General features: G+C 45.4%; 52 protein-coding genes, 1 tRNA gene and 1 pseudogene (2 of these 54 only partly in view). 36 read left to right on the top strand and 18 right to left on the bottom strand.

What is annotated here, in order from left to right; translation table 11 throughout:
- On the top strand, window positions 1-1,556 hold the 3' portion of the coding sequence (locus tag AC6I3O_RS23715; protein WP_497852982.1) for a bacterial Ig-like domain-containing protein. Its footprint begins 1,012 nt before the window's first position; the window shows 1,556 of its 2,568 coding nt (coding positions 1,013-2,568); its start codon lies off the left edge, out of view; it ends in the stop codon at window positions 1,554-1,556.
- 2 nt (window positions 1,557-1,558) lie between these two features.
- Window positions 1,559-2,920, top strand: a complete 1,362-nt coding sequence (locus tag AC6I3O_RS23710; protein WP_497852981.1) for a Wadjet anti-phage system protein JetA family protein — start codon at window positions 1,559-1,561, stop codon at window positions 2,918-2,920.
- A 129-nt stretch (window positions 2,921-3,049) separates the two neighbouring features.
- Here the strand turns inward: AC6I3O_RS23710 and AC6I3O_RS23705 are convergent, their stop codons facing one another.
- The 3 genes from AC6I3O_RS23705 to AC6I3O_RS23695 form a co-directional block, all read right to left on the bottom strand.
- A complete protein-coding gene (locus tag AC6I3O_RS23705) occupies window positions 3,050-3,406 on the bottom strand; it encodes a PilZ domain-containing protein (protein ID WP_497852980.1) in 357 nt (118 codons plus the stop codon).
- 42 nt (window positions 3,407-3,448) lie between these two features.
- Window positions 3,449-3,742, bottom strand: a complete 294-nt coding sequence (locus tag AC6I3O_RS23700; RefSeq protein WP_497852979.1) for a PD-(D/E)XK nuclease domain-containing protein — start codon at window positions 3,740-3,742, stop codon at window positions 3,449-3,451.
- 164 nt (window positions 3,743-3,906) lie between these two features.
- Window positions 3,907-4,881 (bottom strand): AAA family ATPase, encoded by a 975-nt coding sequence (locus tag AC6I3O_RS23695; RefSeq protein ID WP_497852978.1) that lies wholly within the window; start codon window positions 4,879-4,881, stop codon window positions 3,907-3,909.
- A gap of 594 nt (window positions 4,882-5,475) precedes the next feature.
- Between AC6I3O_RS23695 and AC6I3O_RS23690 the strand changes: the two genes are divergently transcribed.
- From AC6I3O_RS23690 to AC6I3O_RS23660, 7 genes are all read left to right on the top strand, one after another.
- Window positions 5,476-5,832, top strand: coding sequence for a hypothetical protein (locus tag AC6I3O_RS23690; RefSeq protein WP_497852977.1), 357 nt, complete (start codon window positions 5,476-5,478; stop codon window positions 5,830-5,832).
- On the top strand, window positions 5,832-6,734 hold the full coding sequence (locus AC6I3O_RS23685; protein ID WP_497853579.1) for a radical SAM protein: 903 nt from the start codon (window positions 5,832-5,834) through the stop codon (window positions 6,732-6,734). Before AC6I3O_RS23690 ends, AC6I3O_RS23685 begins: the two co-directional genes overlap by 1 nt.
- 24 nt (window positions 6,735-6,758) lie before the next feature.
- Window positions 6,759-8,567, top strand: a complete 1,809-nt coding sequence (locus AC6I3O_RS23680) for an ABC transporter ATP-binding protein (RefSeq protein ID WP_497852976.1) — start codon at window positions 6,759-6,761, stop codon at window positions 8,565-8,567.
- On the top strand, window positions 8,560-10,398 hold the full coding sequence (locus AC6I3O_RS23675; RefSeq protein WP_497852975.1) for an ABC transporter ATP-binding protein: 1,839 nt from the start codon (window positions 8,560-8,562) through the stop codon (window positions 10,396-10,398). Before AC6I3O_RS23680 ends, AC6I3O_RS23675 begins: the two co-directional genes overlap by 8 nt.
- An 87-nt stretch (window positions 10,399-10,485) precedes the next feature.
- Window positions 10,486-11,790 (top strand): RNA/DNA-binding domain-containing protein, encoded by a 1,305-nt coding sequence (locus AC6I3O_RS23670; RefSeq protein ID WP_497852974.1) that lies wholly within the window; start codon window positions 10,486-10,488, stop codon window positions 11,788-11,790.
- Window positions 11,791-11,806: 16 nt separating this feature from the next.
- Window positions 11,807-12,451 carry a DUF4194 domain-containing protein gene (locus tag AC6I3O_RS23665; RefSeq protein WP_497852973.1) on the top strand — a complete coding sequence of 215 codons (645 nt, stop codon included), beginning with the start codon at window positions 11,807-11,809 and terminating at the stop codon, window positions 12,449-12,451.
- The gene (locus tag AC6I3O_RS23660) at window positions 12,402-15,821 is read left to right on the top strand and encodes an ATP-binding protein (protein ID WP_497852972.1); all 3,420 of its coding nucleotides are present in this window, start codon (window positions 12,402-12,404) and stop codon (window positions 15,819-15,821) included. The genes AC6I3O_RS23665 and AC6I3O_RS23660 overlap by 50 nt, the downstream gene beginning before the upstream one ends.
- Window positions 15,822-15,872: 51 nt before the next feature.
- Here the strand turns inward: AC6I3O_RS23660 and AC6I3O_RS23655 are convergent, their stop codons facing one another.
- From AC6I3O_RS23655 to AC6I3O_RS23630, 6 genes are all read right to left on the bottom strand, one after another.
- Window positions 15,873-16,052: a DUF6440 family protein gene (locus AC6I3O_RS23655; RefSeq protein ID WP_497852971.1), complete on the bottom strand. Its 180-nt coding sequence runs from the start codon at window positions 16,050-16,052 to the stop codon at window positions 15,873-15,875.
- A gap of 35 nt (window positions 16,053-16,087) precedes the next feature.
- Entirely contained in the window at window positions 16,088-16,351 is a 264-nt protein-coding gene (locus tag AC6I3O_RS23650) for a PD-(D/E)XK nuclease domain-containing protein (RefSeq protein ID WP_497852970.1), read from the bottom strand.
- Window positions 16,263-16,868, bottom strand: a complete 606-nt coding sequence (locus AC6I3O_RS23645) for a hypothetical protein (protein WP_497853623.1) — start codon at window positions 16,866-16,868, stop codon at window positions 16,263-16,265. The genes AC6I3O_RS23650 and AC6I3O_RS23645 overlap by 89 nt, the downstream gene beginning before the upstream one ends.
- Window positions 16,813-17,409, bottom strand: a complete 597-nt coding sequence (locus AC6I3O_RS23640) for an AAA family ATPase (RefSeq protein WP_497852969.1) — start codon at window positions 17,407-17,409, stop codon at window positions 16,813-16,815. Before AC6I3O_RS23640 ends, AC6I3O_RS23645 begins: the two co-directional genes overlap by 56 nt.
- Before the next feature lie 671 nt (window positions 17,410-18,080).
- The gene (locus tag AC6I3O_RS23635; RefSeq protein ID WP_497852968.1) at window positions 18,081-19,544 is read right to left on the bottom strand and encodes a sensor histidine kinase; all 1,464 of its coding nucleotides are present in this window, start codon (window positions 19,542-19,544) and stop codon (window positions 18,081-18,083) included.
- 2 nt (window positions 19,545-19,546) lie between these two features.
- Window positions 19,547-20,275 (bottom strand): response regulator transcription factor, encoded by a 729-nt coding sequence (locus AC6I3O_RS23630; protein WP_497852967.1) that lies wholly within the window; start codon window positions 20,273-20,275, stop codon window positions 19,547-19,549.
- A 170-nt stretch (window positions 20,276-20,445) separates the two neighbouring features.
- Between AC6I3O_RS23630 and AC6I3O_RS23625 the strand changes: the two genes are divergently transcribed.
- The 5 genes from AC6I3O_RS23625 (at window position 20,446) to AC6I3O_RS23605 (ending at window position 24,493) form a co-directional block, all read left to right on the top strand.
- Entirely contained in the window at window positions 20,446-21,231 is a 786-nt protein-coding gene (locus tag AC6I3O_RS23625; RefSeq protein WP_497852966.1) for an ABC transporter ATP-binding protein, read from the top strand.
- Window positions 21,209-21,928 (top strand): ABC transporter permease, encoded by a 720-nt coding sequence (locus AC6I3O_RS23620; protein WP_497852965.1) that lies wholly within the window; start codon window positions 21,209-21,211, stop codon window positions 21,926-21,928. Before AC6I3O_RS23625 ends, AC6I3O_RS23620 begins: the two co-directional genes overlap by 23 nt.
- Window positions 21,925-22,695 carry an ABC transporter permease gene (locus tag AC6I3O_RS23615; protein ID WP_497852964.1) on the top strand — a complete coding sequence of 257 codons (771 nt, stop codon included), beginning with the start codon at window positions 21,925-21,927 and terminating at the stop codon, window positions 22,693-22,695. The genes AC6I3O_RS23620 and AC6I3O_RS23615 overlap by 4 nt, the downstream gene beginning before the upstream one ends.
- A 6-nt stretch (window positions 22,696-22,701) precedes the next feature.
- Complete coding sequence (locus AC6I3O_RS23610; RefSeq protein ID WP_497852963.1) at window positions 22,702-22,995, top strand: hypothetical protein; 294 nt, start codon at window positions 22,702-22,704, stop codon at window positions 22,993-22,995.
- Window positions 22,996-23,116: 121 nt separating this feature from the next.
- On the top strand, window positions 23,117-24,493 hold the full coding sequence (locus AC6I3O_RS23605; RefSeq protein WP_497852962.1) for an ATP-binding protein: 1,377 nt from the start codon (window positions 23,117-23,119) through the stop codon (window positions 24,491-24,493).
- Window positions 24,494-24,569: 76 nt separating this feature from the next.
- Here AC6I3O_RS23605 and AC6I3O_RS23600 read toward each other — a convergent pair whose 3' ends face one another.
- Window positions 24,570-25,085 carry a HEPN domain-containing protein gene (locus tag AC6I3O_RS23600; protein ID WP_497852961.1) on the bottom strand — a complete coding sequence of 172 codons (516 nt, stop codon included), beginning with the start codon at window positions 25,083-25,085 and terminating at the stop codon, window positions 24,570-24,572.
- A gap of 200 nt (window positions 25,086-25,285) precedes the next feature.
- On the opposite strand from AC6I3O_RS23600, the gene AC6I3O_RS23595 reads away from it, so the two are divergent.
- From AC6I3O_RS23595 to AC6I3O_RS23560, 8 genes and pseudogenes are all read left to right on the top strand, one after another.
- On the top strand, window positions 25,286-26,338 hold the full coding sequence (locus AC6I3O_RS23595) for a LytR/AlgR family response regulator transcription factor (protein WP_497852960.1): 1,053 nt from the start codon (window positions 25,286-25,288) through the stop codon (window positions 26,336-26,338).
- A pseudogene (locus AC6I3O_RS23590) lies at window positions 26,230-26,835 on the top strand (type 1 glutamine amidotransferase); the annotation flags it as partial. The gene AC6I3O_RS23595 and the pseudogene AC6I3O_RS23590, both read left to right, overlap by 109 nt.
- A 134-nt stretch (window positions 26,836-26,969) precedes the next feature.
- Window positions 26,970-27,662 (top strand): response regulator transcription factor, encoded by a 693-nt coding sequence (locus tag AC6I3O_RS23585; RefSeq protein ID WP_497852959.1) that lies wholly within the window; start codon window positions 26,970-26,972, stop codon window positions 27,660-27,662.
- The gene (locus tag AC6I3O_RS23580) at window positions 27,659-28,948 is read left to right on the top strand and encodes a HAMP domain-containing sensor histidine kinase (protein ID WP_497852958.1); all 1,290 of its coding nucleotides are present in this window, start codon (window positions 27,659-27,661) and stop codon (window positions 28,946-28,948) included. Before AC6I3O_RS23585 ends, AC6I3O_RS23580 begins: the two co-directional genes overlap by 4 nt.
- 532 nt (window positions 28,949-29,480) lie before the next feature.
- Window positions 29,481-30,275: an ABC transporter ATP-binding protein gene (locus tag AC6I3O_RS23575; RefSeq protein WP_497852957.1), complete on the top strand. Its 795-nt coding sequence runs from the start codon at window positions 29,481-29,483 to the stop codon at window positions 30,273-30,275.
- Window positions 30,276-30,277: 2 nt separating this feature from the next.
- A complete protein-coding gene (locus tag AC6I3O_RS23570) occupies window positions 30,278-32,620 on the top strand; it encodes an ABC transporter permease (protein WP_497852956.1) in 2,343 nt (780 codons plus the stop codon).
- A gap of 93 nt (window positions 32,621-32,713) precedes the next feature.
- A complete protein-coding gene (locus tag AC6I3O_RS23565) occupies window positions 32,714-32,983 on the top strand; it encodes a type II toxin-antitoxin system RelB/DinJ family antitoxin (RefSeq protein ID WP_497852955.1) in 270 nt (89 codons plus the stop codon).
- The gene (locus AC6I3O_RS23560) at window positions 32,976-33,179 is read left to right on the top strand and encodes a type II toxin-antitoxin system YoeB family toxin (protein ID WP_497852954.1); all 204 of its coding nucleotides are present in this window, start codon (window positions 32,976-32,978) and stop codon (window positions 33,177-33,179) included. Before AC6I3O_RS23565 ends, AC6I3O_RS23560 begins: the two co-directional genes overlap by 8 nt.
- Here AC6I3O_RS23560 and AC6I3O_RS23555 read toward each other — a convergent pair.
- Window positions 33,144-33,845: an SdpI family protein gene (locus AC6I3O_RS23555; RefSeq protein ID WP_497852953.1), complete on the bottom strand. Its 702-nt coding sequence runs from the start codon at window positions 33,843-33,845 to the stop codon at window positions 33,144-33,146. The two genes, AC6I3O_RS23560 and AC6I3O_RS23555, sit on opposite strands and share 36 nt — an antisense overlap.
- On the bottom strand, window positions 33,842-34,114 hold the full coding sequence (locus AC6I3O_RS23550) for an autorepressor SdpR family transcription factor (protein WP_497852952.1): 273 nt from the start codon (window positions 34,112-34,114) through the stop codon (window positions 33,842-33,844). The genes AC6I3O_RS23555 and AC6I3O_RS23550 overlap by 4 nt, the downstream gene beginning before the upstream one ends.
- 568 nt (window positions 34,115-34,682) lie before the next feature.
- Here AC6I3O_RS23550 and AC6I3O_RS23545 point away from each other — a divergent pair.
- From AC6I3O_RS23545 to AC6I3O_RS23525, 5 genes are all read left to right on the top strand, one after another.
- Window positions 34,683-35,375, top strand: coding sequence for an ABC transporter ATP-binding protein (locus tag AC6I3O_RS23545; protein WP_497852951.1), 693 nt, complete (start codon window positions 34,683-34,685; stop codon window positions 35,373-35,375).
- 75 nt (window positions 35,376-35,450) lie between these two features.
- Window positions 35,451-37,022: a hypothetical protein gene (locus tag AC6I3O_RS23540; RefSeq protein WP_497852950.1), complete on the top strand. Its 1,572-nt coding sequence runs from the start codon at window positions 35,451-35,453 to the stop codon at window positions 37,020-37,022.
- Window positions 37,023-37,122: 100 nt separating this feature from the next.
- On the top strand, window positions 37,123-38,487 hold the full coding sequence (locus tag AC6I3O_RS23535; RefSeq protein WP_497852949.1) for a sensor histidine kinase: 1,365 nt from the start codon (window positions 37,123-37,125) through the stop codon (window positions 38,485-38,487).
- Window positions 38,488-38,592: 105 nt separating this feature from the next.
- Window positions 38,593-39,666, top strand: coding sequence for a CPBP family intramembrane glutamic endopeptidase (locus tag AC6I3O_RS23530; protein ID WP_497852948.1), 1,074 nt, complete (start codon window positions 38,593-38,595; stop codon window positions 39,664-39,666).
- A 74-nt stretch (window positions 39,667-39,740) separates the two neighbouring features.
- Window positions 39,741-40,475 (top strand): LytR/AlgR family response regulator transcription factor, encoded by a 735-nt coding sequence (locus AC6I3O_RS23525; protein WP_497852947.1) that lies wholly within the window; start codon window positions 39,741-39,743, stop codon window positions 40,473-40,475.
- A gap of 13 nt (window positions 40,476-40,488) precedes the next feature.
- Here the strand turns inward: AC6I3O_RS23525 and AC6I3O_RS23520 are convergent, their stop codons facing one another.
- Window positions 40,489-41,061 carry a VanZ family protein gene (locus tag AC6I3O_RS23520; RefSeq protein ID WP_497852946.1) on the bottom strand — a complete coding sequence of 191 codons (573 nt, stop codon included), beginning with the start codon at window positions 41,059-41,061 and terminating at the stop codon, window positions 40,489-40,491.
- Between the two features lie 535 nt (window positions 41,062-41,596).
- Here AC6I3O_RS23520 and AC6I3O_RS23515 point away from each other — a divergent pair.
- A complete protein-coding gene (locus AC6I3O_RS23515; RefSeq protein ID WP_497852945.1) occupies window positions 41,597-42,736 on the top strand; it encodes a helix-turn-helix domain-containing protein in 1,140 nt (379 codons plus the stop codon).
- Window positions 42,737-42,851: 115 nt separating this feature from the next.
- Window positions 42,852-42,923, top strand: a tRNA-Cys gene (locus AC6I3O_RS23510).
- A 49-nt stretch (window positions 42,924-42,972) separates the two neighbouring features.
- Here AC6I3O_RS23510 and AC6I3O_RS23505 read toward each other — a convergent pair.
- The 4 genes from AC6I3O_RS23505 to AC6I3O_RS23490 form a co-directional block, all read right to left on the bottom strand.
- Window positions 42,973-43,122, bottom strand: a complete 150-nt coding sequence (locus AC6I3O_RS23505) for a hypothetical protein (protein ID WP_497852944.1) — start codon at window positions 43,120-43,122, stop codon at window positions 42,973-42,975.
- A 126-nt stretch (window positions 43,123-43,248) separates the two neighbouring features.
- The gene (locus AC6I3O_RS23500; protein ID WP_497852943.1) at window positions 43,249-43,551 is read right to left on the bottom strand and encodes a hypothetical protein; all 303 of its coding nucleotides are present in this window, start codon (window positions 43,549-43,551) and stop codon (window positions 43,249-43,251) included.
- 624 nt (window positions 43,552-44,175) lie between these two features.
- Window positions 44,176-44,343, bottom strand: coding sequence for a helix-turn-helix domain-containing protein (locus AC6I3O_RS23495; RefSeq protein ID WP_497852942.1), 168 nt, complete (start codon window positions 44,341-44,343; stop codon window positions 44,176-44,178).
- Window positions 44,344-44,758: 415 nt separating this feature from the next.
- Window positions 44,759-45,997 (bottom strand): IS110 family RNA-guided transposase, encoded by a 1,239-nt coding sequence (locus tag AC6I3O_RS23490; protein WP_004074370.1) that lies wholly within the window; start codon window positions 45,995-45,997, stop codon window positions 44,759-44,761.
- 363 nt (window positions 45,998-46,360) lie between these two features.
- Here AC6I3O_RS23490 and AC6I3O_RS23485 point away from each other — a divergent pair, with 363 nt between their 5' ends.
- The 7 genes from AC6I3O_RS23485 (at window position 46,361) to AC6I3O_RS23455 (ending at window position 57,613) form a co-directional block, all read left to right on the top strand.
- Window positions 46,361-48,187, top strand: coding sequence for a transposase (locus AC6I3O_RS23485; RefSeq protein WP_302144327.1), 1,827 nt, complete (start codon window positions 46,361-46,363; stop codon window positions 48,185-48,187).
- Between the two features lie 131 nt (window positions 48,188-48,318).
- Complete coding sequence (locus tag AC6I3O_RS23480; RefSeq protein WP_497852941.1) at window positions 48,319-49,629, top strand: Ig-like domain-containing protein; 1,311 nt, start codon at window positions 48,319-48,321, stop codon at window positions 49,627-49,629.
- 48 nt (window positions 49,630-49,677) lie between these two features.
- Window positions 49,678-51,567 (top strand): dockerin type I domain-containing protein, encoded by a 1,890-nt coding sequence (locus AC6I3O_RS23475; protein ID WP_497852940.1) that lies wholly within the window; start codon window positions 49,678-49,680, stop codon window positions 51,565-51,567.
- A gap of 698 nt (window positions 51,568-52,265) precedes the next feature.
- On the top strand, window positions 52,266-53,585 hold the full coding sequence (locus tag AC6I3O_RS23470; RefSeq protein WP_497852939.1) for an ABC transporter substrate-binding protein: 1,320 nt from the start codon (window positions 52,266-52,268) through the stop codon (window positions 53,583-53,585).
- 16 nt (window positions 53,586-53,601) lie between these two features.
- Window positions 53,602-54,489, top strand: a complete 888-nt coding sequence (locus AC6I3O_RS23465; protein WP_497852938.1) for a carbohydrate ABC transporter permease — start codon at window positions 53,602-53,604, stop codon at window positions 54,487-54,489.
- A gap of 12 nt (window positions 54,490-54,501) precedes the next feature.
- Window positions 54,502-55,338, top strand: a complete 837-nt coding sequence (locus tag AC6I3O_RS23460; RefSeq protein ID WP_497852937.1) for a carbohydrate ABC transporter permease — start codon at window positions 54,502-54,504, stop codon at window positions 55,336-55,338.
- A gap of 340 nt (window positions 55,339-55,678) precedes the next feature.
- Entirely contained in the window at window positions 55,679-57,613 is a 1,935-nt protein-coding gene (locus AC6I3O_RS23455; RefSeq protein ID WP_497852936.1) for an alpha-galactosidase, read from the top strand.
- 41 nt (window positions 57,614-57,654) lie between these two features.
- Here AC6I3O_RS23455 and AC6I3O_RS23450 read toward each other — a convergent pair whose 3' ends face one another.
- Window positions 57,655-57,671 carry the 3' portion of an AraC family transcriptional regulator gene (locus AC6I3O_RS23450; protein WP_497852935.1) on the bottom strand. It continues 841 nt past the right edge of the window, so the window shows 17 of its 858 coding nt (coding positions 842-858); the start codon falls outside the window, past its right edge; its stop codon occupies window positions 57,655-57,657.

Below are 57,671 nucleotides of genomic sequence, written 5' to 3'. Positions count from 1 at the left end.
ATGTGAAGAAATTCGTTCAGGACAGTATAGAGGAGAGCGGTGCAACCGCCGTAGTGCGCGGGATGATATTTAATCGTGCCGAAGGCGGCGACTGGGAGCTGGAAATCAGTCCTTCCAAAGTCATTGAGAAAGGGACTTACACGGTTACATTTACCGACCCGGACGACGAATCGAATCAGGCGAGCAAGACCTTCGAGGTGTTGGACGCTGGGGAACTGACAGGACTGGTACTCAATACTCCGCCTGAAAAGACCCAGTATACCTATGGGGAGCGTTTCAGCAAGAAAGGAATGGAGGCGTCGGTCACATACAGTTCCGGGGCGTCCAAGACGCTGACGAATGACTCGGTGAAGGTAAAAGACGGGAACCTGAACGTAGGGCAGGAGTCTGTGACGCTGTACTATAAGGAAAACGGAAAAGAAGTCACCTGCTCCGTAGGTGTTTCCGTGTCCCCGAAAGAGATTGACGTTTCCAAAATCAACTGGGAAGAGAGGAGTAAGACTTCATTTGTGTATGACGGTACGGTTCAGTCATTTGATTTCCGGGCAGATATGCCGGAGGGGCTGAAAGTTTCCATTGGCGGCGTAAACAGCGCGACGAATGCAGGAACATACGCGGTGACTGTGGATTTCTTTCTTGAGGAAGGTTATGCGGGCAACTACGTGCTTGTGGGAAATACATCGGCAGTGAAAGAATGGACGATTGCGCCCATACAGCTTACGTGGAATACCGGGGATATGGAGATTGCCGGAAATACCAGGGACGGGAATGTCTACGTCTACGGCGAACTGGGAGTAGAGGGAATCCTTCCCGCGGACGCCAAGGGCGAGAAGCTGACTACACGTTTTCCGGTGGATAAGATTACCGGAACCCATAACGGGCTTTCCGGAGACGAGCAAGAGATCACCCTTGGATGGGTGGACGAAAATGACAGGTATTCTCTCGGAAACGACGAGGCGGCAGGAAATTATGCGCTGCCTAAGGAGCTTCCGGTTCTCCCGGCAGTGATTAACGACGTGAAGATTATGGTTGCACCGCCGGAGCTGGAATTTGGGGGCGGTATGGCGTACCGGCTGGATATCGAGAGCGGGATATCTTATGTGCCGGATGGGTTAAGGCTTGAGCCGGATTATGATTTTCCAAGCGAAATCCAGAAAGGGCTGATCCAGGCTGTGATGAAGGAAGGTATCAGCCAGACCTATGTGAATACCTACGACGTTACGCTGATGCGTAAGGAAAAGGGTGAGTCGGAGTGGAAAAGGGTGAGGGCGGACATAGACCCGGACGAAGGGATGACGGTTACAATCTCCTATCCAAAGGGGATTACGCAGAGCGCCCATGACGCAGTGGTCGCCTACATTTACCCGAAAGATATCGGAGAGGAGAAGGCAGGAACCATCGTCTATCCTGAGGTAACGAAGACGGATAAAGGAATCCAGTTTGTAGTCCCGGAAGCTGCGCCTGTGGCAGTCGGCTGGAAGAAAGCTGCCGCTTCAAAAGGATTTAGCTTCTGGAAGGATGTCTTTCAGAAGAACCCGGATAAAAAAGGAAAGTAAGTATGCAGTTACGTAACGAGATCCCGGACACGTTTTGGAGTTTATTCCGAAGCGTGAACCGGGAGATTTATATAGAAGCGCTTTTATGCATTAATGATGAATATCAGTACAGTAATTATTTCCTGACCAGAGAAGTTTGTATTCAGGTGTTGGGCGACATGAACGCGAGGAAACGTTTTGAGTTACAGGCGGAGGAGAGCGACACGGAGACGGACATGATGGAGACGCCTTCCGCACGAATCCTGAGTTGGCTTTTGAAAACCGGCTGGCTGAAACGGGTTGAGGATTACCATAGTCTGGTGACTAATATTGTGATTCCGGACTATTCGGCGGTGTTTATTGATGCGTTCGAGCGTCTGAATTCCGATGAGATGGAAGAGACGGACATTTACATTCAGAACGTGTATGCAACGTTGTTTTCGTTCCGCAATGACCCCAGAGCCAGTCTAAGCATGCTTCGGACGGCGTTGGTCAATACCAGAAGGCTGAATAAGGCGCTGCAGGATATGCTTCACAATATGGATAAGTTTTTCGGGCGGCTTTTGGAGCAGGAATCCTACGGGGAGCTGCTTAGGGAGCATCTGGAGGGGTATGTGGAGGAAATCGTGCGCAAGAAGTACCATATCCTGAAAACCTCCGATAATTTCTATATTTACAAGATGGATATCAAGAAATTCATTCAGGAAATGCGGGAAAATGAGGAATGGATTGAGAATGTCCGCAGGTGCGCCCGGGCAATGGGGGATACAAGGGACGATGTGCTGGAACTTCTGGATTTGATTGACCGAGGGTTCGACGATATCGAGCATCGGATTTCCAATATGGATAAGGAACATACAAAATACGTACGGGCGACGGTGACAAGGCTTAATTATCTCCTGAGCGGCGAATCGGACACAAAGGGGTTGGTGGTGAGGCTTCTGAACCGGATGGCGGCAGGGGAAGACCAGGAAGAGCTGCTTGATAAGACGGGGGAAAAGATGAACCTTTCCCTTGTGGAAATGTTGTCGGAGAAGTCGTTGTACAAACGCCGCAAGAGCCGGAAGGATTTCGTAAGCCAGTTGGAGGCAGATGTGGAAACGCCGGATTTGGATAAGGATGACGTGCTGCGTCTGAACAGGATTCAGGTTCGGTACAGCAAGGAGCAGATTGAGGAATTCATTGAGTCGCATATGACAGATGAGGTCATGGATGCATCAAAGCTGGTGATTCGGGACGGGGAAGATTTCGAGAAGTTGATTCTGGCATATGATTACAGCACGAGAAAGAACAGCAGGTATGCGGTTCTTGAGGAAGACGCGGTTCTTGTGGAGCAAAACGGATACCGATATCCGGCTCTCAGGTTTGTGCGCCGGGGCGTCTGAAAGGGGAGAGCTGAAAAAAGCAGAAAAAACATGGGGCTGCCGGAGGTGTGGTTTTCGGGCAATATATTAATATTTTCTGAAAACCACACCTCCGGGCAGCCTCATGTTACATTTTGAAGCGATAAAATTCTACTGCGGTACACCTTCGTCAATCCGGTTCAGCAAATCGTAGATTTCAATCCGTTTGGCGTTCATTTCCGGCAGTCCAATAAAGATTGTCCCGCACATATAACGTCCGTCTTCTGTCTGCTCGATTCTGACCACTTTTAAAAATGCATGGATAATCTCATCCGTCCAGATTTTTAAATCGGCTTCATACACTTCTCCAATCAATAAGGGGGCGGCGCAGATAAATCCCACGCCTGTCTTGGATACATTCAGCACATCAATCTCTACGTTTTCGGTTTTGGCTGTACTGTCGCTCATATTCTTAATCGCTAACCGTGCCGTCAGGCTAATTCGTCTGTCGCGTCTCTTTTCTTCCATATTCCGTACCACCTTTCACAGCAAATCTATTTACTAATAATTTTATCGCATTTGCTTATGTTTGTAAAGTAATTGGAAGAAGGTCTTTGTATTGTCTTTTTCATAGGAAATTCCGACTAACAAAATATCGCCTCCATAGTCAGAGAGTATCGACGGATATGCTTTCTCTTTTATCTGCTGAATTGCGCCTTTTGCGGATTGATTCCATTTTAATTCGATGACCAGTGCGGGCAAGGGTGAAGTTTTTTTCGGAAAATATACAATATCGGCATATCCTTGTCCGGACGGCAGTTCTTCAAATTTGAGATAGTGGTCTTTATAACTAAAATATGCCAATTTAATTACGCTTCGCAATGCCTGTTCATTATTGTAGTAAAGAATAGCGGTTTCCTCTGCGTGGATTTTTTCAATCTGTGCGGCAACGGCCGAGGAATTTTTGTGGACGGTATCGTAAATTAGCTGTTCGCTTTCCCGGATACGCCGTAAGGTATCGTCACGTTTTACCTCCCGGATTGCCTTATTGAATTCCAGCCGGATTTCTCGAGCAGTTTGGCAAGAGTGGCTGACAGACCGTCAAAGTTCAGGCTGATATATCCCATCAGGCTTTTTGCGGCAGAGGTTTCTGTCCAGTAGGAATTGAATTTCTTGTTTCGGATAGCCTTCATGACGGAATTGGGATTGTACACAGAATCCATATGTTCCAGTGTATATCCGTCATACCATTGCTTCATCATAGCAAAATCCATATGATAATCGCTACATAATTTTTGCACTTCTGCTTCGGTAAAGCCTGCATATTTGGCAAATTCCATCGGACAGACCATGGAAAACTCCTGAAAGTCTGAGATGGCAGATTGTGAGCCGTCTTTCTTTATTGGCAGGATTCCGGTCATATATGCTGCGGCAAATATTCTGGCGGTAGTTCCGCTGCTTTTGAACAATGTGCGCAGGAATGACAGATATTGCTTCTGAACCGCCGGCGTTTCCCTGATAGGGGCGTCCCATTCGTCAATAATCGCAATAAACTTATTCCCTGTTAATTCAGTGGCGTTAATCAGGGTCGTGGAGAAGGAGTCGTCTGTTTTCAGGCTGGGATATGCAGCCAGAAGCTCTTCTGTAATTTTGCGGCGGATAAAGGAAGGTAAATCTTCGGTCCCTGCTTCTCCCATGATGTTCGTGATATCGAGGTAGATGACGTCGAATTTGTTCCGGTATTTCTTATAACCGCCGTTACCGTCTGCGGCTATCTCAAGGTCGTCAAAAAGATTGGAAGAATCACAGGTTTTATCATAATATGCACATAACATCTGTGCGGCGAAAGATTTCCCGAACCGGCGGGGCCTGCTGCAGCAGGTCAGCCTGCGGGGAGTGTCAATTGTGTCGTTAATCAGGCTGATAAGTCCGCTTTTATCTACATAGATGTCGTTGCGGATGCCGGAAAAACCTTGATTGCCGGGATTCAGATAGGTTCCCATTGGTACTCACCTCCTGAACCTATTATAATATTGGCGGGGAGGTTGTGCAATATGAAAAGGTCGGTAATTTTGCCGTATTGATTTAAGGTATACCCTGTGGCACATTCCTTGAAAAGCTAAAAGATGAGTTATCGTTTTGTGTTATTAAAAAGAAACAAGAGACGACATGGAATTATTTAGTGGTGTGTGATATTTTATAATCACAGTAAGGGAACAATATATGTTTCCGGTGCTGAATATGAAAAAAGTGAGAGGGATGTTGATAAAGTTTATTAGTACCTTTTAAACAGCCTGAGCTTTTTTGAAGGGAGGGAGAGAAAATGGAAAAAGTTGAGTTTGTATGTCGAAGCGTAATAAAACCTCCACAGACAGGTTGCCATTATCAGTCACATTCGTGTGGAGCAGGGCGGTAATGTAAAATACATACATGGTATAAGTTTTATGCCATGTATGTATTTTTCCATAAAGACCAACTCGTAATGCATGTTTTTATGGAATAGTTGGACTCTATCCTGTAAGGAGTATGTATTACGGGATGCCCTTTGGGTATAAATAAGCAGATTTTAATAAAGTATAATGAGAGGATGAGGACATTTGAGAAAGTTATTGAAGGTTTTCGGGGAGAAAAATATAAGTTATATTTTTAATGGTAATAGTCTAGAATTATTTAAAGTAACAAATAAAGATGATGTTAAAAAATATATGGAACAAAATGATGAATTTATTAGTGAAAAGCAGATTGTAAATGAAGGAACTATTTCTAAAATAGTTCTTAATATGAGTAATAAATGTAATTTAAAATGTAAATATTGCTATGCAGATGGTGGAAAGTATGCCTCTAAAAAAGATGAATTAATGTCTGTAGAAATATTCGAAAGTATCATAGAAGAAATTTTAGGAGAAGGGGTTAGCCGTATAGGAATTGTTTCTTTTTTGGTGGAGAACCATTAATTAACTATCCATTAATTAAAAGAGGAATTACGCTATTTAATGAGAAGTTAGAAATTGGAAACTACGAAATTGTTACCAATGGCTGGTATTTGGACGAAGAGATGTTAAAGTTTTTTAAAGAGCATAATGTAAAGTTGGCAATAAGTATTGACGGTCCTCAGGATATTACAGATTTTTTGCGTGGAAAGGGAAGTTACGCTAAAGTTATGCAAGGACTTGAAACAGCAAAAAGAATCAATTATAATAAAATTGAATGTTCTGCAACATATACGAAATGTCATGAAGAGCTTGGATATACATATAATGATATTAATGGCTTTTTTAAAAGCTTAGGAGTTAAGGCAACAATAAGCAGAGTGCTATCTAATGATGAAAAGTTGTTGCCAGTCCATAGACTGACAAAGGAAGAAATTAAGACTGATATCTGGGAGTCAGCGCGGATAATATATGATAATCATCAAAGCGGCGGAATTAATCCTTATTTATATCGTACATTAATGTCTTTGGCGTTTGGATCGAGAAGCATTAATTATTGTGATGATTTAATGCGAGATTTTTCAATTGCTTATGACTATGATGGAACAAAGTATAATTGCTTCCATTTTTGGGGAGACAAGAAATATGCTTTGGAAAAAGATGAAGTATGTAATGCTAAGATACAGGAAACAAACTGTAAGAATAATAATGAAGTCTGTGTATCGTGTTGGGCGAAGTATTTGTGTAAAATTTGTGTTGCGTCAATTATGCAAAATATAATGGAATGGCCATTTAAGGAAAATGGAGAATGCAAAGATAGGGATATATTTGAGTTATGCATGGAATGTATAATAGAATATCATTTGGATGGAAAGATTATAAGGCTAATGGATCATTTTGTGAGTAATTATGTCTGCTATCAATAAATGCATGCCAGAGGGGGGAGTAATATGCAAAAATACAATATATTCCATAATCTCAGATTTTCCCTGCGATTATTAAAAGAAGACCGATTCCAAAGCTTTTACATATATTCCTTTCTCCACATTGTGCTGGGGGTCTTATGCCCGTTGCTCCTCGCGGTATTCCCAAGCTATGTAGTGGGAACAATGGCAAAAGGCGGGGGCTTGGGGACTCCGATTATCAGGCTGGTACTCTTCATAACAGGAATTTTGCTCCTGCAGATGGCAGATACCTATTGCCTACGGACATATGAGCAAATCCTGTTCCTGTTCCGGAATAAGCAGGGCGAAAGGCTCATGAAAAAAGCGCTGGAGATTCCATTCTATTTATGTGAAAGCCCACAAGGACAGCGGCAGTTTGAGAAGGCAAGACGGGCGGTCTATGAGGGAAACCAGAACGGGATTGAAATCTTTTTAAAACAATTTACGGAAATATGCGTGAACCTATTGGGAATGTTGGCGTATGGGATTGTAATCGGCGCGGCGAACCCGCTCTTCATCCTCATGTTACTTGGGTTTACATCATTGGCAGCCTTCGCAAGCAGGCTGACCGGCAAGAAAGACTGTCTGGTACAGGAAGAGCTGGGCGGGGAATACACACGGCTTCAATACATGTGTCAGGCGACATTGGATGAGAAGAGCGCCAAAGATATCCGTATCTATCAGGCTCAGAAGTGGTTTTTAGAAGAGTTTGCGTCTATACGGGAAAAAGCACGGAAGTTACAGGACAAAAGCGCAGGTTATTACCTGCTCTTCGACAATCTGGAGCGGATTCTGGCATTCGTCCGGGATATCATTGTGTACGGGAGTTTTATCTATCTGATGTACCAAGGACGCATGTCGATTGAGCAGTTCCTGTTAAACATCGGAGTCGTGGCAGGATTCAACGGGTGGATTATGGGATTGTTCGGCAATATCAAAGAACTGACCAGAAACAATACGATTGTAGGACATTTCAAAGACTATCTAAGCTATGGCGAGGAACAAAGGGGAGGGGAGGAAAATGCTCCGAACCCCGGGACACCCCACACATTGACCATGGAACACGTCAGTTTCCAATATCCCGAAGCGGAAAAAGCATGCATCGAAGACCTGAACTTTACGGTAAACAGCGGGGAGAAACTGGCGCTGGTAGGGACGAACGGGGCAGGAAAGAGCACCATCATCAAACTTTTGCTCGGGCTTTACGAGCCTGCGGGGGGCAGGATACTTTTGGATGGGACGGATATCCGCAGGATAGACAAGGAAAGCTATTTCCGGGAATTTGCAGCCGCTTTCCAGGAGGTGTTCGCATTTGCGGCGTCCATAGCAGATAATGTGACCGGCGTTCCGGAAAAAGAGGCAGACGGGGAACAATTAAAAGAAAAACTTACTATGGCAGGGCTTTGGGAGTTTACCCAAAAGCAGCCGCACAAAGAAAGAACAAGCGTCACAAAGGCGTTAGACCCGGAGGGAATCCAGTTATCCGGAGGAGAGATGCAGAAATTAATGCTTGCAAGGACACTTTATAAAGACGCCCCCGTGGTGATACTGGATGAGCCGACCGCCGCCCTTGATCCCATAGCGGAACACGAGTTATACCAGAAATACAGTATGCTAACCCAAGGGAAAACAAGTATATTTATATCCCACAGGCTTAGTTCCACCAGATTTTGCGACAGAATCCTGTTTTTGGAAAACGGGAAAGTGGCAGAAGTTGGAACCCACGAAGAATTAATGAGCCGGAAGGGGAAGTATGCCAATATGTATGAGATACAGGCGAAATACTATCGGAAGGAGGAGCAGGGATATGTTTGATAAATTTAAGTTTCATAAAACAGGGCTTTCACTTTTAAAGCTGCTTCACCGATTAGACCCTGGCGCCATCCGAATGTCTGCCTGTTCCGCCCTGATGGAAGCGGTTACTTTTTACACCGGGCTTGTGATTTCGGCGATGCTAATTGACGATTTGCTGGCACAGGAATGGAAGACAGCCTTGCTCCATTCTGGGATTCTGGTGGGGCTTACTCTGGTGTTTGGGCTTTTGCAGAACCGGCTGTCCAAAATCTGGGCTGTAAAATACCAGATGTTATATACGGATTTGAAGATTTTAATGAGGAAAAAGGCTCTGTCTATGACCTTTGAAAGCTTTGAAGACCCGGCAGTGAAGAGGAAAATCTATCTGGCAGAGCGAACCATCGACATGTATGGGGGATTAGAAGAAATATTGTTCCTGTATCAGCAGCTATTTGGCTGTGCCATATCCGGGCTGGCTGCGGTTGGGATGGTCGCCCGCATGTGTTTTGCAAGGGGGCAGATGGGGCAAGCCAGCGTGATTGTGTCTGTTGCCAGCTTTTTGGGGGCGGTCTGTGTGGTGATGAAGGCGACGCTCTTCTCAAGCGGGCGTTTCCTTGGGCAGCAGAACCAGATTTACGCGGAACACGGGGACGCAGAGGAAGGGCTGTCCTACTATATGGAGCAGATTTACGGAAACCCGGAGGCAAATAAGCTGACCCATCTGTACCGTATGAAGGATATGCTTCTGCAGAATTTCAGCGGATTCTTAGGCGCGTCTTCCGGGCTGTATAAAAGGATGCGGGAAGTCCAGAGAAAACAAGAATTGGCAGGACAGGGAATCAGTATGGCGTTTACCGTTTATTCTTATGCCTTGATTCTATGGAAAATCTGCAGCAAGGCAATCAGCATCGGTTCTTTCAGCAAATACGCAGGGGCGATGACCAAATTTATGGACGACATGACAAGGATTGTCTGGACGAACGGGGAAATTGCAAGAAAATGTGAATTCATGCAGGGATTGCTTGACTTTATGGAAATGGAGGAGGAAAGCAGGGGAGGGACGTTACGGGTTCCTGACGGCGCAAAGGAGAAGTATGAAATTGAATTCCACAACGTGGGCTTCCAGTATCCGGGGAATGGGAATCTGACCCTGAAAAATGTGAATTGCAGGATTCATGCCGGCTGCAAAACGGCAATCGTAGGAAGGAACGGGGCAGGTAAAACTACATTTATCAAGCTGCTTTGCGGGCTTTATAAGCCTACCGAGGGCATCATTACCTTAAACGGCGTTGATATCCGGGAATATGATTACCATGAATATCTGAAACTATTTGGCGTGGTATTTCAGGATTTTGCCATGTTCGCATTCCCAGTGGGGGCAAACATCGCCGTTTCCAGGAACTATGAGAAAGATCGGGTATGGGACTGCCTTGCAAGGGCGGGGGTAAGCCGGGCGGTGGAAAAGATGCCGGGCGGTCTGGATACGCCGATGTTTTCGTCTAACGAAGACGGGATGAGCGCCAGCGGCGGTGAAATGCAAAAACTTGCGATTGCAAGGGCGTTATATAAGGACGCTTCGATTATGATATTGGATGAACCCACGGCGGCGCTGGACCCGATTAGTGAGTATGAGATATATAAGCATTTTGACGAACTGGTACAAAACAGGACGAGTATCTTTATCACCCATAGGATGAGCAGTTGTAGGTTCTGCGACGATATTCTGGTGTTTGATTCCGGAGGGATTGCAGAAAGGGGAAACCATGAGGAGCTGCTAGAGGGGCAAGGATTATACGCCGCCCTTTGGAGCGCGCAGGCGAATTATTACCAAGAGGAAAGAGCGGAAAACTAAAAATTCAGCGAAAATTCACTCCTATTCATTGATTTTAGTGAAAAATAGAGTATAATATAAATATAATGCTCTATGGAGGTATTTGAAATGAAATTTGAGACGGAAAACGTTGAATTCAAGGCTCAGTTTGTAGACGATATTTATAAAGAAATTATTGCATTTGCCAATACAGACGGCGGAACTGTTTATATCGGCATAGATGATAACGGCGATATCGTTGGTATTGACGATGTTGACGATACCTATACCCGAATTACAAATGGAATTCGTGACGCTATTTTGCCGGATATAACGATGTTCATAAAATACACATTGCAGGATAACCGTGTGGTCAAAATCAGAGTAAGCGAGGGCAGTTTTAAGCCGTATTATTTAAAATCAAAAGGTTTGAAGCCAAGCGGAGTATATATACGTCAGGGCGCTTCAAGCGCACAGGCATCGCCAGAACAAATCTGTCATATGATTAAGGTCTCAGACGGAGATATTTTTGAAGAAATGCGTTCTATGGAGCAAGAGCTTACCTTCAGGCATGCAAAAAATGCTTTTCAAAAATATAATGTAGAGAAAGAAAAATACCGGGCGCTTGGTATCACAGATTCATCCGATTCGCTTTATGCGAACCTTGCGCTTATTCTTTCGGATCAATGTGCGCACACAATAAAGGTGGCGGTTTTCGGCAATGACGCTAATACCCAGTTTCGTGATAGCAGAGAGTTTTCAGGCTCAGTATTTAAACAACTTGAAGATACATTTTCATATCTTATGCTCTGCAATAAAACAGTTGCAACATTTCAAGGCTTAGACAGGGTTGAGCAGGAAGATTATCCGGAAGAAGCGTTGCGTGAAGCATTGCTCAACGCAATTGTCCATCGTGACTATAGTTTTAGCGGGAGTGTTATTATTAATGTCAATGACGATGAAATGGAGTTTATTTCTATCGGCGGGCTTCTTCAAGGTTTATCACCTGACGATATCCGAAGCGGGATTTCACAGCCCCGTAATAAAAATCTTGCAGAAGTATTCCACCGTCTGCATTTGATCGAGTCTTATGGAACAGGCATTCGTAAGATATATTTTTTATACAGGGAATGTGCCTTACAGCCGCGTATCGAAGTGACTTCAAATACATTTAAGATTGTCCTTCCAAATATGAACAAAGCTGTAAAGGATGAAAAGAAAAATCGTAATTTACTGGACATTACGCCGCAAATGCAGACGATTCTTGATTTTATTCATGAAAATGGGCAGATTACGGATGGAGAAGTGCAGGAGTTGTTGAAGATAAAAAGTACCCGCTCATTTACTCTTATGAAAAAAATGGTTAATGAGGGGCTTGTTCTTGTAGTTGGAAGAGGAGCTAACAAGAAATATTTGGCAAAGAGTACGGATTGAAGCCGGGAGGTAAACATTGATAGAATATTTTGAACAAATCACCCAGGAAGAACAGGACATGCTGACAGAAGTCATTAAGACCCTCTTCTCCCAGACCTATCTTCTGGAACGCCGATACGACCGGCGCACAGGGCGGATGCAGTACGCAAAGGAATACCGGACGTGTAGCAAGCATCTGGAATTTTTGCGGGAGTATTTTTCCATAGCAGGAATCACCCTAAAAGAAAATGCACACATGGGCGTCGTCTACATCCAAGGCGGGCAAGCCTTTACAAAGAAGCTGTCAAGGCTTGCGACAATCTACCTGTTGGTGTTGAAACTCATCTACGACGAGCAGATGGAGAGCGTATCTTCAAGCAGCCATATCGTGACCACGCTGGGCGCAATGAACGGCAAGGCGGGGGAATTTCGGGTACTGAAAAGCCTGCCTTCCGTCACAGAAATGAGGCGCACAATCGCACTTCTGAGAAAATACCAGATGATTGAGCCGCTAGAGACGTTAGAAGAAATGAACGAGCAGACGAGAATCATCATTTACCCCTGTATCAATGCCGTATTGCTGGGGGACGAGATTCGGGAACTGTTGGCGACATTCGGGGAGGAGGACAATCTTGGAGACGAAACAGCCATTCAAAGCGCTATCGAGGATATGCCTGAATAACTGGCATTACATAGACAGGAAAGTACTGACGTTAAGCAAGGGAATCAATTTTTTTACCGGACATTCTGGAAGCGGAAAGTCCACAGTCATCGATGCCTTGCAGATTGTACTGTACGCCAGCACAGACGGGAGAGGGTTCTTCAACAAGGCGGCGGCGGACGATTCTGACCGCACCCTGATTGAATACCTGCGGGGCATGGTCAACATCAGCGAGAACAATGAGGCGCAATACCTGAGGAACCAGAATTTTTCCAGTACCATCGTGCTGGAGATGGAGCAGACCAACACGAAGGAAAAACAGTGCGTGGGTGTGGTATTCGATGTGGATACGGCGACCAACGATGTAAACCGGCTGTTTTTCTGGCATACGGGGGAGTTTCTGAAAGACGGCTACCGGATTGGAAAACGGTGTTTCAGTTCTCTTGAACTGCGGGAATATCTGCAAAGGACATTTTCACCGGAACAGTTCTATTGCGGCACAAGCAACGAGCGTTTCCGCCGCCAGCTCTATGATATCTATCTGGGCGGACTGGATATGGAGAAGTTCCCAAGACTGTTCAAGCGGGCAATTCCGTTCCGTATGAACATCAAACTGGAGGAATTTGTGAAAGAATACATCTGCATGGAGCAGGATATCCATATCGAGGACTTGCAGGAGAGCGTCATGCAGTATGGGCGGATGCGGGGAAAGATTGAGGAAACTGTGGAGGAAATCCGGCGTCTTACGCAGATTAGGGAGCGTTATGAGGATTATGACGGGAAACGCGAGGCTGCGAAAATGTGTGCCTACCAAATCGAGCGTCTGGAAATGCTGAGGCTTACGGCACAGGTGCAGGAATGCCGGGACAAGATTGAGAGCCGTCAGGAAGAGATTGCCGCCGGTGAAAATCAGAAAGCCGGACTTGAAAAAGAGCAGAGGGGAATCCAGGAAGAATATGAGGAGGTCATCCTGCGGATTGCGAATAGCGGCTACCTGGGGCTTGAGTCGGAGCAGGAGGCTGTGGATACGGAGCTTAGGCGTCTGGAAAACAGCAGGGCGAGATGGCAGCAGACGGCAGAGCGGCTGAAAGAGTGGAAGGACAAGGATGTAACGCCCAATCAGGTGTTGTGGGATATTGATAAATTTGCGGATGAAGACATTTCGGAAGAAGAGCTTGAGCGGCTCATGGGCAGCTTACAAGACATCCAGGAGGATTTGGAGGAGCAAAGGCAGGAGGCGGACGCTGAACTGCGGCGGATTAAGAAGGAAGAGCGTGAGGCAAGGGAAGAGCTGAAATCCTTGAAACAGGGGAAGAAAGCGTATCCGAGAGAATTGGAAGAGGCAAGGTTCGAGCTGCGGGGACGCCTTCATGAGCGCTGCGGGAAATTTGTCAATGTTCAGATTCTTGCGGATTTATTAGATTTGAAAGACGAACGCTGGCAGAATGCGGTCGAGGGTTATATGGGAAATAACAAGCTGCTGCTCATCGTAGAACCGGCGTATGCGAAGATTGCCATGGATATTTATCAGCAGATGGATAAGAAGAAGTTCTTCCGGGCGTCTGTGCTGGATACGGAGAAGGTGATGAAGGAATCTCACCCTGCAAGGAAAGGCGCGCTGGCAGAAGAGGTGCTGGCGAAAGAGCCGTATGTACAGGCGTATATCGATTTCTTTCTGGGAAATGTCATGAAGTGCGAGACTGTGGAGGAGCTTAGGGATTGCAAGATTGGCGTTACGCCGGACTGCGTGTTGTACCATAGTTTCCGTCTGCAGCATATCCACCCGGAAAATTATACCAGATGCGCTTATATCGGAGATGTCAGTATGCGCCAAAGAATTCGCCGTCTGGAAGAGCAGTGCCAGAGGCTGCAGGAGGAACGGCTGCCCTTGCAGGAGCAGTTGGAGGAAATCCGCCAGACGATGCAGTTGGAGAGGCTTAGCCAGCCAATGGGGGATTATCTGGGGCAGCTTGGGGATATCCGGCAGATTTCCGGGAAAATGAAGCAAAAGAGCCAGATTGCAAAGAAGCTTGAGATGCTAAAGAGCCAGTCTGTGGATGCATGGGAGGCAAAGAAGCGGGAGTTACAGGAAAGACAGGATGTGAAGAAATCTCAGGTGGTTAAGGTGCAGGAAACCATCTGGAATTACCAGAAGGAGATTGAAAAACTGCGCGAGGAGCTTTTGCAGGCGGAGAATGGGATTATGGAGCAGCGGCGGAAACTGCGGGCAGAATCAGGGAAGGCGGCAGGTGTGCCTGACGGCGGGGGTGTTGACGGAAGGATGCTCGATGAAAAGGAAGAGCGGCTAGAACGGTATGAGCAGGAATTTCAGAAATATCTCTCCGGCAGAAAATCCGGGAATTACGATTATCTCAAGCGTCAGCGTCTTGCAGACCTCTACCCGATTCGTGAAGCCGAGGAGGAGGCTTACCAGAAATTAGTGGAGGAGCGCAGCAGCTATGTGAGGAATTACCCGAACCGGACATTCTCTACAGCCATCCGGGATAATATTCCTTACGATGATTTGCTGGAAAATCTCAGATGCGATGAGTTGGAGGCGTTCCGGGAGTCTGCGAAAGAACAGGCGCGTTCTGCCGTCGAGCATTTTAAGGACGACTTTATTTTCAAAATCCGCAGCGCCATCCGGGAGGCATACCAGCGCAAAGACGAGCTGAACCGGATTATCAGCGGGCTGGATTTCGGGAAGGATAAGTATCAGTTTGTGATTACGAAGAACAAGGGTGCGGACGGAAGGTATTATAAGATGTTCATGGACGACGCACTGCAGATTCATCCTTCGCAGTTGACCGATACTATGGAGAACCAGCTTGACATGTTTACCATGGAGCATGAGAACCAGTACGGAGAGCTGATGAATGAGCTGATTCATGTATTTATCCCGCCGGAGAATGCGACTTCGGAGGAGCTGAATGAGGCGAAGAAGAATATGGATAAATACGCAGATTACCGCACGTATCTGTCTTTCGATATGCAGCAGATTATAAAAGGGCAGAAGGATATGGCAATCGGGCTTGGCAGGATGATTAAGAAGAACTCCGGCGGTGAAGGGCAGAATCCCTTGTATGTGGCTCTTCTGGCGAGTTTTGCCCAGGTCTATAAAGTCAATACACCGGCAAGGTATCAGAGGAACCCGACGATTCGGCTGGTGGTGTTGGACGAGGCGTTTTCCAAGATGGATGCGGAGAAGGTGGCAAGCTGTATTTCCCTGATACGGGGGCTTGGTTTCCAGGCGATTATCAGCGCCACCAATGATAAGATACAGAATTATCTGGAAAATGTAGACAAGACCTTTGTGTATGCCAATCCCAATAAGCGGCATATTTCGATTCAGGAATTTGAGCGGGAAGATTTTGGGGAATTGGTGGAATAAATGAGGAAAGGGGGAGGGAGATTTGCGCCCCTCCCCCAGTGGAGTTGTCAGCTATTGGTTAATGACCGGAGAAATAATGGGTTTTCCTTCCCGGTCAAGCAAGGGGGTTAATCCCCCTGAGTAACCGCTGACATGGTATAAATAATTCACGCCGGTTACTTTGTCTACCCAAATTTCTGTTACAGTCAATTTGCCTTGAGAGTAGATTACTTCAAATCTTTCATTTTTCATGGTTTGCTCCTCGTCTTTTCATGATACTACATTTTTTATATTTCCGGTACACATACTATTTTACATTTTTTCTTATAACATGCAATACCAAATTTATAGATTGTCTCCATGCCCTCTTGTTTGCATGCGGAAACATATCCGTCGTGGTCGATTTGTTTTAGCGTTTTCTGGCAGGCAGAATCAAAGATTCCGTTTTCCGCATATTTTACTTCAATGATTGTGTACACAGGTATCGCGAATACTGATGGAATCTGACATAAATTCGTTGAAAACAGTCTGAACCGTTGGACTGTCGCCATCTATGAATGCCCTGCAGAAACGAGTCCAATCGGCTGCGTTTTGAGTAACATTCGTTTGAAACCAAGAGAGGATATGTTCTTTATAGATACCAAGAACTTCTTGGTTCGGAATGGCTAGACGATGTATTTTACCTTTCGGTTCTTCGGCATCTGTCAGATATCCCGTTGCAAAAAGTACGCTCCACAGATACGTCTGCCGTATTCTGGTTTCCTTGTTATCCAAATCTGTGTAAGTCAGTTCCGGAATCAGCATTTTTTGAATCGTATCACCGGAAATCAAAGCTTCAATCTCAGATTTTGTAGTTTCAGAGGAGTTTTCCAGTATATCTCTTACAATAAAATTACTGCTGCTGTTCTCCCAGTGAGGTTCCATTGGAGCATTTCTCGATTCACAGAACTTATCACACTGGTTTATCACATCCCATGGACAGTACACATCCACATTCCCAAAATGATAACCTTCATACCATTCTTTGAATAGGACATACTTTTCTTCCAACCCATAGTAAGCCAGCATTGCCCGGACTTCTTCGTCCGTGAATCCAAAATATTCTCCAAAACGGACGTCTGAAATCGTGTTTCAGGCTGTTATACAGGAAAGCGCTGTTTTCAAAATCTCCGTCCATTAACTTCTGGAATTTATTTTTTTCGGAGGTCGTCAGTTGTTCGCTGTCAATGAGAAAACTATAGCGTTCAGCCTCTTCACTGATGAGAATCCCAAGGCTGTCATAGGCTACTTTGTAATTTTCACCGTCAACGTCCTTTAGGCTGAGTGAAATAACAGGATATTTTCCCATATATTGCTGGCAGAGAGAGTGTTCTTGTGCTATTTTCAGCCCTTCAAACAGAGAGGCGTCGGCGCCAAGCTCAAAAAAAGATTTCAGCATGTCTATATTCAGGCTTTTCCCGAAACGGCGCGGTCTTGTAAAAAGATTTACACTGCCCTTTGTCTGGATAAGTTCGCTGATAAAGCCTGTTTTATCTACATAGTAATAGTTGTCGGTTTTGAAATGATTGAAAAATTCAATTCCTATCGGAAGCTTTTTCTTTTCTTCCATAATAATATGCTAACCCTCCTTTCAATATATTCTACTTTACTTGCATTGGATTGTGTCAGCTGCAATCCGATGCAAGTAAAGTCTTTTAAGAAAGAGATAGAAGAATGCTCCTTGATATGTTATAATGCTTGTGTTGTCTAACCTACACCCGGCAACGGGAGGAGGTGTTTGCATGGAGTTATTCTTCACATTTCTTGTGACTGTCGTAGCAGGTGTGGTTTGCCACCTCATCAGCAAATGGCTAGACAGGCACGACAAAGGCAACAAATAGCCTAGTGGGTGCTTTGCCACTATAAAAAGAAAAGAAAAATCCCTCGACTGTACGCCATTACGGTCGGGGGATTTGTTCTTTGCCTACATGGATTTCTTCACATTTCTTTGCCTAACGGCATTATAGCATATGCAGGTTTTAATTGCAAGATACATTTCTTTTTCACAAAATAAAAATTTTATCCTAATGTAGTACTCCATCCGGCCAGAAACCGAAGTCCTGAACTGTCTGTTTCGCACCATTGCGTCGTTAAAATTCCTAGTCGATGTGCCCACATCGCCGTCGAAATTTTGCCTAGCACTGGCACGAACCAGACAGCCCAGTACTTTGATTTCTGACTGGATGGAGTACTAGAGTGTGTCTGAAAATTGCTTTTTGCAAGATGTTGTCCCAATTTGCATCAGATTGCAGGAATGAACGGTAACAGAATATCTACACACAATCCCCCATAAGCGCTCTGGCACATTCGCATATCCCCGCCGTGTGATTTGGCAATCTGCCTGACAATCAATAACCCCAGTCCATGCTGCTGTTTTGGGGCATTACTGTCGCACACCATATAATGAGGCATAGAGTTCAATCTGTGAATGATTTCCGGCGACATACCCGTTCCGTCATCCTCTATTCGGAGGATACAGACTCCCAAGTTCCCCATAGAATCATTATCATCCCCGGGAGCTTCATCGCCAGCTTCTTCCCAAGTATTTTTCCTAAGCACGGAGACATAGATGGTACATCCGTCTGCATTGTGGTTGATGCAGTTTTGAATCAGATTAGAGATTGCCCTGCAAATCAGATTTTTATCCACAGAAACAGGACAATCCGTAATCTCCGGCGAGGTCTTCCATTCTATCGAATATTTTCCGCCGACGTCCATATTGATAAAATCAACGGCGACCTGTCTTGCAATAGCGACGGCATTTTCCCGCGTCCTGTTAAGGGGCTGCATGTCATACTCAAGCCTTGACGCAAGGTTCAAGTCATTGACCAAGTCGCGCATTCGCGTACACTGTCTCACGATTACAGACACTTTCCGGCGTTCATCCGCAGTAAGGCGCGGGCATTCCTCAAGCTGCCCGGCATACCCCATTATCATAGAAAGCGGTGTGCGGATGTCATGGGAAACTCCTGCAATCCAGTTAGCGCGGGCATTCTCTTTTTTCCTTAACTGATAATTCTGAGATTCCAGAATCCTTGAAGTCTGATTGATATTCGCGGCAAGCTCGGACAGCAACCCTTTTTCCTTCACGAAAACAGGTTCTTTGGTGGGCAGTTTTTGTATTCCTTCTGTAATAGGTTTTACAGAGCGCAGAAGTTTCATGTTTGCGGTAAAGTAAATAAGAAAGATAAGAACCGCGTTTACAAGTAACACATTCAATAGGTATTTGGGCAAATTGGCTATAAAATGATAGTCCCAGTTGGGATACAAATGTTTCCAGTAGCGGTCTTTGGGATAGCCAAGGACCACCAGGCCATCCGCGGATTCGCCGGGAAAAGCAGGATAATCCATGATGTAACCGCGGGTAAGGGCGGCGATATCCGACAGGGAGTATTCCAAGGGGATTTCATCGGGGAGATTGTCTGTGTGCCAGACGACCCGGTGGGTGTGGTCGTCAATCAGCATCCCCCAGACATTTTCGTTGGACAATATCAGGGATGCGTCCTTTGGAAGAACATAACCGTCTCCTTCTTCTGTTTTTTGCAGGGCGGCGCCGGTTTCCACAGCGGTCGTCCAAGGAGAAGCCCCGGGTGTCTGCTGCAAATTAAGGGTAATCAATACAACAATATTCAGAAAGAAGAGCAGGATGATGCTCAGCATCAAAATGGCGAGAAAACGCCGGATTAATTTAGGAACGCTTTTCATGTTCATTTCTCCAATTGCACTATCAGTTTGTATCCCAGCCCCTTGACGGTGATCAGAGATTCCGGCTTAGAAGGGGCGGCTTCAATCTTTTCCCGGATGCGGCGGATGTGCGCCATCAGGGAGTTTTCATATCCATAGGGATTATCTCCCCAAGCGGCTTCGCACAGCGTATCGATGGTTACAATACGCCCGGCGTTGCGATAGAGGGCGAGAAGAATCTCATATTCCTTGGCTGTTAAGGGGATGCGCCGGCCCGGTTTGGCTTCACATTCCTTTCGCCGCAGAACCTCCGCCCGTTCAAAATCAATCTCACAATGTTTCAGCGTCACCAGCGGATTCTCATCCTTATAGGTTCTTCGCAGAATTGCAGCGATACGGAAGACAAGTTCCTTTGGAAGAAATGGTTTGACCATATAGTCGTCTGCTCCCAGCCCAAAACCTCTGAATTTGTCCCCGTCCTCGCCCCGGGCAGTCAGAAACAAGACCGGATAGTCAGAAGCATATTTCAACTGTTCCATCAAGGTAAACCCGTCTCCGTCCGGAAGCATAACGTCAAGGATTGCCAGTTCAGGATGAAATACATTGGCAGTATCAAGGGCGTCCCGGACGCTGCCGGCAGTCCGAAGGTTCGTGAATCCTTCTTCCAATAAAATAGAACGAACCATATCCCGCAGCTCTGGTTCATCGTCTACGAGTAGTATGCGCTTATTTTTCAGGTAATTTGGTATCATAGGGCCGCTCCTTTTACGTTATAGTATTTTCTGTATCAATCATATCATGTATCAGTTTGAAAATCGAGCCGTTTGAGAAAATGTAAGGTAGATGTAAGGTTACGGGAATGTGGCTGTAAGGTTGGCGGTATACACTGTAAGAGTAGAAAACAGCAAAGGAGTGTAGACACATGAATATCATTGAAACCCATCATTTGACGAAAACATACGCAGGATTTACAGCAGTATCCAATGTAGACCTTCATGTCCCGAAAGGAACGGTTTACGGATTTCTGGGACCCAACGGCGCAGGGAAATCTACGACAATGAAAATGTTTTTAGGTCTTACGAAGCCGACAAGCGGAGATTTCGTGATAGACGGGAAGAAGTACCCGCAGGACAGAATCCGTATTTTAAAGGAAGTCGGTTCGTTCATTGAAGCCCCGTCATTCTACGGCAATCTTACCGGCGAAGAGAATCTGGATATTGTACGCAGAATCTTAGGGCTTCCCAAGTCGGCGGTGGATGACGCGTTGGAACTAACCGGGCTTAGTAAGTGGAGAAAACGGCTTGCAAGGAAGTATTCGCTGGGCATGAAGCAGCGGCTTGGCCTCGCAAGCGCGCTCATCGGCAGACCGCCGATTCTAATCCTTGACGAGCCTACCAACAGCCTTGACCCGGTAGGAATCCACGAGATACGTACCTTGATTCGTTCACTGCCGGAAAAGCTTAACTGTACGGTTCTGGTTTCCTCCCATCTCCTCGCGGAAATAGAGCTGATGGCGGATAATATCGGCATTCTGAACCAAGGGAGGCTTTTGTTCGAGGGGACGCTTGAAGAATTAAAGCAAGAAGGAAAATTGAAAGGGTATCCCACAGACAATCTGGAAGATACATTTCTTGCAATCATAGAACAAGATAATATGCACAGAGGCGGGGGGAGGCCATATGTCAATGAATACGGCGTTAGAGTATAAGAAAATAAGAAGGACAGGTATCATCCCCGGCTGTCTGCTTGGAGGCTGTCTGGCGGCGTTCATTCCCATATTAGAGTTGGCGGTCCGTTCGGAGCAATATACAAATATTTCGCAGCAGCCGCTTAGCGCGCTCCTTCAGGCAGACTGGCAGATGATGGCAATGCTGAATATGCTTCTGGTTATCACCGTTGCCTGTATGATGTACCATACAGAGTACGCAGAAAATGCCATCCAGCGGATTACGACGCTCCCCGTCAGGGAAGAGGGGATATTTCTGGGGAAATTTATTCTGCTATCCCTAATATGCGCGGTAATCCTGACGATTGAGATGGTATCGCTGATGTTCTGTACCATGCATTGGTTCGGAGGGGAAAGCAATGCAAAGGATTTATTCCAGAACTTTGGATATTTCTTCTGTATGCTGCTTCCGGTCGCCGCCATATCCCTTCTGTTCGCTTCGGTGTGCAGGAATATGTGGATTTCCCTTGGAATTGATGTGGTATGTGTATTTCTGGCGACGATGATTCCTGTGAAATATTTTGCCCTGTCAATCTTTCCGTTTGCATTGCCGTTCCAGATATTGGGAGAGACGCAGGCAGGAAAAACGGCGGGCTATCTGATTGCCGCTTTAGTGGAAATCCTGTTGGTTTTTGCGGCAGAAATGATATTTTTGAAGGTCAGGAGGTCTTTGACATGAGTTTTCCGGTATTAGTAGGCGTAGAATGGAAGAAGATACGCCGTTCCAAAATCTTGTTAATTCTGGGGATTGCGGCGGTGATGCTATGGATTCCTTCCATTTTGAACGCCCATTTGAATTTTGGGATGCAGGCGGAAGGAATTTCCCCAGAGCATAATTTTTTCATTCAGGGGTTCATGGGAATGGCATGGTTCATGTTTCCGGCAGCCATGGTCGTGTGTACGGTGATGCTTGCCCAGACGGAACGAAGCGGCAATGGTATCCTGCGGATGCTGGCGCTGCCAATCAGTACGGGTAGATTATGTCTGGCAAAATATGCCGTTCTGTTGATGCTGGCGGCAATCCAGTTTGCAATGATGATTGGAATGTATTATATCAGCGCCGCTGTCGCATCACAGACACAAGGCTATGAATTTTTACTGCCGCCGTTGTTTGTGTGGAAACAGGCAGTGGCGATGTATGTCTCGGCAGTGCCGATGCTTGCATTTTTCTGGATGTTGTCTGTGTGCATCCATACGCCAATATTCTCAGTAGGAATCGGACTGGCGTCCATTGTGCCCTCAGTCCTGATGATTAACACAAAGGTATGGTTTGTCTATCCAATGGATTACCCATTTTACGTCATTACGGCGAAGTATGGGGAATTGGCGGCAAATATTGCGGAAATGAAAATGGATTTCAATCCGTGGGTTCCAATTGCAGTTGGATTCACCGGAATCTGCCTTGCTGTTGCGGTAGGATATTTCGGGAGAAGTGAAAGGAGATAAGTGAGAATGAAGCAAAGTATGAAAGGGATTTTAACAGGGGCAGCAGGCGTGATGGTGTTCCTGCCATGGACAATATTGCTGCTGCGCCGTCATGAGTGGGCGCTCAAGTCGCCGGCGGCGGAGATTACGATAGGATGCTATGCAGTTTTTATGATTTTAGCGGGAATATTCACATTTGCCGTATATATGAAAGGGAAAGTGCAGAACCCGATTATGAAAATCTGTCTGGTCGTCAATGAACTTTATGCCATGGCAGGTGGGATGGCGCTGGTCATGATGGGGGTAGGAAAGATTTTTTGACTATATTTCTGCAAATTATATTTTCCTATGTTTAAATTCTCTCAGATGTGATATACTAAGTCTAAAATTACTAAGTCTACACTTAGTAATTTTAGACTTAGTAATTTGGGAGGGGTGAAATATGTTTGCGGGAAGGAAAAAAGAACTAAAAAAGTTAGAAAGCATGTATCGGGAGGACAACTTTCAATTTGCCGTACTCTACGGACGCAGACGGGTGGGTAAGACGACGCTGATTGCAGAGTTTATCAAAGAAAAGCAGGCAATTTCTTACATTTCCATTGAAGGGACGATGAAAGAGAATCTGGACGGGCTGTCCCATGCGGTCATGAAATGGCGTGGAATCGATGCCGTCCACAGTGATTTTGAAAAACTTTTTGCAGATATTGACAGGATTTGCCAGAAAAAACGATTGATACTTGCCATTGATGAGTATCCTTATCTGGCGGCGTCCTATCCGGGGATTTCCTCCATTATTCAGAAGCATATAGACACCTGCTGGAAAGACAGCCGCCTGTTTCTGATTCTGTGCGGAGCGTCTATGAGTTTTATGGAGAATCAGGTGCTTGGCTATAAAAGTCCGTTGTATGGCAGAAGGACGGCGCAATTTAGAATCCGTCCGTTTACCTTCTTTGAATCAAGGGAAATGTTGGAGGGGTTTATGCCGGAAGAGCAGGCGGTGCTCTATGGCGTGACAGGCGGTGTGCCGGAATATCTTTCCAGAATCAAGAACCATATGTCTGTGGATGAAAATCTGATATCACTGTTTTTTGACGACAATGGGACATTGTTTGAAGAGCCGGTCAATTTGCTGAAACAGGAGATGAGAGCCCCGGCTTCTTACCATTCGATTATTTCGGCGATCGCGGGCGGGGCAAGTAAGCTGAATGAGATTTCTGTGAAGGCAGGGCTTGAGAGCAGTGCGTGCAGTAATTTTATGTCCTCCTTGATAGAGATTGGGATTGTGGAAAAAGAACATCCGATTACGGAAAAGGAAACCAGCCGAAAGACGATTTATCGTCTTCAAGACAGCATGTTTTTGTTCTGGTATCGGTTTGTACGCCCGAATACTACGGCGATTGCCATGGGGACGGGAGAATTTGTCTATACGGAGTTTGTGAGGACTCAGATTAGTTCGTTCATGGGAAGTGTTTTTGAAGAGATTTGCAGACAATATCTGTATCGCCCGGATGTCTATCAGACATTGCCGTTTTTCTTCGGGAAATTGGGTAGATGGTGGGGGACGAATCCGGCGAAGAAACGGGAAGAAGAGATTGATATTGTGGCGCCCGGGGAAGGGCAGATGCTTTTTGGAGAGTGCAAGTGGAGGAATGAATTGGTGGATGCAGGTGTTCTGCAGACCCTTGTGGAACGGGGAGAAATATTCTCGTGTCCGGAAAAATATTACTTTGTTTTCTCCAAATCGGGATTTGATGAGAGTACGGCAGGGGTGGCAGAACAATTCGGGATTAAGAGGATTGCTTTTGCGGAAATGTTATAAGTTAAGAATTAGCGAAAACAAAAGGGACTGTCAGAAAATGAGGTTTTCAGACAGTCCCGGCACAGAAGAGATGTATTTACTTGACTAACTGCTTTTTGAAAATACTGTAATAACAGTTCCATTCAAAATTATCATGTATGGTAAGTGTCTGCGGAAGTTTTGCTTTCAGCTTCTCCTGCATGTCTTTGCCGAGTTCTGGATTCAGGGTATAGCTCATATGGTTTTTATCCAGGAATAGCTTCACTTCCTGTAGTCCGCATTGAATACGTTCAAATTTAAGGATCATATCAAAATTATATCTGGTATCAGGCTTCCAGGTTTCAATTTCATATTGATTTGCAACAATCCAATCCGTAATAATTGCTGCAGAACCGTTATTTTTTGACATAGAAATTAGTTTATGAATGCTGTGAGTCTGTGGAATTGTAACTCCTTTGCACTCTAAAAATGCCTTTAAGGTTTTTTCTACGCATTGCTGCAGATTATATGCAACATCGTTTAGGTACATTTCATCCTGTTTGTAATATTTCATCAGTTTGGCTGCAACATCATAGCAATGATATGCAGATTTGAAAAAACGAATATCACACATCTTGCTGCCTCCTATATACGATTACACCGGTTTTGCTTATCTCTGTTTTCAAACCATGTTTACCATTCCTTTTCGCTTATAGATTATCCGGCATATACCTGATGGACAAATTATACCATGTTAAGTACGCAAAAACCAGTATATTTTCAAGATATAATATGGTACATAAGCACAAAGATTTGTGTAAGGAGGCTTGAACCATGCGGATCGCAATTTGCGATGATGATGAGCAGGAACTTGCCCGCCTCTCGGAGCTGATTGCAAAATACCAGTTAAACAGCGGGGAGAATATAGACTGCCGTTCCTTTCAGAACAGCACCGATTTCCTGTGCGGGCAAAAAGGGGGAGAATACGACCTTATTCTGCTTGACGCATCCATTTCGGGGAAAAGTGGGGTGCAGGCTGCACGGGAATTGAGGGAGCGGGACAGAAATGTTGAGATTATCTTCGTATCTTCCTCGCCGGAATTTGCGGTGGAGAGTTACAGTGTGGGAGCGTATTATTACCTGCTCAAGCCAATAGAGGCAGATGCGCTGTTCCCATTGCTTTACCGGATAGGAAGTAAATTGTCCGGGCAGGAGGAGCAGGGGTTCGTGCTGAAGAGCCGGAAGGGCGTTGTGAGGATCGTTTTTTCCAGGCTTGAATTCGTGGAGGTGATTGATAAGACGGTGTCCTTCCATCTGGCAGACGGAACCGTCTATGAGGTGACGGCAGCGTTGGCCGATTTTGAGGAGAAACTTTTGGGCAGGCCAGAGTTTTTCAAGACACACCGTTCTTATCTCGTCAATTTTCATTATATTCAGTCTATCGGTATCAACTGCGTTGAGACAAAGAATGGACACGATATTCCGGTATCAAGACAGCGGCGAAACAGTTTACAGCACGCTTATATGCGCTTTTTATCTAAGACAGAGACGGAAATTTTGCGAAATGACGGGCAGACAGGGAGAGGGTCCGGGGGAGTGGAAAGAACGGAGGACGCATATGGAGGCGCTTGGAGGATTTTGCTGGTGGATGACGATATGGCAGAACGGACTTACTGGGCAGATATCCTCAGGGCCCATGGCTGTATGGTACAAATTGCAAAAAACGGCGGAGACGCAGTGAAACTGGCGGCGAAAGAAGCCTTTGACTGTGTGCTGCTGATTTTTCAAAGGTGGATATCGTGCTTCTGGGAGGAGGCTCCGACCGGGAACAGAGAATCGTCTGCCAGAACCTCAGGAAGATACGGGAACAGTTCCGGGATTATGTAGAAGATAACGGAGTCGTGATTGCAGTCTGCGGCGGATATCAGCTGCTTGGGAAATATTATCAGACCGACGAAGGAATGATAGAAGGTTTAAATCTGCTGGATATCTATACGGAACAGGAAAAGGAGCGGCTGATAGGGAATATTATATTGGAGAGCGATTTGTCGGATATTCCGGTGGTGGGCTTCGAGAATCATGGAGGGCGGACCTATCTTAACGGCTGCCGTCCTTTCGGCAAGGTCTTATACGGCGCTGGCAATGACGGGAGGAGCGGTTATGAAGGGGTGATTTACAAAAATGTAATCGGTACATATCTGCATGGGCCGCTGCTTCCGAAAAATTCCCGCATCTGTGACTATTTGCTCGAGAGAGCGCTTGTGAGAAAATATGGGGCAGTAAGGCTTGAAAAATTAGACGACCGGATGGAGATAGCAGCGAATGAATACATATTCCGAAGATTCATGAGACGGAAAGGAATTGGGGTGAATTTTTGCCGTTGATTCATATAACGGAGATCAGAAGAGTAGGCAGATACGCTTGTAATCTACAAGGCCTTTGGATATAATGAGTTCATATACATGGGCGAGAAGAGGGATGCAAAGCCTGTGAAGATATGATGTGCATGGAGGGAAAGATGCGGTACGATTGTTTGATTATAGACGACGAGAAACTTCTGGCAGACAGTACGGCGGAATATTTTAACCTGTTCGGAGTCAGTACGGCGGCAGTATACAGTGTTTCCCAATGCCGGGAGTTCTTTTTGAGGGATACTGCGAGCCTGCTTCTTCTGGATATCAACTTAGGGGACGGCAGCGGTTTTGAGCTGTGCCGGGAACTGCGGGAGAAGACGGAGATTCCTATTCTGTTTATCTCTGCCCGCACAAGCGACGACGACAAGATTATTGCTTTCCATATCGGCGGGGATGATTATGTCCAGAAACCCTATTCTCTGGGCGTCCTGCTTGCAAAGGTCCAGGCAATGCTGAAACGGCTTGGGCATTGCGGGAACGCCAAAGATACGGGGTATTCCGACGGGCGGCTGACCGTAGATTTTCAGGCAAAACAGGTGTCGGTTGACGGAAATGCAGTCAAAATGACGGCGTTGGAATTCAAACTTTTGTCTTACTTAGTTAAGAATGAAAACAAGGTAGTCTCAAAGCAGGAATTGTTTGAGCAGGTCTGGGAGGACAGGTTCACAGGCGATGGGACATTGAATGTACATATCCGCAAAATCCGGGAAGCGATTGAGCGCAATCCCGGTAAGCCGGAATATATCATCACCGTATGGGGCGACGGTTACAGATTTTGCGGAGGGTCAGATTCTTGAAAAGAGAATGGAAAAATATTTTTTTAATTGGTATGCTGTTTCTTTTTGCGGCAGAAGCGGCGGCTGTGTTACTGTTTGCTTTTTGTGGGACGGATGACAGCCAGGATTCTGTCCTGGTAAATGAGGCAGTCCAGGAAGTTCAGGCGGACTGGGAGCATATAAAAGAACACAAAAACGAGACAGACCTCGCTTACGCCGTGCTGGATATGGAGGGGGCGGTGCTGTTCAGAACGGAATCGGGACTTAGTGAAAGCGTTAATATGGCTGTGATTCACAGGGATACTATACTCGACCTTACGGTTGACGGTCAGATTGTAGGGAAGATTATCATTGCGAATGACAGCGGGCAGATTTTTAAGAAGCAGAAACAGACGCTGATTCTCGTAATACTGGCAGCTATGCTTTTGCAATGTTTTATCTGTATCGGATCTTTCATTTATATGAACCATGTGATTATAAAACCATTTCAAAAGCTAAAGGGATTTGCACAGCGTGTTGCCGGCGGCAATCTGGACATTCCCCTTACCATGGACAGGCAGAATCTTTTCGGCGCCTTTACGGAAAGTTTTGACATCATGCGCTCGGAGCTTAAAAAGGCCAGGATGGCAGAGGCAAAAGCCAATGCCAGTAAGAAGGAGCTTGTCGCGAAGCTGTCCCATGATATTAAGACGCCCGTCGCAAGCATTAAGGCTGCGTCAGAAGTAGGGGCGGCGCTTGCGGAAAGCGACAGGCTTAAAGATATCTACACACAGATTATCCGAAAGGCAGACCAGATTAATGCGCTTATAACCAATCTCTTTACGGCAACGTTAGAGGAGCTGACGAGACTTACGGTAACGCCGAAGGATATGGAGAGCAGGCTGATTGGGGAAATGCTTGAGAGCGCGGATTATCTCCATCGCACAACGGTTCCGGAAATCCCGGGCTGTATACTGTATGCGGATTCTCTCAGGTTACAGCAGGTATTTGATAATATTTTTGCTAATTCTTATAAATATGCAGGCACGGAGATTGATGTGACGGTGCGAAGGGAAGGGCAGCGGCTTGGCGTATGTGTGGAAGATTATGGAGGAGGCGTCTGTGCAGAAGAGCTGCCGCTTTTGAAGGAGAAGTTTAAGAGGGGAAGCAATGCGGGGAATGTGGAAGGCGCCGGGCTTGGGCTGTATATTTCGGATTATTTTATGCGGGAGATGGGGGGAGAACTTGGAGTAGAAAACGGGGAGCATGGGTTGAAGGTGAGTGTAGGAATTCTTTTGGGTGGTAAAAATCCGGACATTGATGTATAATTGAAAAAAGATATCAGTATTTGGACATATTTAATTGATGACAAATATAACATTGCATTACAGAAAATTGTTGAGAACTATACACAAATTAAAAAATATTGACATGGATTGAAATAAATGTTATCATCTATGTAATGAATTTACACCATACTTTAGGGTCTTTGCTTACAGTATGTAGTGAAGGAGATTTTCTCGTTGGTGTAATATCATTTATAAAGGAAGGTTTTGATTGTTGATATTTAGAGAGGATCTTAGGTGTATCCTCTCTAATTTCTGTTATAAAGTAGTTCTGTTGTGGCTGTTGTAAAATAGAGGATATGTACAATATATGGTGTGATTGCAATGCTATTTACACTATATATTGTGCAATCTTTGCTTTTTGCAACAGCCTTATTTTAAGTTGGTAGGTTTTCAATTTCTTCGGTATTGGGACATTTAAGGAATCTTTAAGAATTGCCTAAAGACATCTAAGAATCCGGACAATAGAATAGAACGTGTAACTAATAGTCAGTGTAGTAAAGGAAGTTTTGATATGAAAAAAATATTACTGAAAACAGAGAATCTAAGCAAATCCTTTTCCAGCGGCGGCAATCTCCAGCACGTTCTGAAAAATATTGACCTTGAACTGTACCAGGGTGATTTTACCGTAATCATGGGCGCGAGTGGGGCGGGGAAATCAACGCTTCTGTACGCGCTGTCAGGAATGGACACGCCGACCCTTGGTACGATTACCTTTGGGGAGAAGGTTATATCGAATCTGAATCAGGACGAACTCGCCGTATTCCGGCGCGCTCACTGTGGATTTGTATTCCAGCAGATTTACCTGATTGACGGAATGTCTGTGATGGATAATGTCATGTCCGCAGGGCTGCTTGTCAGCAAAGACAAGAAAGCAATCTATACAAAGGCAAAAGAATTATTTGCCGCCGTAGACATTTCCGAAGAGACACAAAAGAAGTTTCCTTCGCAGATTTCGGGCGGGGAAGCGCAGCGGGCGGGAATGGTACGGGCGTTAATCAACAGCCCGGAAATCCTGTTTGCCGACGAGCCTACAGGCGCCCTTAACTCCAAGACTGGGCTGGACGTGCTGAATACGCTGACCCGGTTCAATGAGATGGGACAGAGCATCGTCATGGTGACGCACGATATGCGCTCTGCAAGACGTGGCAACCGTATCCTGTACTTAAAGGACGGCGTGATTCTGGGAGAGTGTAATCTGGGGAAATATAGAGGCACGAATGACGGGATGCCCTCTGGGAATGGTTTAGCGGAAGATGCCGACAGGCAGGAAAAACTTGCCGCATTCCTTGCGGAAATGGGGTGGTAGAAATGGGAAAAAGTTTTCTTCTTGTACGCTCTAATCTACGAAAGGCAAAGGGACAGACCATAGCGATTATTGTGCTTATCTTCCTTGCGGCTCTCATGCTGAATCTGTGGCTTGCGCTTGCAATGGATTATCGGCAGAATTTCGATAGATGCCACGAGCGGCTGAATGCGGAGCATGTCACATTCGCCATAGACGGTGTCAGCAGCGAAGTAAAGGATTTCCTAAAGGATACGATTGAGGGGGATGACCGTACAGCAGAATTTTTTATGGATTCTGTCATGCATATGGTAGGAATTTTCGAGTATAACGGCGGTGAAATGAACTCAGAACTTATTTTCATGGAGAAGGAATCAGCCCTGACACGTCCGGTGGGGAAAATCGAGATTACCGAGGACAGTGACTATACAAGCGGCGTCTATATGCCGAACCTGTACAAATCAGACGACATTGAGATTGGGAAGACCATAGAGATTTCAATCGGCAGCCAGAAAATGTCTTATACCGTATGCGGTTTTTTCAACAGCGCCATGACCGGCTCCCACAATTGCGGAATGTGCGGGATTCTTCTGACAAAAGACTGTTATCAGGAGCTTAAAGACGCAGGATATGCGCCGGAGGCTACCCTGTGTTCTATACGGCTTGAGGACAAATCGGAAAGTGAAGATTACGATGCAATGCTCAAAGATGCCGCATCCTCACATTTTGCCGCCGCCCGCACCGTAAGCAATACCTATGACATGGTATCCCGTTCCCGTTACATTTCCCAGATGATCTGTTCCGGGGTCATGAGCGCTATGGCATTCCTGATACTACTGATTGCCCTTGTTGTGATTGCGTCCAATATCATCAATTACATTCAGGAAAACATGAAGAATTTAGGAGCGCTTAAAGCAGTGGGTTACACCAGCGGGCAGCTCGTCTGTACGCTTCTTTGGCAGTTCACAGGGATTTCTCTGGCAGTTGCTTTTGTGGGCGCAGGTCTGTCTTACGTCTTGTTTCCATATATCAATGAAATGATGGTGCTGCAGACGGGCATTCCTTATAAGGTTCGATTTTTGCCAATCCCATTTATCCTGACGCTTGCGATTCTTTGCGGGACGGTTTCAGTTGTGGTATGGATGTCCTCGCGCAGAATCAGGAAGGTGGAGCCGATCGTCGCACTTAGGCAGGGTATCAAGACTCATACATTCAAGAGGAACCATGTGCCGCTTGAAAAGACGCGGGTAAGCCTTAATCTGGCACTGGCGCTCAAAACCACACTTTCCGGCATAAAGCATAATGTGACAGTATGCATTACCATGCTGGTGCTGTCCCTTGTAGCGGTATTTTCCGGGTGCATGATTGAAAATATGATTGCAGACATGACGCCGTTCTTGAATATGATCGTTGGGGAAATGGCAGATAGTTGTATTAATATAGAAACAGATGCCGAGGATGAATTCCTGGAAAAAATGAATGGGGATGAACGAGTGGAGAAGGTGTATCTGTACAACAGCATCCAGATGCTCCATGTGGGCGGCGATGTGCTGATGGTGACGGTCACAGACGATTTCTCTAAAGTGAATAACCAAGATGTGATGGTGGAAGGAAGATTCCCAAAGTATGACAACGAGATGGCGATTGCTGCAAAATATGCCAAAGAAATGGAACTTGAGATAGGGGACGAGATTGAACTTACGGCAGACGGCAAACGGGGCGGGTATATTATATCGGGATTTGTGCAGATTACCAATAACCTCGGGAAAGACTGCCTCCTTACAAGAGAGGGCTACGAACGAATGGGGGAACTGCATAATACCAGCTATTATCTGAACCTTACAGAGGATACGGATATCGGGAAGTTCAATACGGAAATGGAAGAACGATTCGAGGGACAAGTGAACGCGACGATTGATATAGATTCAACGGTGGGAAGCGGGGTTTCGGTCTATGTCGCACTGATGAAGATGATTGTCTTTGCCGTTCTCGTGCTGAGCGTGGTCGTGATTACGTTCGTGCTGTATCTTCTGGTGCGGACGATTGTCAGCAATAAGAAGCGTGACTACGGGATTCTGAAATCCCTTGGTTTCACGACGGGGCAGTTGATCTTGCAGACGGCTCTTTCCTTTATGCCGGCAGTGGTTCTTTCAACTGCAGTGGGACTGACCGTTTGCAGCTTTATTATTAATCCGATGATGGCTGTTTTTTTAGAGGATTTAGGGATTGTGAAGTGTACGTTTACCGTTCCTGTGGGCTATAATATACTGGCGGGAATTGGGATGATACTGGCGTCGTTCGGGATTGCTTGTCTGTTGTCTGTGAAGATAAAGAAGATTACGCCGAAGGAGCTGCTTGCAGGAGAGTAAGAAAGATGATGTTTTTGTAATACAAATATTTGCTTTTAGCGTACAATAGTGATATTATAAATGTAAAATAGCGAACGAAAGGGGAGATTATTTATGGCATTAGCAACTTTGACTGCCCGGGTAAATGAGGAAGATAAAATCAGTTTTGACGCATTTTGTTCCAATGTAGGATTAAATACTTCGACTGCGATTAATTTATTTGTGAAGGCAGTTCTGCGCGAAAATAGGATTCCATTTGAAATTACGCAGTCACCTGACCCGTTTTTCGCGGAAGCTAATATTGCTTACGTAAAAAAGTCAGTACAGGAACTACGGGAAGGAAAAGGGACGGTTCATGAATTGATTGAGGTGGAGGATGAGTGAAAAAATCTGGTCGGATGATGCATGGGAAGATTATATTTATTGGCAGACGCAGGATAAAAAGATAGTAAATAGATTTAGCATATTAGTTCCAGCGGTCACGCTTTCTGGCATGACCGCTGTTTCTCTGCTTATGTTAGATATAATGGTCTTGATTCTGTCCTTATTCTGCATCTTTTCTGCTTCTCAGATAAATTGACAGCGAGTAAACGGCAGGCAGGAATAAGATAGCAGCCAGCACTGCCGGCAACACCCATTTCAACCTGAGAAATGCATTGACAATACACAGAATGCCTGCAATGGCATACAGCCTTCCTGCAAATCTGTGGGTGAGAGTCCAGTTGCCCTCGTCTGCCAGAGTCCATGGAAGCTTAATGCCCACCGTATAATTCTGGTGGCACTTAGGCAGGTAATTTCCAATCAGGAAAAAGATAATCCCCATCAGCAGATTCATAAAAAATGTAGAATTCAGCCAGTCCGCCATGGAAAGGCTCAGGGCGTAACCATAGATTGCAGCACCGCACACGATGGAGCAGATTGGGCAAATCAAGAGAATCAGCCGGTACATTTTCGGGCTTATGTTCTTATGCTTCGGGTCGATTGCCGTACAAAACGCACATAAGATGTGGGCTGCAAATATAAAAGCAGGAATGCCCAAAACTGTAAAGGTCTTAGAGCTAAAGCCGTTGGGCGTCCCGTCGGAGGCAAAATGTGTCGCGATGGTATCCGGCAGGCGGTTCCAGCATAAAATACCAACCAGTATGGGGAGTAAGGTGATTAGGCTAGTGATGATAATGAGTACCCGATGCTTTCTGAGCATAGATTGATGCTCCTGGTCAATATAGAATCCGTCTTTTTTATTCATGATTCGTTTCCTCCTTTTAAATTAGAAAGCCATGCCATTAACTCTTCTACTACGGAAGTATTCAGTTCATAGTATACAAAGTTCTTATACTTTGATTCATGAACCAAATCTGCTTTTTTCAAAATACTCAGGTGGTAGGAGATAGTGGCGCCCGTCATGTCAAAATGACTCCCAATCTCTCCGGCTGACATGCGTCCGGATTTCAGCAGAGTGAGTATCTCACGCCGGACGGGGTCTGACAATGCTTTGAATGTCTGGCCGAAACTCAATGAGCATCCCTCCTGTCTTTAGTTCAAGTTTGAAAATAAGTAAGTATTTAGAAATATTTCTAAATAGATAATAGCACGGATAGGGCGAAGTTACAACAACTATTTAGAAAAATATCTAAATACCTAGTGTGCTGTCTGCATTATATCTGGCGAAACTCCACAGGATATTCGTTCATAAGTCTTCTGCATCTGTAATATAGTAAAATATTAAGGGATGACATTTACGAGTGAAATATATATAATAATAATTATTATATATATTCAATACAACGTGACGGCGCCCCCACAAGCTATACCCAAAGGGCATCCCGTAATACCTGCCCCATGCGGGGCGGGTGGACTTCGTCCATTAAGGTATACCCAAAGGGCATCCCGTAATACCTGCCCCATGCGGGGCGGGTGGACTTCGTCCATTAAGGTATACCCAAAGGGCATCCCGTAATACCTGCCCCATGCGGGGCGGGTGGACTTCGTCCATTAAGGTATACCCAAAGGGCATCCCGTAATACCTGCCCCATGCGGGGCGGGTGGACTTCGTCCATTAATGTACAAGAAAGTAGGAATGCATATGAGGTTTATTATCGAACATTTATCGAAACATTTTGAAAAGAAGAAAGTATTATGCGACATTGATTTTACGTTTGAGAGCGGCAAGATTTACGGTCTTCTGGGACGCAACGGGGCTGGCAAGACCACGTTATTCAACTGTCTGAACCGGGATATGAAGGCTGATGGAGGAGAGTTTTGTCTGGAAATTGACGGACAGAGGCGCAGCGTTGCTGCGGAGGATATCGGTTACGTTCTGTCCACGCCCACTGTGCCGGAGTTCCTCACAGGGAGGGAGTTCCTTAAATTTTTCATAGACATCCATGAGGATAAGATTCCGGATATTCAGGGATTGGACACATATTTTGACTACATCGGCATTTCACGGGAGGACAGGGATAAGCTGCTGAAGGATTATTCCCATGGAATGAAGAATAAGATGCAGATGCTGGTAAATATCATCGCAAGACCGAATATCCTGCTTCTGGACGAACCGCTGACTTCTTTAGACGTGGTGGTGGCGGAAGAGATGAAACAGCTTCTCCGCGGGCTGAAAGAAGGGAGGATTATCATTTTTTCCACCCATATTATGGATCTTGCGCTGGATCTCTGTGATGAAATCGTACTTCTGAACCATGGAGCGCTGGAGCGTGTGGATAAGTCTAATCTTAACAGCCAGGAATTTAAGGAGAAGATCCTGTCGGCGCTGGCTTAGAGCGTGTTTGAAAATTCATTGCAGAAAGCGATGACATATTTGCATTGGAAATGAGTCAATACGAGGAGATGAAGCATGAACAAAACGTTTAAAATAGCATTTTCCCTAAAGAATACATATCGTGTCAACACGATTCTTTATTCTCTGAAACAGATCCCTCTGATTAAAAGAATACTTCCGCAGGAATTATACTGTGACCCTGATCTTAAAATATTTGCCAATATCCTGTCCGGGATATGGGAATTTATCAAGGCATTTCTGGGGAAGTTCCTCTATTTCCTGCTGATGATTACATTGGAGGTTTCCCTATATAGAACGGAAGCACAAAGCGCAGTCTTTCTGCATATCTTTGTGCTGCTGACGCTGATTGGCGCGTGGCTGAATACGTATATTTTCAATCCTACGAAGGACAAATACTATGGGTTGATTCTCCTGGGGATGGATGCCAAGGAGTATGCACTGACCACATATGCGTATGAAATGTTGAAGATATTGGCAGGATACTTGATTTTCGGCCTGCTCTTTGGGCGTATGCATGGGCTGACTGTGTGGCAATGCCTGATGCTGCCGTTTGCCGCGGCGGGCGTGAAAATGACTGTGGTTGCATATTCTTTGTGGGATTATGAGCGCACAAAAGTTGCGGTAAATGAGAATGAGGTAGGCGTAATCGGGTGGATTTTGATAGCGCTTGCGCTTGCGGCGGCGTATGGACTGCCAGTTATGGGGTGGGAAATCCCGGAGACGGCAAGTGTGTGCGTGTTAGCATGCTGGATTCTGCTTGGGGCGTTATCTGTAAGGAAGATATGGAGGTTTCAGGAGTACTGGGAGGTCTACCGGCAGATTCTTACGCGGCATATGGTTCAGATGGAGGAGGCAAGACAGTCGGTAAAGCGGCAGAGCGAGAAGGTGATACAGATTGACGGTGAGGGTGGCAGCAGCCGGAAAGGGTTCGAGTATCTGAATGAGATTTTCATCCGCCGTCACCAGAAAATACTCTGGAAATCCTCGAAGCGGATTGCGGGAATCTGTCTTGGAATTGTGTGTATCGTGGTGATGGGAATCCATTTCTTGCCGGAATGGAAAGAAATTGTGAATCATTTTGTGCTGAGAAACCTGCCGTATTTTGTGTTCATCATGTATTTTGTCAACCGGGGAACAGGCTTTACCAATGTGCTGTTCATGAACTGCGACCATAGCCTTCTGACTTATTCCTTTTATAAACGGCCGGAGTGCATTCTCAGGCTGTTCAAGATTCGGCTCAGGGAGATAATGAAGGTCAACCTGCTTCCGGCGGCGGTGATTGGGGCGGGGCTGGCTTTGCTTTTATACCTGTCGGGCGGGACGAAGGAACCTCTGGATTATGTGGTGTTGGTTATTTCGATTTTGTGTATCAGTATGTTCTTTTCTGTACATTATCTGACGATATATTATCTCTTGCAGCCATATAACGCGGGGACAGAGATTAAGAGCGGGACGTACCGGGTGGTGGTGACGGGGACGTATTTTGTTTGCTATGGCGTGATGCGGATGGATGTGCCGACGCTTGTGTTTGGGATGGGGACGGTCGTCTTCTGTGTCGCTTATTGTATGATAGCATGTGTGCTGGTCTATAAGCTGGCGCCTAAGACGTTCCGGCTGAGGGCGTGATGTAACGGGAATTTTTGTAGGGACATCCCGTAATGCTGTACTAGCGTTCAATAAGGCATAAATTTTGAGGATGAAGTGGAAGAGACTAGGAGGACAGAAAATGACATTCTTTGAGGTATTCTGTGGGAATATAGTAAGTGTAGGTATAGCGGCAATATTTTTCGTGGGTGCGGTCATCCGGCTTTTCGGCGAGATACCTTATAAAAATAGGAAGCATTACTGTCAGATTTTCGGTTCGCTGATACTGTTTATTATTTTTTGCGCGTTTGCCGGAACGGTTTTCTATAAATCGGGACTGTTTGCAACGCCGCATAACGGCGGGGAGATGGTATATGCGTACATAGAGATTACCGGGTTTATGATGGTTCTTCGCGTGATATACCGGAAACCTGTCAGAGTTTGTCTGGCGACCGCCGTTTTTATGACGATTCTCTATGATGTAGGATGGAATCTGGCGGATATATTATCGCCCAACAAAATATATGATTTGAGCCTTGCGGCGGACAGGAGAGAATATCTGTTTTATGAATGGATTACGACGCCTCTCTGTCTCATTCTGGTAATTGTGCTGCTGCATAAGACCAATTCGCGGGAATTGTTTGCACAGTGGGAAGAGCAGAAAACTAAGATTACGGTCCTGGTCTTTCTTGGGGGATATCCGATTCTGAGCCAGATTATTCAGGAGACGGTGGATATAAGCGCCAGGGAGGTGGGCTATAATCCGGCTACGGCAATGATTTTACTGCTGGTTGTATATATGATTTTCATGTACACAGGGCGGGAGGGCGTCCAGCAGAAACGGATTGAAGACCAGGAGGTGAGCCTCAGGCAGCAGGGGGCGTATATTGAGAATCTGGAGGGGCTGCAGCGCGAGGTGCGCAAGTTCCGGCATGATTTTAAAAATATGATGTCAGGGATGTATTTGCAGGCGGAAGAGGGGAATCTTGAGGCAATCCAGAGCTATATCCATGAGATGACGGATGATTTTGATCTGCAGGTGGGAAGCCAGATCCGGCTTATGAACCAGCTTGCCAACATTCGTGTGACGGAAGTGAAAGGATTGTTTCTTGAGAAAATGAAAACCATGCAGGAGGCGGAAATCCACTGGGAGCTGGAGGTCTTAAAGCCTTTTGAAAAAACGCGGCTTCGCAGTACGGATTTGTGCCGTTGTATGGGGATTCTGTTGGATAATGCCATGGAAGAGGTGCGGGGCAGGAAAGACGGGAAGGTTCATATCATGATTAGCAGCCAGAGTGGATATACGACGTTCCGCGTGAAGAATACGCTGCACTCATCCGTTGATTTTCATAAGGTCGGGACGCCGGGATATTCTACCAAGGGGAAAAACAGGGGAATTGGGCTTGATAATTATAAGAAGATACTGGGCAAGTATGAGAAGACGCTGCCGCTTACGACCATACAGGACGGGTATTTTATTCAGGAATTAAAGATTCAGGAGATGTAAGTATCAGTTCGGGCATTGTGGATAACAATTGGGGCATTTTCTGTGTGAAAACATAAGAAGTCGTTTATAGTAAAGTTGTCGATATTAAAAAAGGAGGAAGAGAAGATGGGTTCAAAAACAGAAAAACGGCAGCTTACTATTTTTATTGCGATAGCTTATGGGATTCCGTATTTGTTAGGTCTTTTCATGTGGTATGGAAGTTTGAATCAGATGGATTTGAGTGCGTTTCCGAGTACGCAAATGTTATATCCTGCGATGGGGGTCATGATTGCGTTTCTCCTGACCCGTAAGAAAGATGAAGCGATTCCGCGGGCGTTCTATCTCTGTTTTATTGTGACAACGGTTATTTCCATTGTATTTACGATACTTTCGGTATTGATGCCGGATGCTGTAGTCAGCCTTCCGGGAGGGACCATGCCGGTGTTTAGCCTGGCTGTTCAATATCTGTTGGCGGCGGGGAGCATTATTTGCCTGATTTGTTTGATTGCGGCAGGGAAGAAGAAACGGGCGGTTTATGGGATGAAATGGAAGAACTGGAAAGCCTCTGTAGGGTGTGTCTTGCTGTTTGTGATATTGTATTTGTCGCGTGTGGCGGTTCTTAACGGATTGTCGGGGCAGTTTAAGGAGTTCGCCGCGGTTATGACGAGCGCGGAGGCGTGGATATATTTTGCAATCATGCCGCTTAATTTTTTGCTGGGATATATTGCTTTCTTTGGGGAAGAGTATGGATGGAGATATTATTTGCAGCCGCTCCTTCAGAGGAAATTTGGCCTGAGAAAAGGCGTGCTGATTCTGGGAGTGGTATGGGGGCTGTGGCATCTGCCGCTGGATTTCTTTTACTATGTGACGCCGGAGTATGGTTTGCCCATGACTGTGAATCAGATTATTAACTGTGTGACTCTTGGGATATTCCTTGGGTTTGTGTATATGAAGACGGAGAATATATGGGTGCCGACTATCATTCATTTTCTGAATAATAATCTGATTATGGTTGTATCCGGGGCGTTTTCGGCGGATGTGCTGGAAAATAACAGTGTATCGTGGCTGGAAATTCCGATTATGCTTTTGATAAATGGGCTTCTGTTTGGGGTGTTTATCTTTGCTAAGCAGTATCGCAGGGGTGAGACAGAGAAGTTCACAGGCTCGCCGGCGGTGGAATGTAGCGTGTCTGGCTCATGAAAAACTTCCGTCCCTTGAACGGCATTTCAACCGTACAGGTAGAAAAGTTTTTGTATATGAAGGAGGAAGGGAGAATGCTTCCGGTATATATATGTGAAGACGACGCGAAGATTCGGGCTGCACAGAAGGAATATCTTGAAAAGCAGATTATGATTGAAGGATATGATATGGAGGTCGTGCTGTGCAGCGGGCATCCCCGGGAGATTATTGAGGCTGTGAAGGAGTCGCCGGGGCGTGGAATCTATTTTCTTGATATCGAGCTTGTGGGAGAGCCTATGGATGGATTCGGGCTTGGGCAGGAAATCCGGAAACTGGATTCCAGAGGTTTCTTAATCTATGTGACGGCGTTTCCAGACCTTGCCTTCGAGACGTTCCGGTATCATCTGGAAGCGTTGGATTATATCGTGAAGGGGAATCCGGTGAAGATGCAGGAGGGAATCCGCTATTGCCTGAAGGTGATTACAGAACGGATGCGTAAGGAGAAAGGGGAGGAACGAGAGTTTTTCTCTGTGAAGGTGATGGATGTTGTCAAGCACATTCCAGTGGATGAGATTGTGTTCTTCGAGACGACGGGCAGGACCCATCGGATTGAGCTGCATGGGCAAAACGACAGGATTGATTTTATCGGGAGCATGCAGGAGTTAGAAGAGAAGCTGGGGGAGAGGTTCCTGCGGGTTCACAGGGCTTATCTGGTCAATTTAGAGCAGATTGCACAGTTGGATTTGAAGGGGCGGGAGATTCTTATGAAGAATGGGGAAACGTGTATGTTTTCCAGAGGGATGAAAGGCGCCTTGTTGGAGAGGATGTAAGGAAGCGGGTACTCTAATGTACCCGCCCTGCCCGGCGTTCCCTTGCCCGCTCAAGCGCCTGCTCCCGCCTTCTTGCCCGCGCCTCCATCCGTTTTGCAACACGAAAAGGGGCAAGTACAGTCCAGCAGACGATACGGACGAACAGAATTCCGAAAAAAGCGCCGATGCTGTCTATCATGACGTCCTTCTTCGACGGTCCCCGCCCGGCGACAAAGGACTGATGATATTCATCCCCGGCTGCAAAGCCCACGCAAATCAGCCCGGCGACCACCATGAGCGCAAATCCCCTGAGTCCGTACACATAGAACGGAAATGACACAGCTACAGCCAGCAGAAAATATTCTGTCATGTGTGCAAGTTTGCGCACCGGATGTTCAATCCTATGGGCATACCGGCTAATCTGCTCTTGGGTAAATCCCGTCTCTAACACGTCGTTCCCTATTTCCACAATCTTATAACTGACTGTATAACTTAAACTACCGGAAACCTCTCCTGTCTGCGCGGAAAAGCTATAAATGACATACATCATGAGCAAGGCGGGCAGGAAAGAAAATGGTTTTAATATGTACAGTAAGAAGTTATTCATAAGACACCTCGATTCTATTATATACAAATTGTAATCACTCGTAAAAAAATATACCTTAATGGACGAAGTCCACCCGCCCCGCAAGGGGCATGCATTACGGTGTGCCCTTGGGTATACCTTAATGGACGAAGTCCACCCGCCCGCAGGGCATGCATTACGGTGTGCCCTTGGGTATACCTTAATGGACGAAGTCCACCCGCCTGGAGGGTATGTATAAGTGTGCCACATTTTCAAGGATTTGTAAAGCGGATTGGCAGCCTGTGAAAAGAAAAAGGACCCGGAAGCGTAAACTTCAGGGGTCTTTTCTTGAAAATAATCTGAAGGTTGAAATAAAACACGAATTTCGGGGGGAAATTTTTGTGTTCCATAGACAATATACCATGAAGTAAAGCCTTTTGAAATAGTTTTTATAGACAGAAATTCATGAAATAATTGTGCTTTAAACACAAAAATGTTATACTGTATGCAGACAATCGTCAGTTTATGAAGATATTTGTGCTGACAGTGGGATGGAGCGAAGGAAAGGTGAAGTGCAATGGCGGTCGCGTTAGAGGAATTATATGCGGCAATTTCGCCGCAGTATCGTGTAAGATTACATACAGAGAGCTGCTTTGGAAAAATGATTGCGTGGACGCATGTGGTGGAAGATATTGAGTTTATTTCGTCCTTGCATGGAGAGGAACTGGTATTCTTTTCTGGGTTGAGCTGTACCTCCGAAGAGTGGCTGAAAAGGTATATTACAGAGCTTGACAGGCACCATGTGGGCGGGCTGATTATGTCATTTCGCGGGGAAGAGACATATTCGCGGGAAATTATAGATTATTGCAATGAGATTCATTTTCCTGTATTTTCGGCATCCTGGACGACGCCGTATATCGATATCATGCGTCTGTTTGCTGAGATACTCTTAAAGAATGAGCAGCGGGAGACGAACCTGATTGCAGCGTTTAAGAATGCTATCTACTATCCGGAGAACGAGGGTTCTTATCTTAGCCATTTTGAGAGAAATGGTTTCCTGCGTGATATGGAGTATGTCGTGGTCATCCTAAGCTGCCATGCCTATGATGCGGAGACGGGAAATGAACGGCTTTGCAAGATTGAAAAATCTATGCGTTTTAATCTGGAAAATATGATTGCTTATGAGGAAAGCGGAAGGCTGATTATTCTGGCGGCGGGATGCCCGCTTGGGAAGGTTTTGGAGGAGTTTCGGAAGGTGTGCAGGAAAGATTCCAATGTATATGTGGGAATCGGTACGCTGGCAGACGGAATCAGGGATATCCACAGGTCCCATGAGAATGCATATACGGCGTATTGCTTAACGAAGACGGCCATTCCGCGGAATCTTTTGAGCTATGATGAACTGGGGATATATAAGATTCTTGCTGATGTGAAGGAGGCGGCGATCTATCCGGAATTCGTGAGCGAGACGGTTGGGGCATTGATGAAGTATGACCGGGAGAACCATACGGATTATATGGAGATTCTGGAAGCATACTTTGAAAATGACTGTAACGCGCTGCATACGGCGCAGGCATTGTACTGCCATAAGAATACGCTGGCGTATAAGCTGAATAAGATTAAGAAGGTTCTGGGGTATGATATCTTGAAGAATGAGAATCGGGTCAAGATTATGGTGGCAATCTATATCCTGCGGCTTGGGACGGGGTATTTTTGAGGGAAAAAAATGTCGGGTGATGGGCAAAAAAATTATAAAAATAGAGAATTTATGTCTTGACTAAATGGAAAGCATTTGTTATACTAAATGAGTGCTTGAGCAGAATATGTAATAAGGCGCAGTAGCCAAGTGGTAAGGCATGGGTCTGCAACACCCTGATTCACCGGTTCAAATCCGGTCTGCGCCTCTTGTTTAAGAGGAAGGAAACGCTGGAAAATCAACGTTTCCTTCATTTTTTATGTATTCAAAAGTTGATTACACTTGATTACACTCTTATATCCATGGTAAAACGTATCTGGTGGCTTGACCTGTATGGAAGTCCAATGCTTCGCAATGTTCTTTAAATGCCTGTTAAACGTGCCGCCAAAGGTTGATAAATATCTCATTGCCTTGGATATCTTCCTTTTTGATTGAAACTAATTCACCTATCCGTAAACAATATAATTTTGCGTATTGGAAGAAGTAGGCTTGCAACGTGTGTGAAACTGTTTATAATCCAAATCAACGGATGGTTATAAGAACCGTTTCCAGTCATTGCTGTTTTCTAAGATTGTCTTAGGGTCAGTCCCGTTGTCACGTCTCCAAATCATCCAGTTCTGATATAATTTTTCAAGGTTCAGATTCTCTAAAGATTCTTCTGCGGCTCGTTTTTTATAATCCTCGATAATGGCTTTATGGATTGCTTCTTGTGAAGATTTTGCAATCTGTCTCCGTCCGTGTGGTTTCTCTTTATCTGGAAGATAGGTATACCAACGACCGTTAGAGCCTTGAGATATCTTATATGGGTGCTGTTGAATAATTTCTGAATTTTTCATATGTTCTATATTCTTCAACACATCTTCTATATTGTTTATTAAACCAGAATTTTGTGTAAATTGCAATAAATCAAGACATTTCTCATAAGATATATTTGATAAATCTGTGCAATTTTTACTATTTGTCATTGCTTGCTTTATTTAGCAATACATTTTACTAAGGAAAAATTTATCAATCTCTTAATACGCTTTTCACAATACCGTGCATTGCGTTAGAAAACTTTACTTTGCAGACGTATTGATAAATTCTCCTTTCTTTTCATAACTGTGAAATGTTCTGTCAATTTTCTTTTTTTGATTTATAATTCGGTTCAAGTGTTTGAACTGAATTATAAAATCATTTCTGTCTATCTTTTATATTTCTTGGCGTTCACCTCCTTTTTTCTGATAATGTGGAACTACTATAAATTCTAAGGGGAAGAACGTGTTGATTTACTTTTGGAGATTCTTGTATCTTATCTGAAAAGTGTGGCGGGAAGGGAATGGTTCCCTTTCATCCTCTGTTCCCGCCGGGAGTGCGGTGGGATGGGAGACCCTCTCTCTAAATCCCTCCCCCCAAGGAAGGGATTTTGGCTTCTTGTCCCGGCGGAAGTAATTTTGTGTAGCTACTGTCTGAAAGTCCGTTTATGGAATAAATTTTACAACGCTGTCTGCCGTACAATTTAAAATAGTACACAGCTTCTCAAGCGTATTCATGGTTATGGAGTTGTTGCGTTTTAAGTTGGTGATTGTATGGGGACTGAAACCATGTTTGTTTATAAGGGCGTAAGTAGTCACCTTTTGTTCTTTCATTGTATTCCATAGAGGTTCATATGAAATCATACCTATTCCCCTTTCTGTGCATTATTTCTTTATGTTTATTATTCAATAGTAAATCCCATTTGTATATTGATAAAAAAGGTGTATAGACTAATACTTGTGTATATACTCAAAAAGGTCTATATAATATTCATTAATAAACTTGACAAAAAAATACGGGGGGCAGACCGTCCGAAAACCCAGTCTAATCTGATATAACTATCATGGTAGAGATATCTGTCATAAAGGCAGATGACTTATATAGAAGAATGCGTACCTTGCTACGAAAATAAAACTCGTAGCCAAGAACTGAACCTTGACAACAAATGTTTTCAACAATCATGGAAGTATCACGATAAAGCAGTCATATAAATGGCTGCCGTCAGTGAAATATTGGTATTACAAAAAATCAGGCTTGCGCTTCCACATGGTAGCCATGCTTCTCTAATTCACGTATGTATCGGGAAAGCTGTTTTTGTTCGCTGCTTTTACGTCTGGCTTCAAAACAGGATTCATCGAAAAGAGTGCCTTGCTTTAGCATGGTGTAAATAATTACAAGAAGTTTTCGTGCAAGGGCAATAATAGCTTTTTTAGCCCCTTTCTTCTGTTTGATTCTCCAATACCAGGCGGACAGATAGGTATTTCGTTTTCCCGCGATTACCCAGGCAATTTCACAAAGCATACTTTTTATGTAAGGATTGCCTTTCGTGACAGATGTGCTTTTCCGTTTCCCGGCGCTTTCATTATTGCCGGGGCACAGGCCTGCCCATGAACAGATATGCTCCGCGGTTTTGAACGGTTTCATATCAATGCCGATTTCAGCAATGATTGCGCAGGAAGCCGTTGTGCTGATTCCATAAATGCTGCTTAACTGCTCCACCTGCAAAGCAAATGGGGCCATGTCCGCCTCAAGACTCTTTTCGATTTCAACAAGATGTTCTTTTAAGGAGTCATAATGGTCCATAAGAATCTTCAGGAAGGCTTTTTGATGTTCTGACAGGGTTCCATTTACGGACATGAGGATTTCATCTATACGGTTTCTTGTCTTTGTTTTTAAGCAGGAATCCAAAGCAGACCGATCAATCTGTCCATGCTCAGTGAGATGCCGGATGATGTTCCTGCCGGAAGCGCCAAAAATATCAGAAATAAAAGAGGAAAGGCGAAAGCCAGAGCTTTGCAGGAACTTCTCAACTCTGTTTTTCTGGGATGTGATATCACGGATGACACTTTTACGGTAACGATTTAAGTCACGGAACTCCCGGATTCTTTTTTCGGGAATAAAGCTGCCATTCAAAAGCCCGGCACGTAACAGGGTGGAAATCCATTCAGAATCCCGCATGTCTGTTTTCTTGCCAGGGACATTCTTCATATGGCGTGCGTTTACAACCAGCAAGGTAATATCACCGCCAAATGCTTCTTCCAGTATTTCGTAAATAGGCATCCAGTAAATACCTGTGCTTTCCATAGCGACATGATGGCAGTTTTGAGAAACGATCCAGTCCCGTAAAGCAATCATATCCGGGATTAATGTGGTAAACTCCCGGATTTCAGAGTTTGTCGGCTTACCCAAAGGACCAGTCAGGATACAGGCAACAATTTTATCTTTGTGGACATCCAGCCCGCAGGAAATTTCCAGAAGGTCTTTCATACAGAGCATCTCCTTTGCAATAGAATGGGCAGGAGATTTGCCCGAGGTGATACGGACTTTGCTACTCGTGCTAACCATAAAAGGCGCGACAATATGCTGTGCTCAAGGGCAAAACATTTACGTTGACAAACAGGGTGCAGATCCTCCAAGGTGCGTCCAAACTTAATCCTGCCTAAAACTATTATAAATCAAAACAGGAAGCTAAAACAGTAGTGGAGCCAGCCCCCTCCTATTTTCATTATAGGCTGTGATAACCCTTCATGATTCGTTGACAACTGAATAAAGTGTATAAAATTCTGGCTGCATACCAACAGACGTAGTATAATACAAGTGTTGGGAATACTACATTTTGAGGTGATATTGATGGATTATGTACGGGGATTTGACAGAGACCAAATGATGGTGACTACATGGGATTCCATGGTTGATCCGGATAGTACGGCAAGGCTTATAGATGCATTTGTGGATAGTCTTAACCTTTCAGATTTTGGTGTGAAGGAGATGTCCCGGGAAGGTAGGCCGCCGTATGACCCGAAGGGCCTTTTCAAGCTTTACATTTATGGAAGCGATAATGGGATCAAATCCTCCAGAAAACTGGCGAGGAGCTGTAAAGTAAATGTAGAGGTCAGGTGGATGCTTGGCGGAGTCGAACCTGATTTCCGGACCATATCTGACTTCCGGAAGGATAACATAGACAGCCTCAAAAAGATTTTTCACGAGTTTAACAAGCGGCTTTCCGGAGCAGTAGAGTGGGGGTTTACCTCCATTGATGGGAGCAAGTTCAATGCCTGCAATTCCAAGAATAATAACTTTACAAAAAACAAGCTGGATGACAGGATCAAGTGGCTTAATGGCCACATTGAAGAGTACCTCCGTATCCTTGATGATGCAGATAAGGAGGAAGGGTTTGAAGAAGATCCCGATAAACTTACAAAAGAGCTGGTAGAAGAAAAGGTGAAAGAAGCCCGAGAGCGCCTTGCAAAATATGAGGGCTATCAAAAGCTCATGGAAGAAAGCGGCCAGTCGCAGATGTCACTTACGGATGCAGATGCAAAACTGATGAAGAGTAAGAATGGTTTTGCGGTAGCGTATAACCCACAGACAGCAGTTGATTCTGAAACACATTTAATCCGTGATTTCCAAATGACAAACCAGGTGACAGACCACGGGCTTATGGATTCTACGCTTAAAGAAGTAAGGGAAGAATCGGAAGGCGTCATCGAGGCAGTTGCCGACAGGGGATATGAAAGTGAAGAGGACATGATAAAGTGCCTTGAAGACGGGATTATCCCGCATGTTATAACCAATGATGGGAAAGACGGGTATCAACTTGAGATACCGTACGAAGGAGCAGCTGATGCAGATACAGAAAGCACAGACCCGGAAGGGTTAAAAAAGGCGTTGCATGCCGGCGTAATTCCTGAAGCTTACAAGGATGTCATAACAGATATAGAAGTTATTGAAGTAAGAAGGAAAGTCAGTGACGAGCCAGAGACAGAGGGAGTTTCAGAGTCAATTTACGGGACACCCGAAGAAATGATGAAGAGGGCAAAGGAAGGATACTTTGTCAGGGACCCGGAGAGGAATCTCGTGTATTGCCCGAATGGAGAAATCCTCCGCCAGAAATGTATAAAGAAAAACGGGAACATCAGATACGCAAATAAGAACGCATGCCGGCATTGCCCAAACAGGAATAAATGTTACAAGGGCAAAAATGAGTGGAAAGAAATAGACTTCACGAAAGACTGTCTGGAGAAGCCGTGCAAAGATTGGCTGGAAGCCGAGGGAAGTATGCCAGGTAAGCAGGGCGTCAAAAACGGGAAATATCACTTTGAGAAACAGAAAGTGGTGAGGTTCTTCCTAAAACCTGACAGAAAGAAAACGGCAGAGCGAATGTGTTTGTCAGAGCATCCGTTTGGGACAATAAAAAGAGCGATGGGATTCAGTTACTTTCTTCTGAGAGGCCTGAGGAAAGTGACCGGGGAGTTTGCGCTCATGTGCCTGGGATACAATATAAAACGAGCGAAAAACCTATTAGGATTTGAAAAGATGATGGAGTTAATGGCGGCAGGATGCTGCTGGTATAACCCAATATACACTTTATTCAGTTGTCAAGGTCAGATATTTATTTCGAGAGAAATATATCTGGCATTTTTGATGCTAAAAATGGCTACAAACCGCAGAAAATAAGGGTTTTCGGACAATCTGGGGGGGACGTATTTAATGGACTCGGTCAAGTCCCTAACAAGGCTTTTGACGGGCAGTCCATAGTTGCCGCACCGTTAGACATGTCAGGGGGGATATTAAAGAATGGAACTTTGATGACAGCCACATTTCAGGTGTTGGATACTGCAACTGCCGGGGAAATTGGGTTTAGCTCTAAGATTAACGTAGTATCGGGAGAAGGCGATTCTCTGCCGGTAGCGTCGGACAATGCCGGGAGTATCAGGTTTGACATCGTGACTCCGGTGATTACGCTGGATAAGGCTGTGCTTAATCTGGTAAAAGGCGGTACAGACAAACTGACGGCAACATTGAAATATGCGGAGGGCGACGGCACTATCAAATGGACGAGTGATAATATGGCAGTCGCTGCCGTTGATAATGCCGGCAACGTTACGGCGGTATCAGGCGGGAACGCCACTATTACAGCGGAGGCGGATGGGGTCAGCGCTTCATGCGTGGTCAATGTCAGCGTCCCCTTAAATGGCATTTCCATTAAGAACCCGGATGTGGACGTAGTCAGGGGAAAGACGGTAGGGTTATCTGTCATTTATGACCCGGAAGACACGACGGAAGACAAATCTATTGTCTGGGAGTCCAGTGACGAGAAAATAGCGGCGGTTGACCCGGCAACGGGAACGGTTACCAGTGTGAAGGAAGGGACGGCGACCATCACAGTGAGGACGACCAAGGCGGCAAAAGTATGTACGGCGACGGCTGAGGTAAACGTGAAGGAAGTCCACCTGACAGAAGAACAGGGAGAGAAGATTGAGTTTGAAAAGGTAGGGACTATCCTGAAAGGTCAGTCGGTGCAGATGTTCCAATTCCTGAATGTGGAGGAAATCATAGGGGCTAACGGGATTACCGATACATATGAAATCAAATGGGCTGTCTCGGACGAAGAAGTTGCGTCCATTGATACGGTATCCGGTTTGCTGAAAGGAGTAAAAGAAGGGAAGATAAAAGTGAAGGCTGTCATTACCTTCTTTGACGGTGCAGGGAAAGCCGGGGAAACGGTTGAAAAAGAAACGGAAATCGAAGTGAAAGAAATTCCATTGGATTCTATCGCCTTTGACAAGGTTATCAAGGAAATGGTAGTCGGGACTGAGGAAACGCTCACCGTCATTTATAACCCTGATAACACAACCGATTTGAAGGATGTAGTATGGGCAAGCTCAGACTCAGCCATTTTATCAGTAGAGAATGGAAGGGTCAAGGCATTGAACGCCGGGGAAGCGGAAATTACCGCAACGGTAGGCGATAAGAAAGCAAGCTGTAAGATTACGGTAAAAGAAGGCTCTGTGAAACCGGCGCCGGGGCAGGATAAGGCAGATGGGACAAAGACGGACAGCACAAAGAAGGATAGTGCAAAGACGGGAAATAGCCCAAAGACAGGGGATACAGCGTAGTGAGCCATTTGGACTACGCTGTATTTTTAGCAGTAGGAGGTATAAGGCATGAGAAGATATTTTAAGAGAGCCATAGCGGTTCTGGTTATAGCGTTGATGTGTTCAACCCTAATCGGCGGGGGTGTTTTGGCTGAGAATGAGAGTGAAAATGATATTAATAACGAGGTGAATGTAGAAGAAATAGGCGGTAATGAGGATGTCCCGGAGATATCCCCGGAGGAAAAGTCGGGGACGGTCAGCGGTGAAACAGAGGGTGAAGAATTAGAAACGAATGTTGAAGAAGCAAGGAGTGGGGTGGCGGGTGCTGTCAGTGCACAGTCAGACGAGTGCCCTGTGCAACTTACTATAAAGAGTGAGCCTTCTTCGATTTCTGAGGCTCATCCAGTTCCTGTAGACTTAGGTGACACGATTGAGTATTATGTTAGGGTAGATAATATACATGATAATGATGATTTAACAGATGTAGAAGTCAAGATACATATAGACGACTCTCTTGAGCCAGATATATCTACTGCTAAGTATAACTTAACTCCGACTCCTTCGGAGGCTAACCAACATACGATATCTGGCAGTTCGGATTATTCTGTTAGGCAGGAGGGCAACGATATAGTATTCAAAGCTAATCGAATACCTGGGAGTGAATTTGTAATGTTCCATATTACATGCTCTACTAAATCTGAGAGTACTGTATCTAGTAAAGCTAGTGTTTGTTCGGTAGGCGGTGTTTCTTACAGTGGTATAGAGAGTAGCAGTACATCCCATAACGTTAGACAGGAAGTAAGTGACTTCACTTTATCAACTACTGTAAATGGCAATAAACAATATACGGATAATGATAGAGTATTTACTTACAACTTTAATCTTATTAAGGATGGTAAAGGTTTTACTGCTTCTTTGCCTTATAAATTAATGTCTGGCGGTACGGTAGTAAGTGAACACACTCTTGAATTAGAGAATGGTAACGGCAGTGTATCATTTCCGGCGAGGTATCAGTTCAAGACCGAATCTATGCCTACAGGGGTAAATTATCAGATAACACATAAAGAGGATAATAACTATACATGGAATAAGGACTCTGTAACGGGTACTACCGATTTAAGTGGTTCTAATGAGAGCTTTAACACTACCTACAAGTATTCGCCTGTGAAGTATTCTTTAGATACTAACATTATAGTCAATATGGAGGGTAGAGCTTTTAAAGCTGGCGACTCGTTCACCTACTCTATCGCCCCAGAAAAAGAAGGCGACCCCAAATTTAATATGTTCCCGTTACCGAGTGGAGATAGTAACGCAATCGCCTATTATGAAAACAGTGCCAGAATCAAGCCATCTTCGGGCACAACCGCCAACCTCTCCCTAGCAGAGGATATCCAACGGTATAGTTCCATATATTGCAGTGGTTGTAATACTTATTATAAAACATCTAAAGAATATAATTATTATTGTGAAAATAAAGGATGTTTTGGTTCATATACGGTAGTTCCTTCCAACATAAACATTGCACCCGAAATATGTTTCCTCTACCCAGGAACATACAACTACATAGTATTCCAAACAGCAATGGAATCCTCTGACTATGACAGTATTCAACAAGACTCGGCACAATACAAAGTCACCGTCACTGTCACTGCAAATGGTTCTAACCTAACCCCGTCCCTAACTTCTGTAAAGAGGTCTACCGATGGTGGTGCAACGTGGAGTGTATCAGACAAATCTAAATTAACCTTTACAAATTATTTTGGAGTAAAAAAGGGAGATATTGACAAAGACGGGGAAATAACTATGAATGATGTAATACTGTGTCTGAACCATGTGTCTAAGAAAAAAATATTGACAGGTGAAGCGCTGGCGGCGGCAGATGTAGATGGAAATGGGGTCAGTATGAATGATGTAATAAAATTATTGAATTTTGTCAGCAAAAAGAACTCTGATTTGTAAGACTGGATTGTCCGGAAGACGTAGAAAAGAGGTTTTCCGGACTTTCTTTGTGTAATCGGGAGATGTTTTATCTCTATATCCTACAGTACGGGAAATATTTACTAAGATATCCTTATATGTACATGCGTCAATGTAAGTTGCGAACCCGGCTATTGGACGGTTGTTTTTCATTATGATATACGTGAAATCCATAAATTACTCCTTTCAGTTCTTAATACGATTTGAATACCGGAATATTCAAGGTCGGCACATCTGGTAACATTTTGAAGTGATTACAAGTGCTTACACTTTTGATTACATTCGTTAGAAGATGTGCTGAAAACCTCCTTTTTATCGTATTTTCTGAAAGTGTTAAACGGTTCAAATCCGGTCTGCGCCTCTTATTTAGGAGGAAGGAAACGTGGAAAATCAACGTTTCCTTCTTTATTTTATGCGCAGACCCGTGCAGAGGAAATATGCCGCTGAGGCGGCGAGTAGGGAAAGATACAAAATATAATATATTTATATAAAAATATGATTTTTGCGAAATTGTAATATATGTTGGGCACATCGTTTGATTTACAGACGAGCGCCCTTTTATTATAATTTGAATCAGCTTGAGTGGTTATGTAAGAAAAAGCAGGCCCGGGCTGCTTTTTTCTTGCCTTAGCCATGTATTCAAACTATAAAAATATTATGCAAAGCAAAGGAGTGGAGTTATGAGAAAATTATCCCGCATGACAGCAGCAGGCCTAGTATTGCTCCTGTTGCTGTCGCTCATAGGGTGCAGTAGTTCAGCAGACAAAAAGACTCATCTCACTTTTCAAATATGGGATGTCTATCAGCGTCCTGGCATGCAGGCTATGTGTGATGCCTATACTGCGAAACATCCTGATGTAGTGATTGATGTACAGGCCACCAGTTGGAGTGAATACTGGACGAAGCTGGAGGCTTCTGCTGAAAGTAATACGATGCCAGACATTTTCTGGATGCACACCAACCAGTTGCTGTATTATGCCGATTTCGGTATGTTAGCTGATGTGACGGATCTCTATGACGATATAGAATCCAATTACTATGAGGAACATTTCTCTGAGATTTCCCGCAGCAACGCCAGCGGCAGTGACGGTCGGCTCTACGGCGTACCCAAGGATAAAGATAATGGTCTGCTGGTATATAACAAAGAAATGTTTGATGCCGCTAATGTCCCATATCCTACAGATGAATGGACCTGGGAAGATTTGGCGGATGCGTCCAAAAAAATTCACGACAAAACCGGCAAATACGGTTTTATGGCTTATAATGACGACCAGCTAGGTTATTGGTGTTTCGCTTATCAGGCTGGCGGGCATATCCTTACTGCTGACCGTACCAAGGCCGGCTACACCAATCCCGGCTCTGTCAAGGGGATGGAGTTTTATGTGAATATGCAGAAAGAGGACTGGTGCCCTGACCAGAATTATTTTGCGGAAACTGCACCTGGAACCGCTTTCTTTTCGGAAGAAGGCGCCATGTATCTGGAGGGAAACTGGAATCTGCCGCAGTTGATGGAGAATTACCCTGAGATGCGGGGCAAGTGGGATCTGGCCAAGCTGCCTAAATGTGCGGATCCGATCGAGGACAGCGAAAGCCTGGATCAGGATGGACGCGCCACCATGTCCAACGGGTTGTGCTATTCTACCGCCGCTCATGGCAAAAAGCGCGAGATTGCATTGGATGTAATTAAATACTTCGGCACTGAGGAGGCTCAGCGTATTCAGGGAGAGAATGGAGCTGCCATTCCGGCTTATATCGGCTGTGAGGAATCCTGGCGCGCCGCATTTGACTCTTACGATGAAAAGTTGAATCTGGATGTCATTTTTGAACAGTTTGATTATGCGGTGCAGGCAATTTATAATTCTGCCAGTCCTAAGTGGAAGAGCCTGGTATTGGATGAATTGACGGATGTTTATGCCGGAAAGCAGGATCTTATGACAGGCCTTGAGAATATGGAGCATATTGTCAACACAGAAACTGCCAAGAAACTGGCAGATGACTAAAGAGGAGGGATTTTTCATGACTAAAAAATTATCTGCCGCCGCAAAGCGGGAGGAGAGATGGGGCTGGCTCATGGTAGCGCCTACCATCATCGGTCTGGTTGTTCTGAATCTCTGGCCTTTCGTACAGACACTTTATTCCAGCTTCTGTGAACATCTGGGCTTCGGCCATTACAAGTTTATCGGTGTGCAGAACTATAAGGATATGTTTGGAAATACAGAGTTTTGGAAAGCCACTTGGAACACAATCTACTTTTGTATCCTGACTGTACCTGTGGGCATAGCTCTGGCCTTGCTGGTAGCCTTGCTCCTTAATGCGCATGTGAAGTTCAAAGGCGGTTTCCGTACCATCTTTTTCCTGCCTTTGGTCTGTGCGCCGGCGGCGATTGCCATGGTTTGGCGCTGGATCTTTAATACGGAGTATGGGATCTTAAACCAGATGTTGGGCAGCAAAACTCAATGGATTACCGATCCAAAGACGGCTGTGCTGGCTGTTGCCATTGTGTCAGTCTGGAGCAGCATAGGTTATGACGCGGTTCTTTTGCTTGCAGGTTTGCAGAATATCCCAAGAACCCTCTATGAGGCAAGCGGACTGGACGGTGCGGGGAAGGTTCGGCAGTTTTTCACAATCACCCTGCCTATGGTTTCGCCAACCTTGTTCTCTGTCTTGATTATGCGTTTGATGGCGTCCATGAAGATTTATGACCTTATTTACATGATGGCAGACGAGACGAATCCGGCGCTGACCGATATGCAGAGCCTGATGTACCTGTTCTATCGTTCCTCATTCGTGGCGGGAGACCGCGGTTATGGTTCTGCTATCGTTATCTGGACTGTTGGTTTGATTCTTCTTGTGACTCTTGTGCAATTCCAAGGGCAGAAGAAGTGGGTTACATATGACGTTTAAGGAGGTATTGCAATGAAAAATTCTTTGAGACGCTCCTACATGATTAACAGGCTGCTTACATATTTTTTCCTGATTTTAGGGGCGGTCATTATGATCTTTCCCTTTGTGTGGATGATCTTGACCAGTTTTAAGACGGTTCCTGAGAGTATGCAGATTCCGCCGGACATTTTACCCCAACAGATCAATCTGGATAATTTTAAGGAGGCCATTGCCAGCCTGCCTTTTGGCAGCCTGTATCTGAATACAATACTGATGGTTTTCTTCCGCGTGGTCTGCGCCGTATTGTTTAGCTCTATGGCAGGTTATGCATTTGCCAAGCTGAAATTCAGAGGTAAGAAACTGCTTTTTGGCATCGTATTGGTGCAGATGTCCCTGCCAAGCCAGATTTTTATTATCCCGCAGTATCAGATGGTTGCCAAGATGGGTCTGGCTAATACGATTTTCGCCTTAGTTTTTCCGGGGCTTGTCAGCGCTTTTGGTGTGTTTTTCCTGCGCCAGACATATATGGGTATCCCGGATGAGGTGGGTGAGGCTGCCTATCTGGACGGTTGTAATCAGTGGCAGACATTCTATAAGATCATGTTCCCACTGACAGGAACTTCCGTAGCGGCCCTGACCATATTCACCGCCGTTTTCGCATACGGAGATCTGATGTGGCCGTTGGTTGTTAATTCAGATTTGAAGATGATGACGCTGTCATCTGGTCTTTCTACGCTGAGGGGGCAGTTTACGACTAACTTCCCGGTGCTGATGGCCGGCTCTCTGCTGGCTATGCTGCCAATGGTAGTGCTGTACCTGATCTTCCAGCGTCAATTTGTGGAAGGAATCGCCGGTACTGGCGGGAAATAGGCTTTAGAACGGTCCCGGCATATGTTGTCGGGACTGTGCCGGGGCGCTTTTTATTTTAAATGATTTACGAGGGAGGTATCTCTATGATTGTACTTGACCAGGAAAACAAAATTTTTACGCTGCATACTCGGAATACCACATATCAGATGAAAGCCGACCAATATAATGTGCTTCTGCACACTTACTATGGGGCAAAGATTGATAATTGTGACCTGTCTGTTTTGCTCCAATGCGGTGAGCGCAGTTTTACTCCCAATCCCAACGAGGCAGGGAGTAACCGGAATTACTCGCTGGATGTGGCGCCGCAGGAATATCTACCTGCGGCGTGGGCGATTTCCGTTTGCCTGCGATTGAGCTGGAGCTGGCAAACGGCAGCCATACGGCGGATATGCGTTACGAAGGGTTCCGCCTGGAAAAGGGAAAATACGCTCTGGAGGGCCTTCCAGGTTTTTACAGTACAAAAGACGAGGCAGAAACATTAGTAATTATGCTAAGGGATGCTGCCGCCCAGGTAGTAATGGAACTGTATTACAGTGTATTTGAGGCTTACGACCTTATTACCCGGACCGTCCGAATAGTCAACCAGGGAACGGAGGAGATCCGCTTATGCCGATGTGCCTCCCTATGTCTGGATTTTCCCCGGTCTGACATGGATCTGATTACCTTTAATGCCCATCATCTGATGGAGCGGTGTCTGGACCGGGGACCATTGCGGCCGGGGATACAGAGTGTGGGCAGCGTACGTGGGATATCCAGCCACCAGCACAATCCTTTTGTGATTCTCTGCGGCCGTGATACTGATGAAGATACCGGTATGTGCTGCGGGGCTATGCTTCTGTACAGCGGCAATTTTGAAGCGGCTGTGGAGTGCAGCCAATATGAGAACAGCCGTCTGGTTATGGGGATTCATCCTTTTCATTTCTGCTGGACTCTGACGTCAGGGCAGGCGTTCACTGCTCCAGAGGCGGCAATGGTCTATTCCTCTAATGGTTTTGGGCAAATGAGCCGTCAGTACCATAGGGCTATCCGTAAGCATCTTCTTAGGGAGCCTTACGATGGCAGGCGAAAACCGGTTCTGATCAACAACTGGGAGGCAACTTATTTTGACTTCAATGCCGACAGGCTGGCTGACATCGCAAGGGAGGCTTCGGCTCTTGGAATCGAGCTGTTTGTTATGGACGACGGCTGGTTTGGCTCCCGGAATAATGACGACAGTGGTCTGGGTGACTGGCAGGTAAATTTAGAAAAGCTGCCAGGGGGACTGGAGGAGTTGGTTCCCCGTATCAAGAATATGGGAATGAAATTCGGCATCTGGATGGAGCCGGAGATGGTCAATGAAGACAGTCATCTTTATCGCGCCCACCCGGACTGGGCGCTTCATGTTCCGGGGCGTGTCCCTGCCCGAGGCAGAGGCCAGCTGGCATTAGACTTTTCCCGGAAAGATGTCCGGGATTCTATCTATGAACAGATGAAAGTGGTTTTATCCAGCGCCGATATTGCTTATCTCAAGTGGGATATGAACCGCAGCCTTACCGACGTCTGGTCTGCCTCTTTGCCGTCGCGGCGTCAGGGGGAGGTTTATCACCGGTATGTACTGGGAGTCTATGACCTGTTAGAACGTCTTCATCGTGATTATCCGCATATTCTTATTGAAGGATGTTGCGGCGGAGGAGGCAGGTTCGATGGCGGCATGCTTTACTATACGCCTCAGGTTTGGTGCAGCGACGATACGGATGCTATTGACCGCCTGTGTATTCAGTATGGAACATCCTTCTGTTATCCGGTCTGTACCATGGGAGCCCATGTCTCGGCTGTTCCCAATGAGCAGAATGGACGCGTCACCCCTCTGAAAACCCGGGGAATCACCGCAATGAGCGGAGCTTTTGGTTACGAGATGGATCTGGGGAAGTGTACTGCAGAGGAAAAAAAGGAGATCCGGCGTCAGGTGGAAAGTTATAAGACTCATTATAATCTGCTTCATGAAGGAGATTATTACCGTCTTAGCAGCCCCTTTCAGGACAGGTCTTTCACAGCCTGGGAGCAGGTGTCCCCCGATCAGCGTGAGGCTTTGGTTAGCGTGGTGTATGGCTGCATCAACGCAGCGCCGCTTTTTGGAACTTTACGGATTAAGGGATTAAACCCTGATTTTCAATATCAGATTGACGGGGCTGAGCCTCTTTATAGCGGCGAGACACTGATGAAGGCAGGTTATCCATTTCCTCAGATACAGGGAGATTATTCCGCCTTTCAGATTTACCTAAGAGCCGTCGGATAAAAAGAATCCCACCGGATTTTGGCGGGATTCTTCGTATTAACCTATCGTTCTGGTTTGG

The organism is Sporofaciens sp. St.21A7, from assembly GCF_059728535.1.
This window is presented reverse-complemented; position numbering and strand designations above follow the sequence as displayed.

What these genes read in the sequence shown, in the direction of transcription:
- AC6I3O_RS23710 (WP_497852981.1), top strand. Translation starts at nt 1,559, where the DNA reads ATGCAGTTACGTAACGAGATCCCGGACACGTTTTGGAGTTTATTCCGA.
- AC6I3O_RS23705 (WP_497852980.1), bottom strand. Translation starts at nt 3,406, where the DNA reads ATGGAAGAAAAGAGACGCGACAGACGAATTAGCCTGACGGCACGGTTA.
- AC6I3O_RS23695 (WP_497852978.1), bottom strand. Translation starts at nt 4,881, where the DNA reads ATGGGAACCTATCTGAATCCCGGCAATCAAGGTTTTTCCGGCATCCGC.
- AC6I3O_RS23680 (WP_497852976.1), top strand. Translation starts at nt 6,759, where the DNA reads ATGCAAAAATACAATATATTCCATAATCTCAGATTTTCCCTGCGATTA.
- AC6I3O_RS23675 (WP_497852975.1), top strand. Translation starts at nt 8,560, where the DNA reads ATGTTTGATAAATTTAAGTTTCATAAAACAGGGCTTTCACTTTTAAAG.
- AC6I3O_RS23670 (WP_497852974.1), top strand. Translation starts at nt 10,486, where the DNA reads ATGAAATTTGAGACGGAAAACGTTGAATTCAAGGCTCAGTTTGTAGAC.
- AC6I3O_RS23655 (WP_497852971.1), bottom strand. Translation starts at nt 16,052, where the DNA reads ATGAAAAATGAAAGATTTGAAGTAATCTACTCTCAAGGCAAATTGACT.
- AC6I3O_RS23650 (WP_497852970.1), bottom strand. Translation starts at nt 16,351, where the DNA reads ATGGCGACAGTCCAACGGTTCAGACTGTTTTCAACGAATTTATGTCAG.
- AC6I3O_RS23645 (WP_497853623.1), bottom strand. Translation starts at nt 16,868, where the DNA reads ATGCTGGCTTACTATGGGTTGGAAGAAAAGTATGTCCTATTCAAAGAA.
- AC6I3O_RS23640 (WP_497852969.1), bottom strand. Translation starts at nt 17,409, where the DNA reads ATGGAAGAAAAGAAAAAGCTTCCGATAGGAATTGAATTTTTCAATCAT.
- AC6I3O_RS23635 (WP_497852968.1), bottom strand. Translation starts at nt 19,544, where the DNA reads ATGAAAAGCGTTCCTAAATTAATCCGGCGTTTTCTCGCCATTTTGATG.
- AC6I3O_RS23630 (WP_497852967.1), bottom strand. Translation starts at nt 20,275, where the DNA reads ATGATACCAAATTACCTGAAAAATAAGCGCATACTACTCGTAGACGAT.
- AC6I3O_RS23625 (WP_497852966.1), top strand. Translation starts at nt 20,446, where the DNA reads ATGAATATCATTGAAACCCATCATTTGACGAAAACATACGCAGGATTT.
- AC6I3O_RS23620 (WP_497852965.1), top strand. Translation starts at nt 21,209, where the DNA reads ATGAATACGGCGTTAGAGTATAAGAAAATAAGAAGGACAGGTATCATC.
- AC6I3O_RS23615 (WP_497852964.1), top strand. Translation starts at nt 21,925, where the DNA reads ATGAGTTTTCCGGTATTAGTAGGCGTAGAATGGAAGAAGATACGCCGT.
- AC6I3O_RS23610 (WP_497852963.1), top strand. Translation starts at nt 22,702, where the DNA reads ATGAAGCAAAGTATGAAAGGGATTTTAACAGGGGCAGCAGGCGTGATG.
- AC6I3O_RS23605 (WP_497852962.1), top strand. Translation starts at nt 23,117, where the DNA reads ATGTTTGCGGGAAGGAAAAAAGAACTAAAAAAGTTAGAAAGCATGTAT.
- AC6I3O_RS23600 (WP_497852961.1), bottom strand. Translation starts at nt 25,085, where the DNA reads ATGTGTGATATTCGTTTTTTCAAATCTGCATATCATTGCTATGATGTT.
- AC6I3O_RS23595 (WP_497852960.1), top strand. Translation starts at nt 25,286, where the DNA reads ATGCGGATCGCAATTTGCGATGATGATGAGCAGGAACTTGCCCGCCTC.
- AC6I3O_RS23585 (WP_497852959.1), top strand. Translation starts at nt 26,970, where the DNA reads ATGCGGTACGATTGTTTGATTATAGACGACGAGAAACTTCTGGCAGAC.
- AC6I3O_RS23575 (WP_497852957.1), top strand. Translation starts at nt 29,481, where the DNA reads ATGAAAAAAATATTACTGAAAACAGAGAATCTAAGCAAATCCTTTTCC.
- AC6I3O_RS23570 (WP_497852956.1), top strand. Translation starts at nt 30,278, where the DNA reads ATGGGAAAAAGTTTTCTTCTTGTACGCTCTAATCTACGAAAGGCAAAG.
- AC6I3O_RS23565 (WP_497852955.1), top strand. Translation starts at nt 32,714, where the DNA reads ATGGCATTAGCAACTTTGACTGCCCGGGTAAATGAGGAAGATAAAATC.
- AC6I3O_RS23560 (WP_497852954.1), top strand. Translation starts at nt 32,976, where the DNA reads ATGAGTGAAAAAATCTGGTCGGATGATGCATGGGAAGATTATATTTAT.
- AC6I3O_RS23555 (WP_497852953.1), bottom strand. Translation starts at nt 33,845, where the DNA reads ATGAATAAAAAAGACGGATTCTATATTGACCAGGAGCATCAATCTATG.
- AC6I3O_RS23545 (WP_497852951.1), top strand. Translation starts at nt 34,683, where the DNA reads ATGAGGTTTATTATCGAACATTTATCGAAACATTTTGAAAAGAAGAAA.
- AC6I3O_RS23540 (WP_497852950.1), top strand. Translation starts at nt 35,451, where the DNA reads ATGAACAAAACGTTTAAAATAGCATTTTCCCTAAAGAATACATATCGT.
- AC6I3O_RS23535 (WP_497852949.1), top strand. Translation starts at nt 37,123, where the DNA reads ATGACATTCTTTGAGGTATTCTGTGGGAATATAGTAAGTGTAGGTATA.
- AC6I3O_RS23530 (WP_497852948.1), top strand. Translation starts at nt 38,593, where the DNA reads ATGGGTTCAAAAACAGAAAAACGGCAGCTTACTATTTTTATTGCGATA.
- AC6I3O_RS23525 (WP_497852947.1), top strand. Translation starts at nt 39,741, where the DNA reads ATGCTTCCGGTATATATATGTGAAGACGACGCGAAGATTCGGGCTGCA.
- AC6I3O_RS23520 (WP_497852946.1), bottom strand. Translation starts at nt 41,061, where the DNA reads ATGAATAACTTCTTACTGTACATATTAAAACCATTTTCTTTCCTGCCC.
- AC6I3O_RS23515 (WP_497852945.1), top strand. Translation starts at nt 41,597, where the DNA reads ATGGCGGTCGCGTTAGAGGAATTATATGCGGCAATTTCGCCGCAGTAT.
- AC6I3O_RS23505 (WP_497852944.1), bottom strand. Translation starts at nt 43,122, where the DNA reads ATGAGATATTTATCAACCTTTGGCGGCACGTTTAACAGGCATTTAAAG.
- AC6I3O_RS23500 (WP_497852943.1), bottom strand. Translation starts at nt 43,551, where the DNA reads ATGAAAAATTCAGAAATTATTCAACAGCACCCATATAAGATATCTCAA.
- AC6I3O_RS23495 (WP_497852942.1), bottom strand. Translation starts at nt 44,343, where the DNA reads ATGAAAGAACAAAAGGTGACTACTTACGCCCTTATAAACAAACATGGT.
- AC6I3O_RS23490 (WP_004074370.1), bottom strand. Translation starts at nt 45,997, where the DNA reads ATGAAAGACCTTCTGGAAATTTCCTGCGGGCTGGATGTCCACAAAGAT.
- AC6I3O_RS23485 (WP_302144327.1), top strand. Translation starts at nt 46,361, where the DNA reads ATGGATTATGTACGGGGATTTGACAGAGACCAAATGATGGTGACTACA.
- AC6I3O_RS23480 (WP_497852941.1), top strand. Translation starts at nt 48,319, where the DNA reads ATGACAGCCACATTTCAGGTGTTGGATACTGCAACTGCCGGGGAAATT.
- AC6I3O_RS23475 (WP_497852940.1), top strand. Translation starts at nt 49,678, where the DNA reads ATGAGAAGATATTTTAAGAGAGCCATAGCGGTTCTGGTTATAGCGTTG.
- AC6I3O_RS23470 (WP_497852939.1), top strand. Translation starts at nt 52,266, where the DNA reads ATGAGAAAATTATCCCGCATGACAGCAGCAGGCCTAGTATTGCTCCTG.
- AC6I3O_RS23465 (WP_497852938.1), top strand. Translation starts at nt 53,602, where the DNA reads ATGACTAAAAAATTATCTGCCGCCGCAAAGCGGGAGGAGAGATGGGGC.
- AC6I3O_RS23460 (WP_497852937.1), top strand. Translation starts at nt 54,502, where the DNA reads ATGAAAAATTCTTTGAGACGCTCCTACATGATTAACAGGCTGCTTACA.